Genomic DNA, 57,671 nt, shown 5'->3' with positions numbered 1-57,671 from the left:
CTCTCGACGGTCTTGCGCTTGCCGTCCAGGCTCACGACCGAGCTGCGGCTGGTGCCAAGGTCGATGCCCAGGAGCAACGGCTCCGTCTGTTGACCGCCATCATCGTCACGCTGACGCGAGGCAATGATGTTCTTACCAATTTGGGGACGAATGCTCGACTTTTCGCTCATGGATGTCAGACTCCGAAAAAGGGGTTGTTTTGTTCTGTTTTGCTTGTTTGGTTTGAATTGCACCGCTCGCGCTTGCGGGGGAGACCTCCGCCTTTGGGTTAGGCGACTCTAACCTCGCGTCCGAAAGCGTGCTAGTAAAATCGGTAAAATATACGTCCTATGACAGTTGGGTACGATCGGATGTTTCCACTCTGGTCACCGCTTCGCGCCCTTCCTGAGCAGATCATCGGCTATCGGTGGCTCAGGCTTTATCGTCGCCCGATGCCACAGGCAGCGTGCCTTCGTCGGAGCCACCATCGGCCTCCGCCATTGGGGCGTCTTCCATTGGTGCGTCGGCCTCGGCGACCGCTGAGGCTTCGGCGGGAACGTCACCGGTGTCGGTGACCGAGGGTGGAGCAGGCGGCGGTGTAACGCCACGCTGCAACTGCATGTTCGACTTGAAGATTTCCAACAACACGTCGTTGTCGGTCATCTTCACCTTGCTGGCGCGACCGCGACGACGGCCACCACCGCCACCACCTTCACCACCACCACCGCGGCCAAAGCTGGCGTTGCGGGCGGCGGCCTGGATGCTGGCCAGCACGGTTTCTGCGGTCGTGATCAGGTTCGCCAGCCGGTCGATCTGGGCATCGAGCACCGGACCACCGGCGACGGGCCCGGCAGGGGCGAAGTTGGCGGGCACCGGCGGTGGAGCCGCGGGCTGCGGTGGACGCGGGGGCTCCAGCGTCTGCGGGCTGGTGATGTTCTTGCTGTCCTTGAACAGCCCTTCGATCGCCTTGGCGACGCGCTCGCGCGTCTCGGTATCACTGTCGAGTTCGCTCTGCGCCTCGGCCATCGCCTGGTCAACGACCTGCGACACCCGCCGGCGAATCTTGTCGCGGTCGATCACCCACACCCGCTTGCCGCGATAACGCTCCGTCAGGTCGTCGAACGCGATCTGGTGCGCGCTGGCGTCGAACGCAGAGTCGAGCGCGTCGGCGAACCGGGGCGCCTGACCCATGTTGGGGGCGGGGAAGTTGGGCTTGGGATCCGGGTTCAGCGACTCGGTCACAATGCCGTTGTCGGCCAGCGCATTAAACGCGGTTTCTTCGGTGTCGGCCTCTACGTGACCAACGACCGGCTTGCCGGTCTCGCGAATCAAGCCTCGGAAAAGATATCGCAAAGTTGTCCTCAGTCGTGAAGCCCGCAGCGCCTTCGATGCAGGCAGGTGTTCGTCTTCACACTATCGGCCGTTGCGGGGGTGACTTCATCAGAATCGGGCCAATGCCTTGGAACTACCATGAATACTCAATCTTACGCCGTTTTGCCAATCTATTTAACCGTCATATTCAGACCGATAACAGTGCGCGACGCACCTACGTCGTCGGACCTCGCCATTGAAGTGGCAACGCCGCGCCGCTCGACGGCGTTGCCACTTCAGTGGCGAGGTCTTGATCCTTCAATATGGTGCAAATGGCCTGGGACGCTTACCCTTCCTCCATGCGCATCCACTTTTGCGGCGCCAACCGCACCGTCACCGGCTCGTCGCACCTCGTGGAGATCAACGGAAAACGCATCCTGCTCGACATGGGCATGTACCAGGGCCAGCGCGACGAGGCCAGGCGGATCAACGAATACCAGTCGTTCGACCCGCGCTCGCTGGACGCCATCGTGCTGTCGCACGGGCACCTCGACCATTGCGGCCGACTGCCCGTGGCGCTGCGGGAGGGCTATACGGGCCCCATCTACGCCACGCCCGCCACCTGCGAGGTGGCCCGGGTGGTGCTGCAGGACTCGGCCCGCATTCAGGAGGAAGACGCCGAGTACCTGAACCGCCGATCGCGCTCGCCGCAGGGGGAAGAAGTCAGCCCGCTTTACACGTTCAGCGATGTGGGCGCGGTGCTGAAGGCGTTCCGCCGCACGCCCTACCGCCAGCCGACCGATTTGGGTAACGGTGTCTCGTTCACGTTCCACGATGCCGGCCATATCCTCGGCTCGGCGTACGTGGTGATGGAATTCGAGGAACTCGGCAAGAAACGCCGGCTGCTGTTCACCGGTGACATCGGCCGCTACGACACCCCCATCCTGCGCGACCCCGAACCACTGGCCGGCACGTTCGACGTCGTCATCACCGAAAGCACCTACGGCGGACGCGCGCACGGGCCGATGGACGACGTCGAACCGCAATTCCTGGAAGCCGTCCAGCAGATCATCCGCAGCAAGGGCCGGTTGATCATCCCCAGCTTCGCCGTCGGGCGCACGCAGACGGTGCTGTGGTACATGCAGAAGTTCGTGGCCGAGGGGAAGATCCCATCGATCCCCATCTATGTCGACAGCCCAATGGGCGCCGAGGTGACGCGCATCACCTCCGAGTTCCGCGAAAACTACGACACGCAGACGCAGGAGCTGATCGGCCAGAAGGACCTCTTCGGCCTGGGGAAGGTCACGCTCGCCACCAGCCGAGAGGAGAGCAAGCGCGTGAACGCCGACCGTGGGCCGTGCGTCATCATCGCCAGCAGCCCGACGTGCGAGTTTGGCCGGGTGTTGCACCACGTGGCGATGAGCGTGGAGCGCGAGCAGGACTTGATCGTCTTCGTCGGTTGGATTCCCCCGCACACGCTCGGCCGGCGGTTGCAGGAGGGGCAGACGCGGGTGCGCATTCTCGACCGCTGGTACGACCTGAAGTGCCAGGTGCGCACGCTGCATGGCTTAAGCGCCCACGGCGACGGTGACGAGTTGCTGCGCTTCCTCGGACCGACGCTAAAGCCGCAGACCACCGCCTATATCGTACATGGCGAAGCCGACCAAGCCGAGACGTTCGCCGCCCGCCTGGTCGCCGCGGGCGTCGGCCGGGCCGTGGTGCCGGCGATGGAGTCCAGCGATTTCAGCGGCGCGGTTGCCCGGGTGACCGTCGACCCTGATTCTGAGGACACCGGCCGCCGCGAGGGCGCCAGCGCGCAGATGGAATGACGCCAACCGGCGGAGTAGGCACTGACTAACGGATGACGTACAGGCAAAGCATGTCATCCCGAAGGGAGCGGTAGCGACCTGAGGGATCTCGAACCGCCTTTAAGCGTCTCTAGTGCCGATCCCTCGGATCGCTACCGCTCCCCTCGGGATGACAAACCTACTATGCTTGCGGTCCTACTTGACCGCTCCCGTCGCGTACGCCCGGGCGGTCGTCAGGGCCTCATCGAGTTTCGACGGATCCTTCCCCCCCGCCTGAGCCATGTTTGGCCGACCCCCGCCACCCCCACCGGCGACCTTGGCAGCCTCGCGCACCCAATCGCCGGCCTTCAGGCCCTTGGCGATCAGGTCATCACTGACGGCGGCGACAAAGTTCACCTTACCGTCACTGGCGCTGGCAAGCATCACGGCGACGCTCGGCGTCTTCTTGCGGACCGAATCGATCGCCGACAGCAGACCGTCGTTCGTGGCGCCGGGGATATGACCAACGACCATCTTGCCACCGCCTAAATCCACGGCGGCCGTCAGCAGATCACCGGCGATCGCGACGGCGTCCACGCCACCGCTGGCCGCCTTCTGGCCACCGCTGGATTTCTCGAACGCCTTCTGACGCCGTTGGAGTTCGGCGATCGCGATCTGCCCGCGGCGCTTGGCGCGCAACGGCAGCCCGGGCGCGGCGACCGCCTTCTGCAGCGCCGCGATCGACGGGCTCAGTTGGTCGTCCTTCAACTGCTCCATGCGCTCGATGTTCTCATCCAGCGCCTTGGCCGCCGCGTTGGCCGACTTGGCTGTAGGGCCGGTGACGGCGACCAGTCGGCGGATGCCCTTGCTGACCGATTCCTCGGCCACGATCGCAAACCCCTCGGCCTCTTCGGAACTGGCCAGGTGCGTGCCGCCGCAGAACTCGATTGAGTACTTCCGCCAGTCGGCATTCTCCGGATCGCTGATTAACGCATCCACCGGCGCGCCCACGCTCACCACGCGCACCATCGGCGGATACTTCTCGCCGAACACCGCCCGCAGCCCGTTGATTTTCAACGCCTGTTCCTGCGGCACTTCCTTGGCGTACACCGGCATCTTCCGCTCGATGGCGGCGCTCACGAGCGACTCGATCCTGCCCAATTCATCGTCGCCCAGCGCCTTGCCGTGCGAGAAGTCGAAGCGCAGCTTTTCCGGATCGACCAGCGACCCCTTCTGCTGCACGCCTTCGCCGAGCACCTCGCGCAGCGCCCAGTTGGCCAGGTGCGTCGTCGTATGATTCTGCTGCGTCGCCACGCGCTGAATGCCAACCGTGGCGCTCGCGGCCTTCCCGGCTGTAACCTCGCTGTTGCGCACCCGCCCGACGTGCAGCACGTACCCACCGACCGAGCGCGTGCCCTCGACGTCGAACGACCCACCACCGGCCGTCACGATGCGCCCGACATCGCCCACCTGCCCGCCCATCTCCGCGTAAAAGTTGGTGCGATCGAGGATGAGGGCCGCCGGCAGTTCGGTATCGGTCTTGATCGAATCGACCAATTCCTTGCCGTCCCAGATCGCCATGACCTTGCCGCGGAGTTGCTCGTACCCGTACTTCTCCGAGTCGTCCGTCGGCGCCACGCCTCGCTCGCGCAATTGCTCGAGCACCTGCGGCGGCAACGTCGTCAACGACGACGCCTCGCCCTTCCCGCCCTGCCGTGCCTTCTCGCGGGCCTCCTCCATCAACTTCTCGTAACCGGCAACATCGACGGTCATACCGCGTTCCTCGGCCATGATGCGCGTGAGGTCGATCGGGAAGCCGTAGGTGTCGTGGAGTTTGAAGGCGTCCGCGGCAGGTAGAACGATAGCGCCAGCGATCTCGCGTGAACGATTGTAAGAAATCGTTACGCCACTGCCGTCATGACCGGCATAGGTAAAAGATGCCTCTCGCATGTCTGCCGGGTCCCAACTTGCGGTGATTGGTCCTTGGATGGATTGATTGAGTGCGGCCAGAATGGCTTCGACTTCTGCCTCAAAAAACTGCTGTAAGCCTCTATCCAACGTTCGGCTGAAGCTCACCTCTTCATCCTTCACCAACTCGACCACGCCCTGCGGGTTCTTCTTCAACTCCGGGAACGCATCGCCCATCGCCTCAACGACGATCGGCACCAGCGTGTGCAGAAACGGCTCTTTCAATTCCAACTGCTGCCGGCCAAATCGAACGGCCCGGCGTAAAATCCGCCGCAGCACGTACCCCCGGCCCTCGTTGCTGGGGACGGCGCCGTCGGTCAGGGCGAACGTGAGGCAGCGAATGTGATCGGCGATGACGCGGAAGGCGATGTCCTTGCGCAGGCCTTCATCGGCGGCCTCGGCGACGGCGTCGACGCTGTTGGTTTTCGGGAACTTGCCGCCGTAGGTGTGGCCACTGAGGTCTTTCAGGCGCGACCAGAAGGGGTTGAACAAATCGATGCTGTAGTTGCTGTCGACGTCCTGCAGCACCTGGCAGATGCGCTCGAAGCCCATGCCGGTGTCGACGTGCTGGCTGGGCAGCGTGGTCAGGCTGCGGTCGGCGTTGCGGTTGTACTGGATGAAGACGTTGTTCCAGATCTCCATCACGCGCGGGTCGTCACCGTTGACGGAATTGCCGCCGGACTTGTCGGGCGTGCGGTCGTAGTAGATCTCGGTGCACGGGCCGCAGGGGCCGGTGTCGCCCATTTCCCAGAAGTTGTCCTTGCCGAAGTAGTGGATGTGGTCGTCGGGAATACCGGCGACCTCTTTCCAGATGTTGGCGGCTTCGGTATCGCGGGGCACGCCGTTCTTCTCGTCGCCTTCGAAGCAGCTGACGTGCAGGCGGGTGGGGTCGAGCTTCCATACGTTGGTCAGCAGTTCCCAGGCCATTTCGATCGCGCCGCGCTTGAAGTAGTCGCCGAACGACCAGTTGCCGAGCATCTCGAAGAACGTGTGATGCCGCCGGCTGCGGCCGACGTCGTCCAGGTCGTTGTGCTTGCCACCGGCGCGGATGCACTTCTGCGTGTTGACGGCCCGGGAGTAGTCGCGCGTCTCCTGGCCCAGGAAGATCGGCTTGAACTGGTTCATGCCCGCATTGGTGAACAGCAACGTCGGGTCGTCGTGCGGCACGACGGGACTGCTGGGCACGAACGTGTGGCCGTGCTTCTGCACGAAGAACTCGATGTACTGCTTGCGGATTTCAGCTGAGGTCATAATGGCTCGGTTTAGCGTCGAAACGGTGGATTATCGGGGGACGCGGGGTTTGGGGCAAGGTGTCCGAAGGGGGAACTGAAGCGGGACGCGCTCTGGCCCCTCTCCCGGTACGCTGGGAGAGGCTGGGTGAGGGTGATTCGTTCTTCCGAGGATCGTCAGCCGATCGAAATCACCCCCACCTAGCCTCCCCCGGCGTACCGGGAGAGGGACCAGAGCCACCCTCTTCACGTCCGAGTTCGACGTTCCGACTTCCCACTTCTGATCTCTTTGACACACGCCCCCCCGTGCTTACACTTGCCCGACCCTGTTGGAATGGGCGGTTGTACGGGTCTGGATGGACTTTGCGGAATGGGCAGCGCGTGAGCAGTTCGCATCTTAAGCGGCGGTCGGTCGGCGCGATCGCCGCGGCGACAGCTTTGGCCGTGGGCGCGCTCGCCGCGCCTCGTGCGCACGCGCAAACCCAGCCCTCACCGGCGACCGCTCCCACGACGCAACAACCAGCCAATCAACCTGCCCAACCGCTGGCGCCGGGCGCGGGCGTGGTGTCGCCGGAACTGCGCGGGCGGCCGGTCGAAGGCATCCGCATCAACGGTAACACGCGCGTTTCGACCGCGGTCATCCTCAACGTCATCCGCACGCGTCAGGGCGAGCCGTTCGAGCCGGCCACGGTGGAGGAGGACTACCGCCGGGTCTACGACCTGCGCAAGTTCAGCAACGTCGAGGCCCGCGTCGAGCCGACCGCCAACGGCGGCGTGATCGTCAGCTTCACCGTCAGCGAACAACAGCAGATCGGGCGCATCGATTTCAAGGGGCTGAAGGCGGTCGACGATGCCACGTTACGCGAGATCATCGACATCCGCGCTGGCGAGGCCGTCGACCGCTTCCGCGTCAACATCGCCCGCGAGGCGATCGAGAACTACTACCGCGAGAAGAACTACCCGTTCGTCCACGTCAACATCGACGAGGACGGGCTCGCCCGCACCGGCGACGTTGTCTTCAACGTGGTCGAGGGGCCGAACGTGCGCGTGCGCAAGGTGAAGTTCATCGGCAACAAGAGCGTGACGGCCGACAAGCTGTACCCGCAGGTGCGCACGAACAGCTGGATCTTCATCTTCCGCCCGGGCACGTTCCGTCCGGACGTGGTGGAGCAGGACGTGGGCGCCATCCGGCGGTATTACGAGGGCAAGGGCTACTTCGACGTGCGCGTCGGGCGGAAGCTGATCTTCTCGCCGGACCTGTCGGAGTTGATGGTCGAGTTCCTGATCGACGAGGGCCAGCGCTACACGGTCGACCGCGTGACGTTCCTCGGGAACCAGACGGTGGACGAGACCGCGCTTCGGCAGAACCTGCGGCTGACCGAGGGCAAGCCGTTCGACAACGAAACGGTGCAGCGCGACGTGCGGTCGATGGTCGACGCGTACAGCCCGTACGGGTTCATCTTCGATCCCGAACGCAAGAACCCCGCATACCTGCAGATCGAACCGCGCACGGTCTTCCGCCGCGAGGCCGGCAAGGTCGAGCTGGTCTACGACATCTCCGAAGGCGAGCGCTTCAAGCTGGGACGCGTGCTGGTGCGCGGCAACTGGAAGACGCAGGACAAGGTCGTGTTGCGCGAGATGCGGATGCAGCCCGGCCAGACCTACGACTCCGGCGAGGTCGCCGATGCCGCCGACCGACTGCGCGGCACGCCCTACTTCCAGGGCATCTCCATCACCCCCATTGGCGACGAGCCCGGCGTGCGCGACTTGCTGGTGGAAGTGACCGAAGGCAAAACCGCCAACTTCACGGTTGGGGCGGGCGTGAACAGCAACGGTGGCGTCGGTGGCAACCTGTCGTTCGAGCAGAAGAACTTCGACCTCGGTAACCCGCCCGACAGCTTCCTTGATATTCTGAGCGACCGATCCTTCACTGGCGCCGGCCAGAACCTGCGCATCAGCTTGGAACCGGGTACGCGGCAGACGAACGCCTCGATCCGTTTCTCCGAGCCCTACCTGTTCGACCAGCCCTACAGCTTCAGCGGCGAAGGGTACATCCGCAACCGCGACTGGCAGGACTACGACGACAAGCGCATGGGCGCCCGGTTCAGCATCGGCAAGCGGTTCAACTACGTCTATTCGGCCTCCGTCTCACTGCGGGCCGAGCAGGTGGAAATCGACGACGTCGAGGACAAGGCTGAGCGCGCGCCCGAGATCGTGCTGGCCGAGGGGTACAGCGCGCTGACGAGCCTGGGTTTCCAGCTTCGCCGCGACACGAGCAACCGCGGGCCGCTGGCGTTCCGCGGGTCGGTGCTGACGTTCGGCACCGAGTTCGTGGGCGCGCTGGGCGGCGACTACGACTTCACCAAGCTGTCGGCCGGTTGGGATCGGTACATCACGCTCAACACAGACCTGCAGGACCGCCGAACCGTGCTGTCGCTTCGCGCTGATGCGGGGTACATCTTCTCCGATGCGCCGTTCTTCGAACGGTACTACGGCGGTGGCATCGGCAGCGTGCGCGGGTTCGACTTCCGCGGGATCAGCCCGCGCTCGGGCCTCAACGACGACGCGATCGGTGGCAATTTCGTGCTGACGGGCACGGCGGAACTGAGCTTCCCGCTGGCCGGTGAAACGCTGCGCGGCGTGGTCTTCGCCGACGCCGGCACGGTTGAGGAAGAGTTCGAGGTGGATACAATTCGATCGAGCGCCGGGTTCGGCTTCCGCCTGACCCTGCCCGTCTTCGGACAGCTGCCACTGGCGGTCGACTTCGCGGTGCCGCTGTCCAAGGATGATCTGGACGAGGTCCAGTACATCAGCTTCTCGTTCGGCTTCCTGCAGTAACGCGCCGCACCGACCGGAGTGGCCGCTTTAACAAGAGGATTCGCAATGCGTAAATCGTTCATGCTCGCGTCGATCGTGGTCCTGGGCCTGCTGGTCCCCGCCGTTGCCGATGCTCAGTCGAAGATCGCCGTCGTGCGGCCGGCCACGGTGTTTCAGGAAGCGCAGGAAACGGTGCAGCTGAAGGCAAAGATGGAGTCTGAGGGGCAGGTGCTGAAGAAGACCGGCGACGAGAAGGGCGCCAACATCCGCCGGCTGGAAGGTGAACTGTCGCAGCTGCGTCGCGATTCCCCCAGCTACGTCGAGAAGAGCCGCGAGCTGCGCATGGCGCGCGTGGAAGCCGAGACCTGGGGCAAGCTGACGGCTGCCGATCTGGAAAACGTGGAGAAGGGCCGCACGCTGGAAATGTTCAAGAAGATCCAGGCGGCGATCGAATCGGTCGCTAAGAGCAAGGGCATCGAGGTCGTGATCTCCGACGTGTCGGGCGATCTGCCCGAAACCGTCGACAACGTCAGCAAGCAGCAGTTCACGCAGTTCCTGAGCGCCAAGAACCTCTGGTACGCCGCCGAGGCCGCCGACATCACCAATGAGGTGCTGGCGAAGCTGGATGCCGACTTCAAGGCTGGCGGGCAGTAACGTTATGCCGCAGTTCACGCTCGCCGACATCGCCTCCCTGTTGAACCTGCCTTTGGACCGTGGCGGCAGGGGTGACACGGTCATCACCGGTCTCGCCACGCTGGCCGAGGCCAAGCCAGGCGAACTGTCGTTCCTGGGGCACGATAAGTACGTCAAGCAGTTCACGAAGACGAAGGCGTCGGCGGTCATCGTCGACCGTCGGGTGACGCTGCCGGCCGGTGCGTCCAGCAACGGCGCCGGCCCGATCACGCTGACGGCCGACAACGCCGACCTGGCGATGTCTCAGGTGCTGGAGCGCTTCGCCCCACCGGTGCCCAAGCCCCGGCCCGGCCGTGACCACGCGGCGTTCATCGCGCCGTCGGCCAGCATTGGGGACGGCGCGGCCATCGGGCCGAACGTGTTCGTGGGCGACAACGCGCGCATCGGGCGAAACGTCGTGCTGCACCCGGGCGTCTACATCGGGGCCGACGTGTCGATCGGCGACGACTGCGTGATCTTCCCCAACAGCGTCGTGCGGGAGCGCATCACGATCGGCAACCGCGTGATCATCAACGCCGGCAGCGTGATCGGCACCGACGGCTTCGGCTACCGCTGGGACGGCCGCCGCCATGCGAAGGTGCCGCAGATCGGCACGATCGAGATCGGCGACGACGTGGAGATCGGCTCGTGCGTCTGCATCGACCGCGCGAAGTTCGCGGCGACGGTGATCGGCCCGGGCACGAAGATCGACAACCTCGTGCAAATCGCGCACAACGTGAAGATCGGCCCCCACTGCATCATAGTCGGCCAAGTGGGTCTGGCAGGTAGCGCCGAACTGGGCGCGGGCGTCGTGCTGGGTGGCCAGGTGGCGGTGCGCGACCACGCGAAGATCGGCGACGGCGCGATGGCCGCCGCCACCAGCGCGATCGTCGAGGACGTCGCCGCCGGCGAGGTGGTCATGGGCACCCCTGCCCTCCCTCGCCGCCAGACCCTTCGCGAACAGGCCGCCATCCGCAAGCTCCCCGACCTCCGCGTGCAGGTGCAAAAGCTCGCCGAGGAAATCGAACGACTGAAGACACGCCTTGGCGAGTAATTGTTAGACGGACTTTCCCACCCACCGCCGCCTGCGCGCCCCTAAAGTCTCCCGTCGCTCTTCTGTAGGACAGGCATTCCTGCCTGTCTCTCCCCCCGTCTTCATCTCCCCCCGTATTCTTTCTTCTCTCTTCTGTGGCACAGGCATTCTTGCCTGTGTCTCTTCTTTGGCGAGACGGACATTCTTGTCTGTCTCTCTTCTGTCTTTCCTCCTGGTGGGGCGGGCATTCTTGCCTGCACGCGGCGCTAGCCGCGATCAAACGCCCGGAGCCACGAAGGCGCGAAAGCACGCAGGAAGACACGGAGGAAATCGAAGGACGTTGCGCCGGATCCGCCTCAATCGCGCAGCGCGGGCGTAGAGATGGATAGCCTGTTCTTTGACAACCGAATAGCCCACGCGACTGCTGTCACGGGCTCTCTCTCCATCACCCGATGGTGCAAAATGGTGCACAATGGTGCACGATTTCACGTTTTGCCTTACCCAGACCGCCGCGGCGGGAATGGGGTCGGACCGCATCAGTGCGGCATCGGGAACTTCTTGCAGAACGCCGCCACTTCCGCGCGCACTGCGGCGAGCTTGTCAGCGTCATCTTTTCCAAGCAATGCGCGATCAATGAAATCGGCGACCGTCACGTAGTCGGCCTCCTTCAACCCACGCGACGTGGTCGCCGGCGTGCCCAGGCGGATGCCGCTGGTCAGCTTCGGTGGACGGGGGTCGTTGGGGATGCCGTTCTTGTTGGCGATGATGCCAGCGGCCTCCAGGGCCTTCTCGGCGTCGGCGCCGGTCAAATCGGCGCTGCGGGCGCGAAGGTCGACGAGCATCAGGTGGTTGTCGGTGCCGCCGCTGGTGAGGCGGTAACCCTTCGCCTGCAGTTCCTTCGCCAGCGAAGCGGCGTTCTTCACGATCTGCTGGGCGTACGTCTTGAACGACGGCTGCAGCGCCTCACCAAACGCCACCGCCTTGGCGGCAACGATGTGCATGAGCGGCCCCCCCTGCGTGCCGGGGAAGACGCTACGGTTGATCAGCTTGGCCAGCTCCTCGTCGTTGGTGAGGATCAACCCACCGCGCGGGCCGCGCAGGGTTTTGTGCGTGGTGGTGGTGACGATGTCCGCGTGCGGGAACGGCGACGGGTGGGCCCCACCGACGATCAGGCCGGCGATATGCGCCACGTCGGCCATCAACTTGGCGCCCACCTCGTCGGCGATCTCGCGGAACTTGGCGAAGTCGATCGTGCGGGGGTAAGCGCTGTAACCGCACAGGATGGCCTTGGGGCGCAGTTCCTTGGCTTGGGCGCGCACGTGGTCGAAGTCGATCGTTTCCGTCTCCGGGTTCAACTCGTAGTGGGCCGGCTTGAAGAAGACAGCCGACGCGTTGAGTTTCATGCCGTGGCTCAGGTGCCCACCGCTGGCCAGGTTCAGGCTGATGAAGTTGTCGCCCGGCTTCATCATCGCCATGAAGGCGGCCAGGTTCGCGTTGGCGCCACTGTGCGGTTGTACGTTGGCGTACTTGCAGCCGAACATCTGCTTGGCGCGGTCGATCGCGATGTTCTCGATCTGGTCGTAGAACCCGCACCCGCCGTAATACCGTGCGCCGGGATACCCCTCGGCGTACTTGTTCGTCAGCACCGTGCCGGCGACCTCCATCACGGCCTTGGAGACGTGATTCTCGCTGGCGATCAGCTCGAGCGTGTCCGCCTGGCGGTGCTCTTCCTGAACGATCAGTTCGGCAATCTGCGGGTCGACGGTCTTCAAGGCCATGGGTGCGCTCCGGTCGGGTTCCTGCGGGTGTTCTTCGGGAAACGAGCGAAAGATTGTAGCGGGAAGCAGGATGAACCGCCAAGGACGCCAAGATCGCCAAGGAATTTGAAAGGAGTGGACGTATGCACCCTGCGAAAGCCCGTCATCCTGAGGTACTCCAAAGGATCTCTTTCTTTCCGAAGCAAATACGGGGGGAGATCCTTCGGGGTACCTCAGGATGACAAAACGAGCGACTTTGGCGTCCTTGGCGGTTCAACCCATCCGCCGCCAATTGACTTTCGGCAGCCATCCATCGACATTCGGCATTCCTATGTCCGACCTATTCGCCGACCGCTTATTGTCAGCCATCGCCAGGAAGGGTTCGCCCATCTGCGTCGGCATCGATCCGATCTACGAGATGCTTCCTGACGCCGTGCTGACCAGCCCGCGCGATGCCGACGACGCCGAGGCATCCATCGACGCCATCTTCAAGTTCACGACGGCCGTCCTGAAGATCGTGGCGCCGCACGTGCCGATCGTGAAGTTCCAGTCGGCTTACTTCGAGAAGTACCTGTGGGAAGGGGTCGAGGCGTACTACAGCCTCGTGCAGGAAGCGAAGGAACTGGGCCTGCTGGTCATCGGTGACGTAAAGCGCGGCGACATCGGCTCCACCAGCGCCGCGTATGCCGCCGCCCATTTGGCCGACCCGCAGTTCGACGAGATGGACGACGTGGTGACGCCCGACGCGATCACGGTCAACCCGATGCTCGGCATGGACACGCTCGAGCCGTTCATCAAGGCGGCCAAGGACTACGACAAGGGGCTGTTCGTGCTCGTGCGCACCAGCAACCCCGGCAGCGCCGAACTGCAGGACGTGAAGCTGGCCGACGGCCGGACCTGGAGCGAAGCGCTCGCCGACAAGCTCGCGCCGCTCGCGGCCCAGCCCGGGCTGGTAGGCGACAGCGGCTACAGTTCCCTTGGCGCGGTCGTCGGCGCGACGCAAACCTCGCAGATCGAATCGCTGCGCGGTCGACTGCCGAAATCGATCTTCCTGCTGCCCGGCTACGGCACGCAGGGCGCAACGGCCGATATGACCAAGGCCGCGTTCACGAATGGTCAGGGCGCGATCGTCAGCGCCAGCCGCAGCATCCTGTACGCCCACCGCGACGCCAAGATCGCCAGCCAGTGCGGCGGCGACTGGCAGGCCTGCGTCGCCAAGGCGGTTGAGGACATGAAGGCGGACCTGGCGGGCGTCATCAGGTAGGTCCCTCGGTCGCACTCGTGGTAGGATGCACACATGGCGACGGTAACGGTCAAACAAATGGTGGAGCGAATCGAAGCGCTCGAGCAGACGGTCGACCGATTGGCAGAGCAACTCGATTACCAACAAGCGGTCGAGGGCATTCGCCGCGGTCTTGAATCCGTTGAGCGAGGCGAGGGCATCACTGCTCGCAAGGCCACCACACAACTGCGGCGGCTGCGCGATTCGCGCGGTGCGGAATGACGTTCAAGGTCGTCATTCAACCACCAGCGTTAACGGACATCGAGGCGGCTTATCTATACATTCGTCAGCAGAACCCGCGAGCGGGGGACCGATGGCTCGAGGAGATGTTGACGGCGATCGAGGAATTGAAGACGTTCCCCAACCGTCATGGATTAGCACGGGAGTCGGACGCCTTTGACGAGCCGATCCGACAGCTACTGGTGGGACGTCGGCAGCACGTTTACCGGGTTCTCTTCGTCATCCGCAGCAATGTCGTGCGCGTTCTGCACGTCAGGCATGCCGCCCGACGATGAAAGCGTTGGCATCTGGCGTGCGACCGTTCGCGCACAGCATTTATCGAGTTGATTCGTATGGAACTCAAGGGACAACACGTCACCGTCGCCGGCCTCGGTCGATTTGGTGGTGGCATTTCCGTTGCGAAATGGCTGGTAGAACAGGGCGCAAACGTCCTCGTGACCGATCAAGCCTCGGCGGCGGAACTGATCGACTCGATCGAGCAGCTCGACGGCCTGCCGATCGAGCTTCGGCTGGGAAACCAGCGCGTCGAGGACTTCACCCAGACCGATCTCGTCGTCGCCAACCCGGCCATCCCGATCGGCAGCCCGTTCCTGCAGGCGGCGCGCGAGGCGAATGTGCCGATCACCACCGAGATCCGCCTGTTCGTCGAACGCTGCCCGGCACCGATCGTCGGCGTGACGGGCACGAAGGGGAAATCGACGACCACAGCGCTGCTCGGGCGAATGCTCGCGACGAAATACAAGACGTGGGTGGGTGGGAACATCGGCGGGTCGCTTCTGTCGGACCTGCCGCAGATCGAGCCGACGCATCGGGTGGTCCTGGAGCTGTCGAGCTATATGCTCGAGCATCTGAAGGCGATGCGGTGGTCGCCGCACGTGGCGCTGGTGACGATGGTGGCGGCCGACCATCTGGCGTGGCACGGGTCGGTGGAGGCGTACCAGGACGCCAAGCGCAACATCGTGCGGTTCCAGAACGCCGACGACATCGCGGTGTTGAACGGCGGTGACGCCGGCGCGAGATCCTTCGCGAAGGACGCCGGCGGGCGCGTGGCGTTTTACCCGCTGCCCAACAGCAAGCCGTTCGAGCTGGCGCTGCCGGGCGCGCACAATCAGTTGAACGCCCAAGGCGCGTTCGCAGCGGCCAATGTGCTAGGCGTATCGTGGGACGACGCCCAACATGCCGCGGCCGATTTTCCCGGGCTGCCGCATCGCCTGCAACTCGTGCACGAGGCGGACGGCGTGCGATTCTACAACGACTCGATCGCGACGATTCCCGAGGCCGCCGTCGCGGCGCTCGATTCGTTTCCGACGGGTCACGTGCTTCAAATTGTCGGTGGCTACGACTCGCAGGCGCCGCTAACTGCGATGTGCAATGCGCTGACGGAACGGGCCAAGGCGGTGCTGTGCATCGGCGCGGTGGGACCGCAGATAGCGGCGATTTTGGCTGAATCCGTCTCGCAAACCGCCGCCGCCGTCTACGAGTGCGGCGACCTCGCGACGGCAATTAGGATCGCAAAGCAGAACGCGGCGGCAGGTGATATTGTTTTGCTGAGCACGGGCTGCAAGAGCTACGACCAATTCACTAACTTTGAGGACCGCGGGGAACAATTTGCAGAACTGGCGCGACAGGATTGAGCGTCATCAGGCGCTTCAGGGACGCCCAGCTATTCCGATGCAAGCGGGAATCGATTGCGGGTTCAGCTTTGCCGCACCTGCAATGGGCGAACCGGCGTACCGACCACGCAATGCTTCGCAGCCAGCGTGTGGAACAGCCGGATCGCGTCGATCTGCTGCGGGCCAATGTCGAACTTCAGATATTCGGTTAGGTACCGCTTCGCGATGTCGACCGGCCAACCGCGCGGCACGGCGAACTGGTCGACCAGCTGATCAACGCGCCGCAAACCTCGCACCTTCGCCTGCGCTAGCCGCTCGGGCAAGTCACCCACATCCACGACTGCCCGTGCCGTCCAGACTGCGAACACAAATGGCTTGCCCGTCAGTTGCTTCCACGCCTCGCCGAGGTCCAGTTGATGGGCGTAGCCGACCGGCTCCTCGCACACCACCTTGTCGCCGATCAACAGCAACGTCTGCGGCGATCGCGCGCGGTCCAGTGGCACAATCTCCGGCCGAAGTCCGTATCGCTCGGCCAAAATCACGCGTGCTAGGCCGACGGACGTATGGCTCTCCACGTCGCACGCGAGCGACTCGATCTGCTCGAACGGCACCCGACTGAAGATGCGAACCGTTAGTGTCGGGCCATCGCACCCAATGCCGCCGGCAGGAACGATCTGCAGACCGCCCATCGACTGGTAGTCGATCACCGGCAAGAGCGCGACATCGGTCGAACCATCTCGCAGGCCATCGATTAGCTTCGCCGGCACAGCCAGCGACAGTTCGACGAAGGGATCGCGGTCGAGGCCGTCGATCAGCGGCTTGGAATTGAAGTAGCTGACGCTGGCGACCCTGATCGGCCGTCGCGCAGCGGTCGGGGATAGTGTGGCCATTGCACGGAATCGTATGCCGGGAACCGCGTGACGTGCTGCCCTGCGTCGAGAACTGAAAGCTCAGACAAGGCCAGTGAAAAAGTCCTAGGACTTGCTCTCGGCGTTCCAGTCGATTTCAATCTCGCCGGACGCGGAACTATGTGAAGCATCGTCCATGACGATGTCGAACGCGCTCTGCTCGCTGATGGCTTCGAACTGGTCTGACGACTGCAGTTCCCCTTCCAACGGCGACACCAGATCGTCCGCAGGTCCTGCCGCGGCCGCCGGTGGCGCTACCGGCGCCGGGGGTGGCGTGGGGGCGGCCTTTGCCTTGGGCGCTGCTGGCGCTACGGCGCGGGCTTTCGGGGCGGTGGGCGCGGGTTCAGGCGCGATTTCATCGGCGTGCGCCAGGTCGTCCATCGGCGTCAGTTCATCTTCCTCGGCAACGGGCTCGAGGTCAGCAACCGGTTCCAACTCATCGACCGGTTCCAGTTCTTCCACTGGCTCCAGCTCCTCAACCGGTTCCAGCTCTTCCAGCGTTTCACTTGTGGCTTCACCGGCTTCGGCTACGGGTTCCAGGTCCTGCACGAACTCTTCGTCGTCACCATCATCGGCGGCGGCAATGAGCGGCGCGGCGCCGAGGTCTTCCTCGTAGTCGTCGTCATCCAGCGCAACGGGTTCTTCCTCGGTCGCAGGATCTACCTCCTGCATCATTCCCACACCCACCGCGGCAGCCGCGGCGGCGGTGTCTTGGGGGGTGAAGGCGGGCTCGGCGGGGCCGGCCACCATTTCTTCCTCGGCCGGCAGACCGTCGATCTGCACCACGAACGTCACTGGCCCCACGGTAAGGGTATCGCCCGCCTGCAGTTCCACCGATGTGATGCGCTCGCCGTTGCACAGCGTGCCGTTCGAGCTGCCCAGATCCTCAATTCGCACGCTGTCCTGGCTGCGGATGATGCGGCAATGCTTGCGCGAGATGTCGCTCAGCGGAATGCGCAGGTCGCAGTCCTCGCGGCGCCCAAGCACCGTGATGTCGCGGACGACGGAGAAGCTGCGCCGTTCACCATCGGAGCGGAACATGATCAGAACGACCTGCATAAGCGACCCTCAGATTCAGCAGTAAAATCGGCGTACAGACGGGCAAGCGACCGACCGATCGACTAAACTATATCAGTATCCGATTTCCAGCAACAATTTTCGTGCCATAGACATTCCCCGCTTCGCCTCAAGTGCCAGTTTATGTCGACGCTGACCCCGCTTACGATCCACCGCAGCCAAGTCCAGCCGCTGGACTTGGCCTCCCTGCCCGCCGAGCCGGTGGACGGGCTGTACGTGCACGTGCCGTTCTGCTTCCACAAGTGCCATTACTGCGACTTCTACAGCATTACCCACCAAACCGAAGACCGGATGGACCGGTTCGTCGATCGACTGTTAACCGAGGCTAAGTTCTGGGTCGACCGTTACCCCATAACTGTCGCCCCGCGGACGATCTTCTTTGGCGGTGGCACCCCAACCCTGCTCCCCCTGCCGCAAATGGCCCGGCTGCTGAGCGGCCTGAGCCGTGTCTTCGACTTGACCGGTATCGACGAATGGACCGTCGAGGCGAACCCCGCCACCGTAACGAACGACTACTGCCACATGATGCGCGACCACGGCGTGAACCGCCTCAGCTTCGGTGCCCAGTCGTTCAACCCGGCCGAACTGGCGACCTTGGAGCGCCACCACGATCCCACCGACGTCGAGCGAAGCGTCGCGATCGCCACCGCGGCCGGATTCAAGCGATTGAATGTCGACCTCATCTACGCGGTGCCGGGCCAGTCGCTGGCTAGCTGGGCAACGTCGCTCGATGCAGCCATCGCGCTTGGCACGTCCCACATTTCCGCTTACGCCCTGACGTACGAGCCGAACACCCCCATGGCGGTGAAGAAGCGACTCGGCACGATCGTGGCGGCCGAGGAAAGCTTAGAGATCGACATGATGCGTCACGCGCGGTCTCGCCTGACGCAGGCCGGGCTGGCGGCGTACGAGATCAGCAACTACGCCGCCCACGGCCAGGAATGCCGGCACAACTTGATGTACTGGACGGGCGGCAACTACGTGTCGTTGGGTCCATCGGCGTCGGCCCACACGGGTGGCGTGCGCTGGAAGAACCGCCCGCACCTTGGCGAGTGGGAGTCGGCCATCGATGCGGGCCATCTGCCCGCGACCGACGTTGAACGCCTCTCCCCCGAAACCCGGGCGGGGGAACTGGCGATGCTCATGCTGCGGCTCAGCGGCGGCATCAACTTTGACGTCTACACCACGCGCACCGGTCGCGACGCCCGGCGGCAGTTTCACGATATTGTCGCTCGGTTTGCTCCAGTGGGTCTCCTGGAACAGACCGATAACACGATCCGCCTTACGCCTGCAGGCCTGAGCGTGGCGGATGCGCTGGCATCCGAGTTCCTGCAAGCGTCTAACACTGTTTAAAGCAAGCATGCAAACGAAGCCGGTTTCCACCGGAAAGCCGGCGGCTATCGAAGAAGGCGTCCACCTCTCCCGTTTCCTCCGCGTCTCATAAATCGTTCGCGACTAACCTCGCCCCTGGCCCGCGTCGATACCGCCGGTAGAGATGTCGCGCGCGCCAAACCTTCCCATCGCTTCGCAGAAGGAATGTTTTCTCCGCTTTGCCATGCGCGAAAAGCAATCGTAGATCAGGGTGGGAGAGAGAGACCGAAGATGCTGAACTTCGTCAACAACTGGTTCGCGGCCAAGGCCAACCCCATCGGTGTCGACTTCGGCACCGACGCGATTAGGCTCGCGCAGGTGCAGTGGGTCGACGGCGACTACAAGCTCGCCGCCGCCGCCACCGCCGACGTGCCGTCGCACGTGCGCAATGACCCGAAGGCCCGGGCGCAGTTCTTCATCGAATCGATGCGCGACCTGCTGGCCCAGGGCAAGTTCCGCGGGCGGCAGGTCGTGCTGTCGCTGCCGGCGGCGTCGCTGCACATGCAGCACCTGCGCCTGGCGAAGATGGACGACGCGGCGTTGAAGAAGGCCATTCCCTGGGAGTCACGCGGCAAGTTCCCCATGGAACCCGGCGCCGCACTCGTGCGCCACATGATCGCCGGCGAGATCAACGCCGACACCGACCCAAAGCTGGAAGTGATTGTAATGGCCGCCTCAAAGGCGACCGTCAGCGACTACCTCGCCGCCGCCGCGAAGTCGCGTCTGGATGTGGTGGGCATGCACGTGGAACCGCGCGTGTTGGTCGACTGCTTCGCGCAGGTCTACCGGCGCAAGAGCGACGCGGACACGGTCAACGCCTTCATCGACATCGGCGCTGCCGGCACGCGCATGATCGTAAGCCGTGGGCAGCAGATCTTCTTCGCCCGGTCCGTCCCGATCGGGGGTAACCACTTCACCGCCGCAGTCGCCAGCGCGCTGAAGATGAATTTTGAGGACGCGAAACTGATGCGCATGCGGCTGGCGAACGTGGCCCCGGCCACCCCCGAGCTTACGCCCGCAGCGACGCCCGCACCTCTTGAGTCCATTGCTCCGGCCAGCACCGGTGAGACCGAGGGCTTCGCGCTGCTGACCGCGGGCCTGAACGCCGCCGCGGCACGGTTGGACGATCGCCACCTGGAACAACCCGAACCTGCGTCCACCGAGATCACCAATCCCATCACGCCAGCCACCGCCGCTGGCCGGTTTGATCCCGCTGCCGAGGAACGCAACGAGGCGCGCAAGGTCGACCAAGCCTGCCGCGACCTGCTGAACAAGCTAATCGAGGAACTGGAGCTGTGCCGTCGCTACTTCGAGGGCACGTTCCCGTCGAAGCCGGTCGAGCGGTTGATCTTCGTCGGCGGCGAGGCCCGGCAACGCACGCTCTGTCAGCACATCGCCCGACAAATGCAACTGGCCGCCCAGTTGGGCGACCCGCTGGTGCGCATGGCACGATCGAGCGAGATCGGCATGGAGACCGGCATCGACCGCCGCCAGCCTCAACCCAGTTGGGCCGTCGCGATCGGCCTAAGTATGGGCGCCGCTGCGGCGGTCGGAGTGGAAGCGTGAGGCGAATATTGCCGAACGCCGAACGTCGAAGGGGAAAAGACTATCTCGGCACCGCTTTCAGCCGGCATGAGGCACTCGGCATTGGATAGGAGTTTCTATGACGTCACCCAACCAACTCAGCTTCCTGCCAGAGGACTACCTGGAGCGCAAGGCGCGCCGGCGGGCCAACGTGGTTTGCGCCGCATTGTTCGTGGTGGTCGTCGGGGCAATCGGCTCGGCGTTCACGCTGTCGGACGCGCGCTTGCGCGAGATCGAGGTGCGCCGCGACAAGGTAGATGCCGAGTATACGCAGGCCGCTAAGCGCATCAAAGAAGTGCAGAGCATGAAGGACAAGCAGCAGCGGATGGCCCGCCAGGCGGAGCTGACCGACTCGCTGCTGGAACGCGTGCCGCGCAGCTACCTGCTGGCCGAGATCACCAACGCCATGCCGAGCGGTATCTCGCTGTTGGACCTGGCGCTGGATTCGAAGGCAAAGGCAGCGCCGGTGGTCGTCAAAACACAGTTTGAGGAGAAGCGTGCCAAGGCGAAGGCCGCGAAGGTGGCCAAGGGAGAGGCGGCCGCGCCGCCCCCGCCGGCACCCAAGCAATACGACGTGTTCCTGCGCGTCACCGGCATCGCCGACAACGATGTGCAGGTCGCGCAGTTCATCAGCCGTTTAAACGGATCGGACCTGCTGAAGGACGTGAACCTCGTCATCAGCGACGAGTTCCAGAAGGTGCGCAACAGCACCGGTGAGAAGACCGGCGACAAGATGCGCCGGTTCCAGATCGAAATGTCCCTTCGGCCGGATGCCGAAGTGATGTCAACCACGGACAAGACCCGCACGGCCGCGGTGGAACTGTCGAACTAGCCAACGGAGACACCCATGCGAGTCGGACTTCGTGAAATGCTCTTCTTCGGCGCCATGTTTGCCCTGCTGGGCTGCGCGTACTTCCTGGTCTTCACTAAGGCCGACACAAAGCGCACGGCGTTACTGGCCGAGGTTGCCGTCAAGCAGAAGGCCCTGAACGACGTGCAGCAGAGCACGTCCGGCATCGCCGACCTGGGCCGCAAGATCGCCGAGTTGCAGAAGGCGATCCAGTTCTTCGAAAGCAAGCTGCCGCAGGAGAAGGAAATCGACAAGATCCTCGCCGAGACCACCAACAAGGCCGAGGAAAACGCCCTGCAGATCCGCACGGTGAAGACGCTGAAGACCGAGAAGAACGCCGGCTACACCGAGATGCCGATCGCGATGACGCTCGTCGGCGACTTCAACAACTACTACCAGTTCCTGCTGGAACTGGAAAAGCTGCCGCGGTTGACGCGCGTCTCCAAGATGAAGCTCGAGAAGATCAACGACCAGGACGGGCAGATGGAAGCGCAGATGCAGTTGAGCATCTTCTTCGAGCCCGAGGGCAGCAAGACGACGACGAAGACGACCACGCCGGCCAGCACGGACACCACCGCTACCGCGGCGGTCCAGTAGGCCACGCAAAGGAGTGTCAGCCATGGGAGCGAACGTGAACATCGATCAGGACGACGCGGACCAGACCGAAGGTGACCTCAGCGAGGCGCTGTCGGATGGCGAGGTGGAGTTTGTCTCCGAAGAGGCCACGAAGAAGGGCGCCGGCGGCATGATCCTGTTCGGGCTTGTCGTGGCCGCCGCCAGCGCGACGTACTTCATGTACTGGAAGACCGGCCCCGCCTCCGCCAGCGCGCAGACGGCCGAGGCCCAGGAAGCCACGACGACCATCAAGAAGTTTCTGGACGACGGGCAAGTGAGCCTCCGCACGATGGAGGAGATGCGCAAGAACACGGAGAAGGTCGTCGAGCGCTTCATGAACTACCCGAGCATGACGCAGGTGCCGCTGAGCGAGTTGAAGACCAACCCGTTCCGCACGGTCGCCCCGATCCCCACCGCCGACGCCACCGAGGCCGCGGCCAAGCGGCAGCGCGAGATCGAACGCGAGGCCACCGTGAAGGCGGTGCAGAACCTGTCGCTGCAGTCAGTGATCGTCGGTGGCGCGCGGTCGGCGTGCATGATCAACCGCACGCTCTACACCGAGGGCCAGCAGGTCGACGTCTTCGTGATCGAGCGGATCACGAAGGACGCCGTCGTCGTGCAGGCGAACGGGTTCCGATTCGAACTGAAGATGGCGCAGTAGACGTCGATTCCCAGTCGGCCCATTCCTCGAGATTCACCATGTTCGGACGACGCACGACAACCTCCGCTAGCCCACTGCTGGACCGGGACACCGACGCCCAGCTCGACGGAACCGCCGTCGAGCCGCTCTGGCAGCCCGAGGCGCGGCAGGCGCGGAAATCGGTCGAGCAGTTGCTGTTGGATCAGAAGGTCATCACAGAGGAACAGCTCACGCAGGCCCGCGGCGTGCAGGCGCAGTCGCCCACGAAAAGCATCGCGCAGATCCTGCTGACGATGAACGCCGCCAGCGAGAGCCAGGTGCTCGCGGCCACCGCCGAGACGATGGGGTTGGCATTTGAGGCGCTCAACCGCGAGACGATCGACGCCGACGCCTTTGCCCTGTTGCCGCCCGACTACTGCCGCAAACAGGGCGTGCTTGCGATCCGCTTCGAGGACGACCGCAAGACACTCGTGATGGGCGTGTCCGACCCGGCCAACGTCTTCCTGCTGGACGAGCTGAAGCACAAGACGAAGAAGTCGATCCGCAGCGTCGTCGTCACGCTGGCCGACATCAACCGCATCATCGAGCAGATCACGACGAACGCGACCGATCTGAAGGTCGACGAGATCATCAAGGACATGAGCGAGGACGACGTCCAGCTCGTGAAGGAAGACAAGGACGACGTCACCGACCTGGAAAAGGCCGGCAGCGAGTCGCCGGTCATCCGCTTCGTCAACTACCTGATCTTCGACGCGATCAAGCAGGGCGCCAGCGATATTCACATCGAGCCGAAGGAAAAGGCCCTCAAGATCCGCTATCGCATCGACGGCGTGCTATTCGAGGCCATGAACCCGCCCCACTCGATGGCGGCCGCGGTCTGCAGCCGTCTGAAGATCATGGCGAACCTCGACATCTCCGAGCGCCGCCTGCCGCAGGACGGCCGCATTCGCGCTGTGGTGCATGGCCGTAAGGTCGACCTTCGCATGAGCACCCTCCCCACCGTGGTGGGCGAGAAGGTCGTCATGCGTATCCTGGACAACAAGTCGATCAACGTCTCGCTGGACGACCTCGGCTTCGGCGAGAACGCGCTGACGATCTGGAAGAACGCGATCGACCAGCCGCACGGCATCGTGCTCGTCACCGGCCCCACCGGCTCGGGTAAGACGACCACGCTCTACTCCAGCCTGCGGCAGATGGACGCCAACAAGCTGAACATCAGCACGGTCGAAGACCCGGTCGAATACCACCTGAGCAGCGTCAACCAGACGCAGATGCACGAGAAGATCGGCATGACGTTCGCCAAGGCCCTACGCGCGCTGCTGCGCCAGGACCCCGACGTGGTGATGCTGGGTGAAATCCGCGACGCCGAGACCGCGACGATCGCGGTGCAGGCGGCGCTGACCGGCCACCTGGTGCTGTCGACGCTGCACACGAACGACGCGCCCTCGTCGGTCACGCGTCTGATCAACATCGGCGTCGAACCGTACCTGATCAGCGCTGCCGTCAACGCGATCCTGGCACAACGGCTGGTGCGCAAGATCTGCCAGCATTGCAAACAGGAACACGTCCTATCGGACGAGACGCGCGAATTCCTGACGATGCAGGGCTTCGGCGACGGCGTGGTCTACAAGGGCGCCGGCTGCGACCGCTGCCGCAAGACCGGTTACGCCGGCCGCCTTGGCATTTACGAGCTATTGGTGATGGACGACGGCCTGCGTGACCTGGTTACGGCCAACCCCGACGTGAACCAGTTGCGCAAGCTCTGCCGCGAGCGCGGACTCGTCACGCTGCGGCAGGACGGCTTTGAGAAGGTCATGAAGGGCCAGACAACGGTCGATGAGATCCTACGAGTGACCGAGAACGCATAGGTAACTGACGACGGAACCACTATGAGCATGCTAAACGACATCCTCCGCGCGGCCGTGAGTTCGAAGGCCTCGGATATTCACTTCAACGTTGGCGCGCCGCCGATCTTCCGCATCAACACGGTGATGACGCACAGCGACTTCCCCATCGTCACCCAGGAAGGCGTGACGCGCATGGCAAAGGAGATGATGAACGAGAAGCGCTGGGCCGACTTTGAGGAACACCGCGACAGCGACTTCTCGTACGAGATCGCCGGCGTCAGCCGGTTTCGCGTGAACGCGCACTACCAGCGCAACACGGTCGCGCTCTCCATCCGTACGATCAACGACAAGGTGCGCCCGATCGAGCAGCTGTTCCTGCCCGAGATCGTCAACAAGCTGACCTACCTGCCCCGCGGGCTGATCCTGGTGACTGGACCTACCGGCTCGGGCAAGAGCACCACGCTGGCAGGCATGGTCGACTCGATCAACCGCCGGGAACCGGGGCACATCCTGACGCTTGAGGACCCGATCGAATACGCGTTCATCAGCGCAAAGAGCGCGATCGAACAGCGCGAGGTGGGCAGCGACGTGCCGAACTTCGCCAGCGGTCTACGGCACAGCTTGCGTCAGGACCCGGACGTGATCCTGGTGGGTGAAATGCGTGACCTGGAGACCACCAGCAGCGCCATCACTGCGGCCGAAACCGGTCACTTGGTCTTCAGCACGTTGCACACGATCAACGCGCCGCAGACGATCGAACGAATTATCGATATCTATCCTAGCGATGAGCAGAACCAGATCCGCTCGATGCTGGCCAACACGCTGCAGGCCGTCATCAGCCAGACGCTGTTCCGACGCCATGACCAGCCGGGCATGATCCCGGCCGTCGAAATCATGCTATGCACGCCCGCGGTGCGTAACTGCATTCGCGAGAACCGCATTTTCGAAATTCCGAACGTGATCGAGACCAGCCGTGCGCTGGGCATGCAGACGCTCGACAGCAGCATCAAGCAGCTGTACGTGAACGGCTACATCAGCCGCGAGGACGCGGTCGCCCAGGCCGCCCATCCCGAGAAGCTGGAACGAGCGCTGGTGGCCTGAGGCGAATGCCGAATGCCAAATGCGTAATGCCAAGTTAAGAAGGAGGAGGATGCGACATCCTGGATCGCCGATGCGATGATCGTCCGATCATTTGGCAATCGGCATTCGGCATTCGGCATTCTCACCCCCCATGCCAAATTACCGCTACGAATCGAAGTCGGCCAACGGCAAAGCCCAGTCGGGCATACTGACCGCGCCCACCCTCGCGGCGGCGTCGCAGCAGCTGCGCGAGCGCGGCGAGTACATCCTGGCACTGGCGCCGGCGGGCGACGAGGCGAAGAAGGGTGGCTTCAACTTCAGCATCGAGATGGGCCCCAGCGCCAAGGACGTTCAGAACTTCACCAGCCAGCTGGCCGTCATGATCCGCGCCGGCATCAGCATCCGCGCCGCCATCGAGGGCATCGCCGACCAGGCCGAGAACAAGAAGTTCAAGGCGATGCTCACCCAGATGAAGAAGGACGTCGAGAGCGGCAAGCAGTTCTCCGACGCCCTCATGCGCTACCCGAAAGTCTTCAGCCCCCTCTACATCAACATGGTGAAGGCCTCGGAACTGTCCGGCGGCTTCTCAAAGATGTTGGACCGCATCGCGACCTACCTCATGCAGCAGATCGAGACGCGCAGCATGGTCGTCGGCGCGATGATCTACCCCGGCATCATCGGCGTGATGGCGATCGGCACCACGATCTTCCTGCTCGCGTTCGTCGTGCCCCGCTTCGGTGTCATCTTCAAGGGCAAGGAAGCGCTCCTGCCCGCCCCGACGCGCGTGCTGAACATGATGAGCGCGTTCGTCGTCGATTACTGGTATGTCTTGCTCTCGGCAGTGGTGATGGCGGCCTGGGCGTTCGTGCTCATGCTGCGCACCGACTGGGGCCGGCTGTGGTTCGACAAGGCCAAGCTGAGCGTGCCACTGTTCAAGAAGCTTTTCCGCGCGCTCTACATCAGCCGCAGCCTGCACACGATGGGCCAGTTGATCAACGCTGGCGTGCCGATGCTCGACACGATCAGCATCACCGCCGAGATCAGCGGCAACGCGCTGTATCGCCGGATGTGGCGCTCCGTTCACTCGGCCGTAAAACAGGGCAAAAAGATCAGCCAACCCTTGCAGCGCAGCCCCCTGCTGCCGAAGTCGGTCATCCAGATGATCGGCGCGGGTGAGGAATCCGGTAAACTCGGTGAAGTGCTGGACGAGGTCAGCGAGTACTATTCGCGCGAGCTGAAACTCGTGATCAAGTCCGTGACCGCCATGATCGAACCGATCATGATCGTCGCCATGGGCAGCGTCGTCGGCTTCATCGCGATGAGCATCATCCTGCCAATCTTCAAGCTCAGCAGCATCGTGAAATAGCGGCCTCTCAGGCTCTCCGGCAGATGCGGAGGCCTTCATATGGAATTGACGATACGGAGAAGCGAAGGGCCCAGAGTCCTTTGCCTCTCCGTATCATTCTTTGGAAACTCACTTCTGGCACTCAAGTCCGAAACAAACTACCCGATTTGACTATAGGGCAATTCAATTGGAGATCAGGGGTGATGGACAAGCGCATCCCCCATCCTCGGCTTACTCGCACTCGCGGCTTCACGCTCATCGAGGCAGCCCTCACGACGGTGATCGTGGGTGTCGCGTTCGTCGCAATGCTGACGCTGTTTGCAGCCGGCACCAGCGTGAACAACACGAGCGCCTCGATGACCACCGGCATGCACCTGGCCAAGAGCGTCCGCGAGATGGCGATGACGATGGAGTTCACCTCCCCCGCCTCGCCGGGCACGTGGGGACGCGATTCCGGTGAGACCGCGACCAACCCCGGCGCGTGGGATGACCTGAACGATCTCGACAACGCATCGTTCAGCCCCCCGATCGACGGCGGAGGGAACGTGATTCCCAACATGGAAAACTGGCGCCAGACGATCGACGTTCGCTGCGTTGACGTGAATGGAATGGAGACGTTGCTGCCCGATGGCACCTCCGAGGCGATCCGCATCACGACGATCGTGACGCGCGGCACCGACGAGGTCTGCAGGCTGTCCTGGTATGCGTTCGAGGGCACGCCTTAACGTGGTTCGACCGGAGAGGTCCCCTATGTCAATGCAACGCAAACATCCCTGCCTCACCGTGAAGCGTACGCGTGCCCGTCGCGGTATGACGGCGGTCATCGCGATGATCTACCTGGCGCTGTTCTCGACGCTGGCGATCGGCTTCTACTCGTCGACGTCGCTGTCGATGAAGGTCGTCGGCAACGACCGGGATGGGGTGATCGCCCTCTCGGCGGCCGAGTCGGGCATGCAGTTCATGAAGTACCAACTGTCGCAGGTGTCGGTCAACCCGACCGTGACCACGCCGGCCGACGTCATCGCCGGCGTCGCCGCCGACCTACAGGCAAACCTTTCCGATTCTCGCGATATGGGCAGCCACACGGTCGGACAATCGGGCCTGGTAATTTCGGTGCCCGCCACGACCGGCGCGACGATCCCGTTCGACGGTGTTGCGCCGGGCGCGGCGTTCAGTGCAACGATCACCCACCTGCCGGGCGTGAACAACACGCTGGTCGTCCGCGTCACCGGTGAGTACGCGGGCACGCGCCGCACGGTCACGATGGACTACGACCGCCGACAGATTCCCACGACCATCTACAACTACGCGATCGCCTCGAAGGGCGCGATCGTGCTGGGCAAGGGCGATGTTACCAGCACCGACCCCGCCAACAGCGATACGATTCACGCGATGAGCGCCAAGCCCGACACCGATGACGCGGTGATCGTCAGCGGCGGTACGCTGGGTGGCGACCTCACCGTCCTCATGGGGTCCGACGTCGACTTCCGCAAGGGCTCGGTGGGTGGCGCCTCGACCCAATCGCTCGTGCTGGCCAACACGACCTATTTGCCCGACGCGCCAGAGTTCCCGATCGTCAACACGTCGGTCTTCAAGTCGTACGCAACCAACGTTTACAACGGCGCCAGGACGCAGACCAACATCCGCGTGCCGGCCAACACGAACCCCAGATTCAACGGTGGCGACACGGTCAACGGCATCCTGTATATCGAGTCGCCTAACACCGTGACGTTCCGGGGCAACTTCAATATGGCCGGCATCATCGTGTTCGAGGACAAGGCCGGCGCCAACACGTTGGACTTCAGCGGCAACATGAGCCAGACGCCGGCGCCTTCGGGCTCGCAGTTCGACGCCATCCGTGCTGCCAGCAGCGTGTCGATCCTGGCCCCCACGGCACTGGTGGCCATGACGGGCAGCACCGGCTCGTTCCTGCGCGGCAGCGTGATCGCCGACCGCTTCACCTTCAACGGCGCCGCCGATATCCGCATCGATCGCGGCACGCTGATGACGCTGAACCCGGGCATGAACTCGGCGGTCTTCTCCGGCAGCAAGTCGGTCAAGTTTACCGCGACCGGCGCCGACAACGCGCCGACCACCGGCATGAGCTACTCGTCCTTCTTCGCGCCCAAAGCGTCCACCTTCCACGAGTTGATGCAATGAGCACAGCGTACGCCACTCCCACCGCGTTCACCCGTGCCCATGGTCGCGCCACAACGCGCTCGCGGGCGCGGGGCAACCGCGATCGCAGCGGCCTGGGGTTGATCGAGTTGCTGATCAGCCTCGCGATCACGTCGGCCCTGCTGACGGCCGTCGCGGTGGCCACGGCGGTGTCGGCGAAGGTGGTGACGGACAACGACGAGTTCACCCGCGCTGCCCAGGCGGCCCGCGTGGCGTTGAACCTCATGCTCTCCGACTGCCGCCGAGGCGCGCCCGACGCGAACGAGATCACCAATACCACGCTGGGCGTGGTGACGGCCGAGAACGCCATCCGCACGTATCGCTACGACGAAGTGGCGCAGCAGATCCTGCTGAGCGACCTTGACGCCCTTGATCAGCCTGGTCTCGAACACGTCGTGGTGCGCAACGTAAGCGCCGCCCGCTTCGACGTCACGTCCTCCGGCACACCGCTCGCCGTCCGCCGGGTGACGGTCAACCTGACCGTCTCCATCGGGGGCAACGCCGTCCACCTTTCCGGCTCAGCGGCGCCGCGGCAGAACGCGACGTACTAAGGTCGCTACGGATTCCCGATCTTGATCCCACGCCCGGGCGGGTGGCCAAGGCTGCCCGCCCGATCGTCGTTTCCCATACCACTATGCGTCACCGGTGCGACCGCACCGGTTTTGCCCATTTGCCTATCGCTCAATCGAATTGCATGTTCAGGCTGATGAGCGCGTCATGCCGCACAATCTTCCCCCGTTTACATCGCAGCCTCGGCCACCGCAGTAGCGGCGTTCGACGGGTGGCGTTCACGATGCCGGAGGTGTGTTTGGTCTTGGTCATCGTGGGCGTGGGCGCGCTAGCGATGATGGAACTGATCGCCACCGGCACGCGCGCCAACGCGCAGAACTACCAGCAGACCAATGGCCTGCACCTGGCCAACAACGTGCGCGAGCACATGCGCCAGGCCACTTTCACCGACACGCTCGCGATGCAGGGCACCGAGTATTCACCACCGATCGATGCGCGCGGCCGGGAGATCCAGATCATGAGCGGATGGTCGCAGCGAATCAACGTGCAGCGCATCGATATCGACCGGCTGACGCACGACGTGCCGAGTACGGCCGACGTGAGCGCGGTCCGGGTCACGGTCGACGTACGACGCCCAAACGTCGATGAACCGCTCTACTCGGCGAGTTGGCTCGCTTTCGACGTGCCGTGACTAAAGGAGAGGGGGAACCGCTTATGCGAAGCATTCGATCAACACGAAAGTCTCGGGGCATGGCCTGCGTGTTGGCGATGCTCTTCCTCGTGCTCTTCTCGATGATGGCCATCGGCTTCTTCGCGACGTTCACGATTAACACGCAGTTGTCGCACAACGAGTCCAGCGCCAGCCGGGCGTTAACGGCGGCCGAGTCGGGCGCGGAGTTCGTCAGCTACCACCTGTCTCACCTTACCCCTGCTGCGACCGGTGCAAGCGACGCCGCGGCGCTCGACTCGATTTACGCGCAACTGGCGACACGGCTGGACGGCACTGGCAACGCCGGTGGCGATGGCGTCGGCGTTGATGAGGATGCCGCCGGTGAACAGTACCTCGCGATCCCCAGCCAGGCCGGTGGCGTCGAACGTTGGATGGATCTCGGCGCCAGCATCGGACAGGCGCGTATGACGCTGCGCATGACCGACGGCACGCTTACGCTGCGCAGCGAGGGTCGCAACGGTGCCGGTCACCCCATCGGCCGGGGGATCGAGTACGACTATCGGACCGTCGGTGGCACGTGGGTCTCACCGGGCGCGGGCATCATCACGCGCAGCCGGGTCGACATGAGCAACAACGCCCGCATCAACGGTGGCAACGTGATCAGCCTGTCGACCGCCAGACCGTCGCTGACGGTCGTCGGCAGCGCCGGCATCGCCGGCGATTTCCTGTATAACCCGGCCAGCAGCGCGCCGACGATCAACAACGGTGGCTGGATCAGTGGACACAGAGGCCCGTACAGCAGTGCGCCCGAGTTGCCCACCGTCGACACCAGCGTCTTCGAACAATTCGTGCCGGCCCGCGGCACGACCGGCGCCAAGGTCATCACGGCCAGCAACATCTCGTGGAGCCCCACGCCGTTCACCAATGTGCGCGTGCGGGCCAATAGCAACACGACGTTCGGCTCGGTCGTGTTGAACGGCGTGATCTTCATCGAAACGCCCAACAACGTCACGTTCGCCGGTGGCTGCCAAGTGAACGGCGTGATCGTCACCGACACGCTCGGCGTCAGTGGCAACAACAGGATCACGCTCAGCAATGGCGTCCCCCTCCGCAGCGTCGAGACGCTAAACGCCGCCAACTTTCCCGCCGCCGAACGCATCGCTGAAGTGCGCAACTTGGCCGGCGCGGCGATACTGGCGCCGGCGTCGGAAGTCTACATCACCGGTGGCGCGACGATCAGCGGCGACGGTGGCACGATCGTGGCCAAGCGCTTCCAGATGGACAACGGCATCAACGCGAACATCCGGGGGAACATCATCATCCTCGACTCAAGCACCACCTTCACCCGAGGCGGCGGCATGCTGAACTTCAGCAACAATCCCAACCCCGTCCCCGGCCTGCTGGGTGGGAACCGGCTCGTCGTGTCGCGCAACAGCTACCGCGAGGTGACGCCATGAGCATCCCCGCGCGCCAATCCCCATTTAAGCACCCACGCCGCCGCGGGTTGAGCATTCCCGAGACGCTGCTGAGCCTGGCGATCGTCGCGATGCTGCTGACGGCCGTCGCCACCGCATACCAGGCAGCAGCGATGTCGATTGAGACCAACGATCGCTTCTTCCAGGCCACCCATACTGCGCGCGTCGCGATGAACCGAATCGTTCGCTCGATCCGGACCGCTGACGCCTGCGTGGTCGGCGCCGTGTCACAACAGGTGAACGACAGCGTGTCGGCGACGACCGTGGACGTGATCGAGCCGGACGGCGGCCACGTCCGCTACGCTTACGTGCCGGGCGACCGAACGATCACGGTGAGGGATTTGGCCGTCACCGGCGCGCCTGCGTATGTGGTTGCGCGGAACGTGCAGCAGGCCTTGTTCACGTCACAGGTAGAGGTGGGCGCCGCGTCCAGCGCTCGCAGGACCACCTGCGTCGCGATCGATCTCGTGGTTCAGGTGGGCGCCGAACAGCTTTACCTCAGTGGCTCGGCCGTGCCGCGGCGAGCGATGGAGGACTGAGCAACCTAACACCACCGCCAGACTGCATCACGCCGCGGCGCGGAAGCCGCGGATTTGCCGACTGCGAAAAGCCATCGCCGGAGGATCAACCGCTCCCACCGCGGCGTGAGAGGTTGTTCCAAGTTCCAAGCAGGAACCTGCAGCGGCCGCCAAGGCGGAAAGGTCGAAAGTAAGATTTGCAGCATCTACTGAGCAAGCACTGCACTTTTCCCGCCAATCGACCGCTGGCCGGGCTACAATCAAACCATGAAGTATTTCTATGGCGAGTTTGACGGCCAGGAGTTCCCCAATCCCGATTCGCTCTTCGGGATGGACAAGCTCATGGACTTCATCATGGAGTACGGCGACCAGGCGATGAAGGCCTTGGAGCAGATGATGAAGGACCCGAAGAACGCCGAGCAGTCCGAACTGCTGCAACAACTCATCAACGATGGCCTGCTGGATAAGGACGGCAAGGGCAAGCTAAACCTCACCCCCCGCGCCGTCGGCAAGATGCAGAAAAAGGCGCTGAGCGAGGTCTTCGCCAACTTGCGCAACGGAACCCGCGACGGTCACGAGAAGGTGACCGCCGGCGCCGGTGGTGAACGCATCGAAGGCACCAAGCCCTACCAGTACGGCGACCCGGTCAGCGAGCTCGACCTGCACCAGACCATCCACAACGCCTTAGCCCGTCACGGCCTTCCCACTTCAGTGGGGAGGGACAACCCGGGCGTCCATGTCGGTCCCACCAAAATTCAGTTTGACGAGCGTGACTTCGAGCTTCACCTGCACGAGGGCACCACCTCGTGCAGCACCGTGGTGCTGCTGGACATGTCCGGCTCGATGATGCGCTACAACCGCTTCAGCAGCGCCAAGAAGGTCGCGATGGCGATGCAGGCGCTCATCCGCCAGCGGTTCCCGCAGGACTCGATCGACTTCGTCGGCTTCTACAGCGGCGCCAACCGCATCCCCGATTCGAAGCTGCCGCTGGCGATGCCCAAGCCGGTGACGATCTACGACTATCAGGTGCGCATGAAGGTGCCGATCGGCCAGATCGACAAGGCCCCGCAGCACTTTACCAACCTGCACCTGGGCCTGCAGATGGCGCGGCGCATCCTGAAACAGCGGACGAGCGAGAACAAGCAGATCTTTATCGTGACCGACGGTCAGCCGACCGCCCACGTGGAAGGCGACCACATTTACCTGCTCTACCCGCCGGACGAACGCAGCACCGTGGCGACGTTGAAGGAGGCGCTGCTGGCCGTGCGCGAAGGGTGTCGGCTGAGCACGTTCGCATTGGTGGAAGACTACTGGGGAATGGATTGGGTGGGCTTCGTCGACCAGCTGACTAAGCTGACCAAGGGCGTCGCGTTCTACACCAGCAGCGGTGAACTGGCCTCGTGCATCATGGAGAGCTATTTGAGCGGGCGAAAGAAAAAGGCGTTCATCGCATAAGGTCCCAATGCCCACATGACTCGCGTGTTGACGGATTCGCGATCCGGCCCCTCTCCCGGTACTCCGGGAAAGGTTGGGTGAGGGTGATTTGATCTACCTGAACCGTAAGCAGTTCGAAATCATTCTTGTCGGCGCGTATGTATTTTCCGCAAGGCTCGTCATCCTGAGGTACTCCGAAGGATCTCCCCCCGTATTCCGCGTGGGACGGAAGAGATCCTTCGGAGTACCTCAGGATGACGAGTTCGCTCAGGGTTGTGTTAAGTCCATACGCGCCTTCCCGTCAATTCGTGAACCGAAACCGGATGATCGTCAGGATGGCTTTCACGCCATCCTTCCAGGTGATTTTCTTCCCCTCTTCGTAGCTGCGCCCGTAGTACGCCACGCCCACCTCGTAGATGCGCAACCGCGGACGAATCTTGGCAATCTTCGCGGTCACCTCGGGCTCGAAGCCGAAGCGGTTGCACTTGATCTCGATCTGGTCCAGCACCGACTTGCGGAAGACCTTGTAGCAGACCTCCATGTCGGTCAGGTTGAGGTTCGTGCAGGCGTTGCTGAGCGTCGTCAGGAACTTGTTGCCGAGCGTGTGGTAGTAGTACAGCACACGGTGCGGCTCGCCGATGAACCGGCTTCCATAGACGACGTCGGCCTTGCCCTCGACGATCGGCTCGAGCAGCTTCACGTAGTCGTCGGGGTCGTATTCCAGGTCGGCGTCCTGCACGATCACCGCGTCGCCGTTGGCCAGCTTGAAGCCGTCGCGGAGCGCGGCCCCTTTTCCCTCATTTACCGGCTTATGACGAATCTGGAACGACGTCTCGGGAAACAGCGCCGGCAGCTCGTCCAGCTTAGCGGCGGTGCGGTCGGTCGAGCAGTCGTTGACGCAGATGATCTCCCGCGTCATGCCCGCAGGCAGCGCGGCGTTGACGACGAGGCCGATCAGCGTCTGAACGGTGTCGCCTTCGTTGTAGACGGGTATGACGACGGAAAGCTTATGAATGGGTGGTGGCTGCGTTTGCATAGGTCCGACTGTGGTCGACGGATATTACGCGACGAAGGGGCACACGCAAAATTGGCTTAGTTTCGGCCCCTCTCCCGGTACTCCGGAAGAGGCTGGGTGAGGGTGATTTGACCTCACTAGAGGCGCAATCAGTTCGAAGTCACCCTCACCTCGCCTCTCCCATATGTACATGGGAAAGAGACCGGAGAAGAAGATCTACTCCGTCACCACGCACGCCGCCACGTGGCCCGGCTCGCCCTGCTTTTGCTCCAATGGCGGCACCTGCGCAACGCACTTGTGCAGCACGCGGAAGCGCTCGCCGCCACTGGTGATCTCGACTGTGTCGCTCTCGCCAGCCTGTTGCGCCATCTGGCGCGTGAGTGGGCAACGCGGGTGGAACGGGCAGCCGGCCGGTGGATTAGCGGGGCTGGGGACCTCGCCGCGCAAGACGATGCGGGCCTTCTTCGGCCGCGGGTCGGTCTCGGGCACGGCGCTCAGCAGCGCCATCGTGTACGGGTGCTTCGGGTTCGCATACAGCTCTCGGCTGCTCGCCTGTTCGACGATGCGTCCCAAGTACATCACCGCGACCTCATCGCTGAAGTGTTCGACGACGGCCAGGTTGTGCGCGATGAACAGGTACGCGATGCCCAATTCCTGTTGAAGGTCGTTCAGCAAATTCAGGATCTGCGATTGGATCGACACGTCGAGCGCACTGACCGGCTCGTCGCAGACGATGAAGTCGGGCGACAGCGAGATCGCCCGGGCAATACCGATGCGTTGTCGTTGCCCACCGGAAAATTCGTGCGGGTACCGGACAGCGTACGCCGGATCGAGCCCGACGCGCTGCAGCAGCGAGGCCACGAGTTCGAGCTTGTCTTTCCCCTTGGCGATGCCGTGGACCTCGATCGGCTCGCCGATGATGTTGCCGACGGTCATACGGGGGTTTAGGCTGCTGACGGGGTCCTGGAAGATGATCTGCATCTTCTGCCGTAACTTGCGCAGCTGTTCACCGCGCGGCTGCAGGAAATCCTCACCGCGATACAGCACCTCGCCCGACGTGAGCGGGATGAGGCGCAGCAGCGATCGGCCTACCGTCGTCTTGCCACACCCCGATTCACCGACAAGGCCGAGCGTCTTGCCTTGGCCGACGCTGAAGCTCACACCATCGACCGCCTTCACATGACCCACGGTGGTCGACAAAAGTCCTTTGCGGATCGGGAAGTACGTGCGTAGATCGCGCACCTCCACGACCGGCTGCGCGGGATCGGGCGCCGCATACGGCGGGGCTGAATAATCGACTGGCGTTCCACTGGCGATACCTGAGCTCATGACAAAACCTCCGCCGGTATGCCCGCGATGTGCTCAGGCCGCTTGAAGGGCAACTGCGGTGGCGTGACCGGCGCCTCGGCGAAGCCTTCGATATGATGACACGCCGCCCAATGGTTCCGCTGCACTTCGCCCAACTTCGGATCAACTTGCGCACACACCGGGTCGCCCTGCATGCGCGGGCACCGCGGGTGAAACTTGCAACCGGTCGGGAGGTTGGCCGGGTTGGGCACTGATCCGGAAATGGTGTCCAACCGCTCGGCGTTTGCCCCCAGCTTCGGCACCGATCGGAACAAGCCTTCCGTGTACGGATGCTGCGGCTTATCGAACAGGTCGTGCACCGTCGCATGTTCCACGACCCGCCCAGCGTACATCACCGCGACCGTATCCGCATTTTCGGCGACCACGCCCAGGTCGTGCGTGATCAGCATGATCGCCATACCGTTCTCGCGTTGCAGCTTGCGCAGCAATTCGAGGATCTGGGCCTGAATGGTCACGTCGAGCGCGGTGGTCGGTTCGTCGGCGATCAGCAGCTTGGGCTTGCAGGAGAGCGCCATCGCGATCATCACGCGCTGCCGCATGCCGCCGGACATTTGGTGCGGATACTCGCGCAAGCGCCGGCCGGGGTCGGCAATGCCGACGTCCCGCAAGGCAGTCTCTGCGGCGTCCATCGCTGCGCTGCCGCGCATGTTCTGATGCAGCACGATCGCCTCGGCGATCTGGTCACCAATGGTGTAGACGGGGTTGAGGGAGGTCATCGGTTCCTGGAAGATCATCGCGATCTCCTTACCGCGCACCCGCCGCATGTCGCGCTCGGGCAGGGTCAGCAAATCGCGTCCCTCGAACCGAATCTGACCCGACAGGAACCTTCCCGGCGGCTGTGGGATCAGCCGCAGCACCGACATCGCCGTCACCGACTTGCCGCACCCGCTCTCCCCCACCACCGCCAGCGTCTGACCGGGATAGACCGCCATCGACACGTCGCGCACGGGTTGCACCTGGCCGCGCGCGGTGTCGAACGCGACGTTGAGCTTGTCAATGTGCAGCAGCGGATGTTGGCTGTCGGTCGTCATCGTGATTACGTCCCTCGCATTCGTGGGTCCAAGGCGTCGCGCACGGCCTCGCCGATCATGTTGTAGGCGAAGACGGTGAAGAAGATGGCCACGCCCGGGAACGTCGCCAGCCACCAGTTGAAGCCACCACCCGCGCTAATGGCCTCGTTCAACAACTGCCCCCAGCTGGCATCGCCGATCGGAATGCCCAGCCCCAGGAAGCTCAGCGTGCTCTCGGCCAAAATCGCGCCTGCGACGCCGAAGCTGGCACTGACCAACAGCGGCGCCAGCGCGTTGGGCAGCAAATGCCGAAACAGCACCGATCGCAGCGGCAGCCCGGCGGCGATGGCGGCGTGGACGAAGTCCTGCTTGCGCAGCTTCAGGAACTCGGCACGCACGAATCGGGCGTCGCCCGTCCAGCTCGTCAGGCCGATGATCGCCATGATCAAGTATATGCTGCGGTACTCCGGGAACGCTGCGATGAAAGTCAGCAGCAGGTAAATCGTCGGGATCGCCGCGAAGATCTCGATCAACCGGCTGCCAAGCAAATCGACGATGCCGGCGAAGTACCCCATCAACCCACCGATGATCACGCCGATCACCATCGAAATGCCGGTCGAAATCACCCCGATCGCCATCGCGATCCGGCAGGCGTGAATCATGTGCGAAAGGATGTCGGCGCCGAGCGTGTTGGTGCCCATCGGGTGCTTCAACCTAGGGGCCCACGGGTGGGGAACTTCAAACGCGGGCACATCGCGCTGGCGGTCGCCCACGCTGTACGGCACCGGCGCGCGCACCGCCCACTGCACGCGGCCGTCGGCTACGGCCTCGCGGTGCGATTCGAAGATCTCCGTAGCCGGTGGGCTCACGAAGATCAGCGAGAGGACGGCAACGGCCGTGATCAGGCCGATGCCGGTCCACACCGTCAGCTTGCGGCGCATCGGCAGGACCCAGAGCACCGCCACGATGACGACGCCGATCAACAGCGTCACGTCCGCCGCCGTGAAGTGGCGGACGACGGGGAACGAGACCTCGCCATCCACTTTTGCAATCAGCGGATAGCTGTTGGCTAGCAGCGGAGCAAAAATAGCGCAGAACGCGACGATGGCGATCCAAATTAGCCCGATTTTCGCGCCGGTGCGCGACACGGTGCTGGCCAAGACTTCCGCCGTCCACGAGCGCGGCGCGACCTCTTCCACCGGCGCCACACGGTCGCTGCCGAACGGTGCCGACGGGTCGGACGGGGGCGGCGGTGACGCGTCGCCCGCAGGTATGGCGCCGGCGTTACTCATAGCTCACCCGCGGGTCGGCGATCGCGTAGCAGACGTCCGAGACGATTACGCAGAGCAGGCTGATCGCGCCGATCACGTACGTCTGGCTCATCACCAGTTCGCGGTCCTTCATCTGGATGGCCTCGATCATCAGCCGGCCCATGCCGTTGATGCTGAAGATCGTCTCGACGATGAGCGACCCACCCAGCAGCCCCGGCAGGATGCCTGCGGCCACGGTGATGAGCGGTAGCAAACTGTTCGACAGGACGTGCCGCATCAACACGACACGATCGGCCAAGCCCTTGGCGCGGGCAGTACGGGCGTAGTCGGATTGCAGGTTTTCCAGCACGCTGGCGCGCATCAGTTTGGACATGAACGCGAACCCGCCATACGTGAGGCAGAGGACCGGAAGCGCCAGGTGCCAGAGCGTATCGAGCAGCCAGCCGCGTTCGAAGCCGGATTCGCCACCCCAGCTTGGCAGGAACGACATCAGCCCCGCCTGCGTGTCGTGCAACCCTGCGGTGGGAAACCACTGAAGGTTATCGCGGTTGGCCAGCAGGCCCAGGAGCATCACGCCGACCCACATCGTCGGCAGCGACCAGAGCGCCAGGAACGCCGTGCCACTGGCCACATCAAACGTCTTGCCACGGTACTTCGCCGCGTAGATGCCACTGAGGATCGAGATCACGTAGATGATCGGAATCGTGATGAGGTTCAACAGCAGCGTGATCGGCAGTGTGTCGGCGACCACGTCGATCACCGGGCGCTTGCGCAGGAAGCTCTCGCCCAGATCGGGCACCTTCACTCCCACTCGCCAACTGGCGGGGAACCCGACGCCGGCGTCCTTCAGACCGACGGGCGATACCTGGTTGGCCCACCGCAGGTACTGGCGCCAGAGCGGCTGATCGAGACCGTAACGCTTCTTGTAGTAGTCCTCGATCACCTTGCGCTGTTCCGGCCGCATGCTGCCGGCCTCGTCGCGCAGGCCGGCGCCCAAGCCCCCCGGCGCCATCGCCATGATGAGGAAGACGAGCAGCGTCACGCCGATCAGCGTGGGGATCATCAAGAGCAATCGGCGGATGACGTAACTGAGCATAATCGTGCCAAAGCAGGTCGGGAAGAATGGGTCAGCGATCAGTGGGCGGCGGGCAGTTCCGAGAGCCGTTGTCGTCAATCAATGCCCACTGCTCCTGCACCTCTATTGCGTATACCGCTGCTCATCGCGCGGCACGTACCACACTTCGTTCGGGGTCAGGCCCAGCTTGACCTGCTCGACGTTTTCGATGCGCCCATCGACGAACGACAGCGACTTGGGGAACCACAAGAACGTGTACGGCTGGTCCTCGTGAAGCACCTCGTGCGCCTTGTTCCACAGCGGCATGCGGGCCGACTCATCGACGGTCGTGCGGGCGGCCTCGATTAGCGCGTCGAGCGGCTTGCTCACGTACGACATGAAGTTGTCACCGCCTGGGCCGGTCTGGGAGCTGTGGAACATCTGGTAGATGTCCGACTCGATGCCGCTGCTCCAACCGAGGCTGATCGCTTCAAAGTTCTTGTCGTTCAACCGGCTGGTGAAGACGCCCCATTCGAGCGGGTCGGGCTTCAGCACGATGCCGGCCCGGGCGTAGGCGTCCTTCATGAACAGCACCATCTTCTCGTAGTTGCCGCCCCCACCGGGATAGGTGAGGCGGAACTCGAAGGGCTTGCCATCCGGCAACTCGATCACGCCGTCGTTGTTCCGATCGGCAAAGCCGGCGTCGGCCAGCAGCTTCTTGGCGCGGTCCACATCGTATGGCCAGGGCTTTACGTCCGGGCTGTACTGCTTGCTGAGCGGGTTGAACGGGCCGGTCGACTGCACCGCATAGCCGAGCGCGATCTCGTTGATCATCCGCGGGCGGTCCAGCAGCATCGTGAGTGCTTGCCGTACGCGCTTGTCAGCGAACAACGGGTTCTTCTGGTTCCACGCAACGTAGCGATAGCCGCCCACCGGGTTCTGATACTCGAACCGCTGGACGCGCTTCATCAGCGGCTCGTCCTTGATCAGCTCGCGGTACTGTTCGGGCGTGGCCCCGAACGTGTCCGTCTCACCATTGCGGAACGCGGCAAGGCGGCCCTTGTCGCTGCTGATCTCGCGAAACACGAGCCGATTGAACGCCGGGGCGACGCCCCAGTAGCGTTCGTTGCGCACGAGCTGCACCGGCGTGCCCGGCTTCCAGTTGGTCGGGCTTTCCAAGCGATACGGGCCCGACCCCATCAGCAGGCCGACCGACTGGTTGAATTCCTCGGCCCCGAACTTCTCGTAAAAGTGCTTCGGCATAATCGGCATGGTCGCGGCCAGGTCGAACGCCTCGAAGTAGGGTTCCTTGTAGATGAACTCGACCTCGTCGTCAGCGATCTTGTTGACCGCCTTGATGCGCTCCAGGTACGCGCGATGCCGTGGCGCAGCAATGGCGGGGTTCATCACGAAGTTATAGCTGAAGACGACATCGTCAGCGGTGACAGGCCGGCCATCGCTGAACTGCGCGCCGGGACGGAGCTTGAACCGAACGGCCAGCGCCACGGGCGTCTCCGGCTCCTTGGCGATATCCGCGTTCGTTCGGCCGATGCGCAGGCGCTCGGTGATGTACGCCTGCTGCGCCTCGGCCGGCTCATCCTTCGGGAAGGCTGCGTCCTGGCGCACCTCTTCTTCGGTCAATGGCACGGCACGGCGCTTTGCGGCGTACTCGTCCCAGGCGGCGGTGTTGTCCTCGACGCGCCAATCCGTCGCCAGCAACGGCTTCCAGTCCAACGTATTAAAGTCACGCGTGGCCAGCGATTCCTGGATATGCCCCTGCACCTGACTCGCGTACGCATCGCCCGACAGCAACGGCGTCAGCTTGGCCACCTGCCCGGGAAACACCTGCACCAGCCAGTCACCGGCCGCATAGTCGGGCTTGGCTTTGGCGGCGCGGATGTACGCAAAGGGGTCTCTCGGATCGATCGCCTGCGTCGTCGCCGGCGCCGCTCCACCTTCCGCCGGCCGAGCCGCAATCGCGCCACTGGCAATGCGGCCCTGCAGATCGCGCAAATCGCGCGACTGCGCGTCGATGTTGGCGCGGATCGCGCGCAGTTCGTTCCACTGCCGGTCGTACTGCTTCATCGCCAGCGCGACCATCACGATCAGCACGACCACGAGGGTCAGCAGCAGGAAGTCTTTGATGCCGAAGCGATTCTCCATGAAGTCACTCGCTCGCAGTAAGCCTTGGCCAATGACAGGCGGTCGGCGGGTTCACATTCGCGCGGCGCCGCGCTTCGGATCGAGCACGTCGCGCAGGCCATCCCCCAGGAAGTTCAACGCCAGCAAGGTAACCGCCAGCAAGGAACAGGGGAACAACAACAGCCACCATCGACTGTTGACGGGGTTCAGCGCCAGCCCGATGCCGTCCGACGCCAGCGATCCCCACGTCGGTACCGGTGGCTGCACGCCGACGCCAAGGAAGCTTAGCAGCGATTCTTCCAGAATCGCCCGGGGCACGGTCAGCGTCGCATAAACAATCACGGGTCCGATCAGGTTTGGTAGCAGGTGCGTGCCGAAAATACGCATCTCGGTCAGACCGGCAGCCCGCGCGGCTTCGATAAACGGCTGGTTGCGCAAACTGAGCACCTGCCCGCGCACCACCCGCGCCATCGTCAGCCAGCTGACCGACCCGATCGCGATGAACATCGTAATCACGTTGGCGGCGCCGGCGGGTGGAAACTTCAACCGGTCGGGCAAGACGTGCAGGTTCAGGGCCGTCAGCCAATCGATGACGATCGGCTCGAGCGCAAACTTCAGCAGCACGATGATCAGGATGTAGGGCAGGCCGTAGAGGATGTCGACCAGCCGCATGAGGATGGCGTCGGTCCATCCGCCGCGATACCCGGCCAGCAGCCCGACACCCACGCCCAGCACCATGGATATGACCGCCGCCGCGAGGCCGATCGCTAGGCTGATGCAGCCACCGAACAGGCAGCGGGCCAGCAGGCTGCGGCCCAGCACGTCGGTGCCGAACCAGCGATCGACTGACGACACATCGGGCGGCAAGCGGCTACCGCCCGCCTCCTGTCGATCGTAGTACCACGTGCCGGCACCGGTGCCACCGACGCCACCGTCGCTGGTCCACGGCAGGCTCGCGATACAGGCGAGCGCGATCAGCAGCACGATCGCGCCACCAATCATCACGCGCCCGCTCCCCAGCAAACGTCGGCCGAGGTTGTCGACCGGTGGCGCCGCGGGGGACATGTTCACCGTCGTGGTGATGGCGGTCATGCCGCCCCCTTGTCGCTCAGATCGATGCGCGGGTCGACGAGCGCGTAGCTCAAATCGACCAGAAGGTTCATGCCGAGCAGCAGCGTCGAGTAGACCATCACCACACCCAGCACGAGCGTCTGGTCACGGTTCAGCACGCTGTTGACGAAATGCTCGCCGAGGCCATGGATGTTGAAGACCTTCTCGACAACGAACGACCCGGTCATCGCCGCTGCGGTCGCTGGGCCGATGTAGCTCAGCACCGGCAGCATGGCGTTCTTCAATGCGTGCTTTACAACGACGGACGGTTTACTCAGCCCCTTAGCGCGGGCGGTGCGGATGAAGTCGCTGCCGAGCACGTCGATCATCGCGGCCCGCGACAGGCGCGTGATGTAGGCCATCGGCATCAGCGCCAGCGCGATCGCCGGCAGGATCATCGTCGACAGCGTGCCCCACCCGCCGACTGGAAACCACTTCAGGTTCACGGAGAAAATCGTGATCAGCAGCCCCGCGGTGACGAAGCCCGGCAAGCTGATGCCCACGAGCGCGACGCCCAGCCCGAGCCAATCCACCACGCCCCCCCGCCACGCCGCCCCGGCCGCCCCGATCGCCACCCCGGCGAACGTGGCGATCGTGATCGCAAGCAGGCCCAGCGTTACCGAGACCGGCAGACCAGATTTAATGATGTCGTTAACCGACCATTCCTCGTAATTCAGGCTCGGCCCGAAGTCGCCGTGCCGGATTACGTTCCATGGGTAGTAGGTCAGAAATTCCAACGCGCTGGCAGCGTGCAGTTGTTCCTTTTTCAGCTCGATAATCTTTGGGTCGATCGCGCGATCGGTGCGCTCGAATGGGCTGCCTGGCGCAACCCAGACCAGCAGAAAGGTGACGACGTAGATGATCGCGAGGATCAGTGGGAACTGGAGGATGCGAAAGAGAATGAACTTCAGCATCAGATACGTGGCGGCCGGTTGGCAGCGAACTGTAACACGATTGAACGCAACGGTATAGGCAACAGGTGGCCAGAACATCTATTCCGACGCCGCGCGATCGGCTTCCTGAACTTATCGAGCTTCTTTCACGCAATATAGGACAGTTTTTGGCAAATCATTTGACTATGGACCATTCACAGTACACAATCCCCCCGTGTATAACACATGTATTAATACCCGTAGTACAACGGTGTACGACGAGCTCTTGGTAAAGCTCCGCACTGCCATCCAAGACGGATCGCGCAAGGCGGGTGAGTTCGTGGGGACCGAGCAGGAGTTTTGCCGCGAGAACGGCATCAGCCGGGTGTCGGTCCGTCGGGCGACCGATCAGTTGATTCGAGAAGGTCTGATCGAACGACGCCCGGGCAAGGGATTGTTCGTGCGCCAGGCCGACCTTGCGACCCGCGAGATCGGGGTGATCGTGCCCGACCTCGCATTCGAACAGTGCGTGCAGATCGCCCGCGGCGCACAGTTGCTGGGCGGCGAACGTGGCTACCAGGTGCAGGTGTACGATGCGCACAACCGCATGGATCACGACATCGCGATCCTCAAGGGTCTGCCCGACCGGTCGGCCGACGGGGCGTTGATCCTGTCGTGGCACCACCCCCGCTTCACCGAGGCGTTGATCGAACTGAAGCAGAAGGGCTTTCCGTTCGTGCTCGTCGACGAACACACGCGCGACCTCGAGGTCGCGTCGGTCACGGCCGACAACCATGCCGGTGGGCTGATGGTCGGCAATGCGTTGGTCGATCTGGGCCACCGGACGTTCGGGTTCATCGGGAACATGGCTGCCGGCACCGTTCGCGCACGCCTGGAGGGCCTGCGCGACGCGGTCGGCGACCGCGGGCTGCCGTTCGACCGGTCGCGCGTGGTCGACCTGGCCGTGCAACCGCAGGAAGACTGGTCTGAGCGAATCGCGCGCTGCACGCGGCAGCTTCTGTCGCGTGAGGACCGCCCGACGGCCGTCTTCTACTCGGACGATCAGGTGGCCGCCGAGGCGTATCGGACGATCCGCGGCATGGGCCTGCGCATCCCGGCGGACGTGAGCATCGTCGGGTTCGACGACTCGCCGCTGTGTCGCTGGCTGGACCCACCACTGGCCTCCGTGCGACAGCCCTCGGTCGAAATGGGCCGGGTCGCCATGGAGCTGCTGTTCGACGGCATCGGGCGCGATGTGACGCGCAAGCGTGCCCCGACACAGCACGTGACGTTACCGGTGGAATGGGTTCCGCGCGCCTCGATCAGCGCGCCGCCAGCGACGACGCGTCCAGGACAGTAACGGAGCGATACCGATGTGGAAACGGACACCAACCGGGCAGACTTGCCGAGGCTTCACCCTCGTCGAACTGCTGGTCGTAATCTCGATTATCAGCATCCTCGTCGCCATGCTTTTGCCGGCGCTCAGCAAGGCCAGGCAGCACGCGAACACGTTGACGTGCGCCGCGAACTTTCGGCAGATCGGCATCATGTTCAGCATGTACGCCAACGACAACCGCGGTTACCTGCCCCCGGTCAACTGGAAGCACAACCTCGACAACTCGATTCCGAACCACAGCTCGTACGGCATGGTCCACGCCCTGGGGCCTTACATGGGACGGCCCCGGTGGGCGGGCACCTCGTTGACGATCCCGTACATCTACGCCTTCAACGACGGCGACCGCGCGTCCTTTCGGCGCTCGGTCTTCGTCTGCCCGGAGTATCAGCCGACCGGGTACGACATTCAGCCGTACCTGAGCGGCGTCGCGGAGTCGGGCTACCTGATTCACCTGAGCCCAGCCCCGCGTGACCAGACCCTGCCGCGCAAGCTCACCAAGGCGCGCAGGCCGGCCAGCAGCCTGATTCATGTCGCCGACAGCTTCCAGGACTACAGCCTGAAGGATCGGGCCCAACTGTGGGCGGGTGGGCGCAGCTTCGACATTTACCGTCACAACAACAGGAAGGCCGCCAACGTGCTGTTCCTCGACGGACACGTCAACACGTACCAGGCCTCCTACATCAAGAAGAACGTCACGTCGCGATTGACCTTGGATTAACCCATCACAGGAGAGGACAGATGCAGATGCAGTCGAGGAAGCACACGGTCGGATACGAGCGCGCCACCGCCACCCTTGTCGCAGCGATCCTGCTGCCGACGGCGGCACACGCGGCGCTGGAGACGCGGGCGTGGGTCGGGAACACCGATTCAAACTGGAACACGAATGCCAACTGGTCGCCAGCGAGCGCCCCCTTGGCGCCCGACCGCATCGCCGTCTTCGATAGCGCCGCCGCTTACCAGCCGTCCATCTCGACGCACGTCACCGTGATCGGCGGCATCTGGATGACCGGGAGCACGGTCAACAGCATCGAGATCACCAGCAATCCGCTCGGCCAGAACTCCGGCGCACCCACGTTTCAGACCAACGGCAGCACCATCAACGGCGTCGCCGGCGTTGGCATCCTGATGGATAACACCAGCAGCGGTGACCTGACGATCAACACCAGCGCGTTCAAGCTTGGTGGCACCCAGTCGTGGATCAATAACTCGACCAACCGCTTCACACTTGCTTCCCCGGCAAACCTGAACGGCAACACCGTCACGATCGGTGGCAGTGGCGCGTCCCTGCTCTCCGGCGCGCTCACCAACAGCACCGGCACCGGCGCAATCACCAAGGTGGATGGCGGCACCCTTACGCTCGCGAGCGCAACGATCTCCTATAATGGCGCAACTACCATCAACGGCGGGACCCTGCTGGTCACCGGAACGATGTCGTCGTCGGCCGCAGCCGTTGTCGCGAACGATGGAACGCTCGGTGGCACCGGCAAGATCGCGCGGCCTGCGACCGTCAACGCCGACGCCACACTGGCGCCCGGCACCTCCAGCAGTGCACCGGGGACGCTCACCTTCGATCGCAACCTTACGCTGCTCGGCGCGACCGCCTTCGATTTGTTCAACGGCTCGGGGCATGACACAATCGCGGTGAACTCCACGAACAGCACGAGCTACGACCTCGCCTTCGGCGGGACGCTTCAAGTCGATGCATCGGGCGTCGCCTTCGCTGCTGGGCAAACTTACGACCTGTTCGACTGGACGACCAACACGGGCGTCAGCGGCACTTTCTCGTCGATCATCCTCCCGACCTTGGCCGATGGCCTGTCGTGGCGCGTGTACGACGGGGGCCAGCAGTTCGACTACGCGACCGGGCAGATCAGCGTCGAAACCAGCGTCGTCCCCGAGCCTTTGGGCCTCTGCACGCTCGGGCTGGCGGGAATGGGCCTGCTGCTGTCGCGCCGGCGGTCGCCGATCTAGTAACTTCACAGAGGTAGGGTCGACATCGTGCCGAGAATCGTCGGTGCGGGCGTAAACCTGGCTGAGAAAAAGGAGAATTGAGCCTTCCGAGCGGCTAGAATGTCCCGCCCTTGGAATCGGCTGCGCCTAATTTCACCGAGCTCTACACCAGACTCGATCACGTTCTGCTGCGGGACCGGCACCGCTTGCGGCAGCGGCTGCGCACGCTCGAACGTTCCGTCGCCGACGGTAAACCGCTTGATACCACCGCGGCGCAGTTGACCACCGAGATCGATCGTTCTGCGGCCCGGGTCACGCATCGCCGTGAGCTCGTGCCGAAGATCAACTACGACGATGCGCTGCCGATCGTGCAGAAGCGCAACGAGATCGCCGACGCGATCCGAGACAACCAGGTCATCATCCTGTGTGGCGAAACGGGCAGCGGCAAGACCACGCAGCTACCCAAGATCTGCCTGGAGCTTGGCCGTGGCGTGCGGGGCCTGATTGGTCACACTCAGCCGCGTCGAGTGGCCGCGCGCAGCGTTGCTCAGCGCATCGCCGACGAACTTGGCCGCCCGCTGGGTCAGGTGGTGGGCTACAAGGTGCGGTTCGGTGACAAGACCTCGCAGGACACGCTCGTAAAGCTGATGACCGACGGCATCCTGCTGGCCGAGATCGGTTCCGATCGTTTCCTGGAAAACTACGACACGATCATCATCGACGAGGCGCACGAGCGCTCGTTGAACATCGACTTCCTCCTGGGCCACCTGTCGCAGCTGCTGCCCAAGCGACCTGACCTGAAGCTGATCGTGACGTCGGCGACGATCAACCCGCAGCTGTTCAGCAAGCACTTCTCGGATGCGCCGATCATCGAGGTGTCGGGCCGAACATATCCGGTGGAGGTGCGGTACCGACCAATCGTCGCCGACGACATCGACGCCGCCGACGAGATGGAATCGAGCGCGTTGCTGGCGGCCGTCGACGAAGTCTGCCGTGAGGGACCGGGCGATGTACTGGTCTTCCTGACCGGTGAGCGCGACATTCGTGAGGCGACGGAAGAACTGCGCAAGCACGGCCCGCGCGATGCGGAGGTCCTGCCGTTGTACGCGCGCCTGGCGGCCGACGAGCAGATGCGCGTCTTCCAACCGCACGGCCGGCGGCGCATCGTGCTTTCGACGAACGTCGCCGAGACGTCGTTGACCGTGCCGGGCATCCACTACGTCATCGATACCGGCTTCGCCCGCATCAGTCGGTACAACGCGCGTAACAAGGTGCAACGGCTGCCGATCGAACCGATCAGCCGCGCCAGCGCCGACCAGCGCAAGGGCCGTTGTGGCCGCGTGGGCCCAGGCCTCTGCATCCGCCTGTATTCCGAAGAAGATTTCCAGAGCCGCCCGCAGTTCACCGAGCCGGAGATCCTGCGCACCAACCTCGCCAACGTCATCCTTCAGATGAAGTCGCAGCGGCTGGGCGAGGTGCAGGAGTTCCCGTTCGTCGAACCCCCTGACTACCGACAGGTAAAGGACGGCTATCAGACCCTGCACGAACTGGGCGCGGTGGACGAGTTGAACGCGCTGACCCACGTCGGCCGCGACATCGCGAAGCTTCCGGTCGACCCGCGCATTGCGCGAATGATCCTCGAGGCCACGCACGAGCACTGCCTGAACGAGGTGCTGGTGATCGCAGCGGCGCTGAGCGTACAGGACCCGCGCGAGCGCCCGCTCGACCAGCAGCAGGCCGCCGACGAGGCGCACAAGCAATGGCGGGACGAGCAGTCGGACTTCCTGGCACTATTGAAGCTGTGGAAGTTCTTCACCGAGCAGCAGGAGAACCTTTCGCACAGCAAGCTGCGCAAGGCGTGCAAGCAGAACTTCCTGTCGTACGTGCGTATGCGCGAGTGGCGCGACGTCTACTACCAGTTGCACACGCTGATGGAGGACTTCGGCCTGTCGTTCAACGCGCGGCCGGCGACTTACGACGCCGTCCATCGCGCGCTATTGAGCGGGCTGCTGGCCAACGTGGGCATGAAGACCGACACGCACGAGTACGAGGGGCCGCGCAACGTAAAGTTCAGCCTGTTCCCGGGCTCGGGATTATTCACCGCCAAGCCGCGCTGGGTGATGGCCGCCGAGATCGTGCAGACGACGAAGCTGTACGCCCGCGTGAACGCCAGCATCAAGGCTGAGTGGATCGAGCGGATGGCGGGCCACCTCGTGAAGAAGACGTACTTCGAGCCGCACTACTACCGCGGTGGCGCCAGCGTGAGCGCGTACGAGAAGCAGACGCTGTACGGCCTGGTGATCGTGCCGCGCAAGCGCGTGAACTTCGGCCCGATCGACCCGAAGCAGTCGCGGCAGATCTTCATCCAGGCGGCGCTAATCGAGAACCAGTATGCCACCAACGCCCCGTGGCGGCGGCATAACGATCAATTGCTGCGCGACGTGGAACTGCTGGAGGCGAAGGCCCGGCGGAAGAACCTGCTGACCGACTCCGCAAGCCGGTTCGCGTTCTACGACGCCAAGGTGCCCGCGGGCGTGTACGACGGCAAGCTGTTCGAGGAGTGGCGCCGCGCCGCCGAGCGGCAGGACCGCCGGGCGCTGTTCATGTCGATCGAGGACCTGATCGTGCCCGGCACGCAGCCGGTGGCGTCCGACCAGTTCCCCGACTCGGCCGACATCGACGGCGTCACCCTGCCGCTGTCGTACGTGTTCGACCCGAGCGACGAAGCCGACGGTGTGACGGCGGAGATCCCGCTGGCGGCGCTGAACCGGTTGTCACCGGCACCGTTCGAATGGCTGGTGCCCGGCCTGCTGCGCGAGAAGATCGAAGTGCTCATCCGCCAACTGCCTAAGCCGCTGCGCGTGAAGCTGATCCCCGTGCCCGAGGTGGCGGCCCGCGTCGCGCCGGTGCTGCTGGGCAAGTATCGGCAGGGATCGTTCAAGGACGCGCTGGCGTGGGATATCGGCAAGATCGTCGGCGAGCTCGTGCCGACGGTGCAGTGGCAGGATCACCTGCTGCCCGACTACCTGCGCATGAACCTGCGCGTCGTCGACGACACCGGCAAGGCGCTGGGTCAGGATCGCGATCTGATCCCGCTGCGCGAACGGCTTAGCGAGAACATCGCCCAGCTCATCCGTGAACTGCCGAGCACCACGTTCGACCGCGACGGCCTGCGCGCGTGGGACTTCGGCGACCTGCCGGAGCGCATCGAGATCGACCGGCCGGGGATTCGGCTGATCGCCTATCCGGCGGTCATCGATGAAGGCAACAGCGTTGCGTTGCGTCTGCTCGATTCACCCGACAAAGCGGCCGCCGCCTCGCGTCTGGGCCTGCGCCGTTTGTTCCTGATCGAGTTCCGCGAAGAGCTCAGCCACGCCATCAACGCCCTGCCCGACTTCCCCAAGACCGCGGTGCTATACAGCCGACTGGGGAGCGCTCAGGACCTGAAGGTCGAGTTGCGCACCGCCATCGCCGACCGCCTGCTGTTCGCGGATGGTGACCCGATTCGGACAAAGGACGAGTTCGCACGACGTATCGATCGCGCTTGGAATGACCTGGCGATCGTTGCCAGCGACGTCTGGCGTATTACGCGCCAGACGCTGGCCGAGTACCAAGCTGTCACGCTTCAACTGGGCCAACCCGCCCCATCGAACGCACACGCGACCATCACAGACCTGAGAGAACGATTGACGCACCTTATTTTCAAGAGTTTCTTAACAATTACACCGCCTACTTGGCTTACCCATCTTCCGCGGTTCGTGAAGGCGTACGGTGCGCGTCACCGAAAATTGGTCATGGGTGGAACGACGCGCGACCAAGCGAACGCGGCTATCTTTAACCGGCTTTGGGAACGTTATTTGGACGCGTCAGATCGCTTTGACGATCTGGACGTGCAGCACCTCCGTTGGATGCTGGAAGAGCTTCACGTGTCGCTGTTCGCTCAAGAATTGAAGACGTCCTTGCCCATTTCCCCACCGCGTGTTGAACAGCAATTAACGCGGATTTTTGTATCCGTTTAGGTTCTTTTGCCGTATTCTAAGTGTCACGACGTATGCGATTGCAAACGGGGTGGGGTTGGGTGAAGTCGGTAGGTGCTACGAGTCGTTTCCCTCCCAGACGTTGCGGCCCTCCCGCACGACCCGATGATAAATATATCGGACCTGAGGCGATGCGATTTTGGTTCGGCGTCGTCCTTTGCTTCTAGTACGTTGTGAGAGGGGCCCTGCGTGGGTGCGCGGGTCCCCAGACCATCAGTGATCAGTGCCGTCTATCAAGGGATTATCTGTGTTTAAGAAGCTTACGTCAGGGGTTCGGTTGCGTCGTGCCGTCAACAGCGTGGTCGAGCGGCTCGAGGACCGCCGCCTGTTGGCGGGCAACCCGTCGGCCATCCAGTCGTTGCCGTTCCTGCTCGACTTCGACCAGGACGGTGGTGGCATGCTCGACAAGGACGGGCAGGGCACCGGCTTCACGCACGTGCAGGTGATGAACGGCTCGCCGGACGCCGAGTACGTGCCGAGCCTGATCGACCTGGACACCACGGCGGGCGTTCTCACGGTTACCGCGCAGGGCACGGGCAGCACCGGCACCAACTACAACGACGACAGCACGCTCCGCAATGCGCTGGAGACGAAGTTCGACGCCACGGGAGCAGCCGGGTTCACGGTCAGCGTGCGCCTCGTGGGTCCGCTGAGCAACTACACGGCCAACAATAATCAGGCTGGCCTGATGTTCGGACCGAACCAGGACAACTACGTCAAGCTGGTGGCCGTGAACGTCGGCGGCACGCCGATGCTTCAGTTCATCGATGAGACATTGGTCGGCACGAGCTACACGCACTCGTTGGCGACGCCGACGTCGTACACGGATATCGGTGGGTTCAACGGCATCTCGACCCTGGACCTCTTCATGAGCGGCAACGCCACCACCGGCAAGGTGCTGGCCTACTACCGCATCAACGGTGGCGCCGTCGTGAAGCTGGGCGGTGAGCTGACGCTGAGCGGCACCAAGAAGAACGAGTTCTTCAACACCGCCTCCACCACCGGCATCCTCGCGGCCAAGAAGAGCTCCGGCACGCCGGACTTCACCGCCACGTTCGACCGATTTGAGATCCTGCCGGGCGCGCCGCTGAACAGCCGTCCGTCGATCACCGCGACGCGTCCGGGCAACGGCGCGTCGGACGTCGTGCCGACGTCGTTCGTCGCAGCCGACCTGATGCTGCCCACCTCGGGCGCCGGCGTCGATTCGGCGACGTTGACCTCCGCCGCGGTGCGCCTCGTGCGCACGAGCGACGGCGCGCTGGTCAACGCCGTCCTGAACACCGACGCCGCCGGTGGCGCGATCGTCCTGCAGCCCTCCAGCCAACTGGACCCGAACACGTCGTACACGTTCCAGGTGACCGATGAACTGAAGGACACCAGCGGCGCGAGCTTCCTGCCGTACAGCGCCACGTTCACGACCGGCAACGCCGTCGTCCAGCCCGACTCCGTGATCGCGTTCGAGAAGATCGCGCTGCCCACCGCCACCGGGCAGAAGTTCACCGGCGTCAGCATCGGTCCCGACGGGCGCCTGTACGCCCCCACGGACGCCGGCGACATCTATCGCTACCCGATCAACGCCAACGGTACGCTCGGCGTGGCGCAGGTCATCTCGACCGTCAAGAACAACAATGGTGGCAACCGGTTGATCTCCGGCGTGACGTTCGACCCGGCGTCGACCGCGTCGAACCTGATCCTGTGGGTTGCGCACAGCGACTACAAGCAGGTCGGCGCCGCCAACCACAGTGGCAAGATCTCCCGTCTGACCGGATCATCGCTCAGCACGTACCGCGATTTCGTGGTCGACCTGCCGCGCAGCTACCGCGACCACACGACCAACCAGCCGGTGTTCGGCCCCGATGGCAAGCTCTACTTCCAGCAGGGTTCGATGTCAGCCATGGGTGGCCAGGACTTCGCCTGGAACCAGCGCACGGAATCTCAGTTGACCGCCGCCGTCCTCCAGGTCGACGTCGCGGCGATCGCGGCTGACTTCAACAATACCGGTCCGATCAACGTCCGCACCAGCGATGTCGGCGGCTCCTACAATCCCTTCGCCAGCAATGCGCCGGTGAAGCTGTACGCCACCGGCGTGCGCAACGGGTACGATCTGCTGTGGCACAGCAACGGGCACCTCTACGCCCCCACCAATGGCTCGGCCGCCAACGGGACGCTGCCCGCGACCCCCACCACGTCGCAGATCACCAACGTCAAGCAGACGCAGGACGACTGGCTTTACGACGTGAAGGCCAACGGATATTACGGTCACCCCAACCCGTCGCGCAACGAGTTCTACGCACACGGTGGCAACCCGACCAGCGGCGTCGACGTGAACGAACAGTGGTCCTACCCGGTCGGCACGCAGCCGGCTGCGAACTACTCGGGCCCCGCGTACGTGTTCGGGCAAAACTACTCGCCGAACGGCGTCATCGAGTACAAGAGCAACACCTTCGGTGGCGCGCTCAAGGGCAAGATGCTCGTGGCGCGCTACAGCGGTGGCGACGACATCCTGATCCTCGACGTCGGCGACGATGGCTCGATCGGGGCCGCCACCAGTGGCCTCGCGGGCATGACGCACTTCGTCGACCCGCTCGACATCACCGAGAACACGCTCAACGGTTACCTGTACGTCGCCGAGTACGGCGGCAACCAGCTCACGCTGATGCGCCCGATCGCCCCCGGCGCCAACGTCTCGGTGGAGAAGGAGGCCTACCACTTCAACGACGTACGCGTCTCCAGTGGCACCAACGTGCCCGGTCCCGCGCAGGCCATCAAGATCACCAACAATGGCACCCAGCCGCTCGCCTTTCCGTCTGACGGTCTGACGATCGGTGGCGCCAACGCCAACCAGTTCGTCTTCGTCGGCAAGCCGGAGCTGCCGCAGTCGATCCAGCCGGGCCAGAGCCTGGTCGTGAACGTCGCGATGAACGCGACCTCGCTCGGCCTGAAGACCGCGACCCTGACGATCAAGAGCAACGATCCCGACCAGCCCAATACCGTCATCGCGCTGCGCGGCTTGGGCACGAGCGGCATCGGTGGCAACAACGAACCGTCGCTGGCCGCCATCTTCAATCTGTACCAGATCCCGACCAACGTCGGCGACACGAACCCCGGCAGCACCGCCCTGTACAGTTCGACCGAACCGCTCGGCGCCAACGAAGAGGTCAGCGGCATGGAGCGCCTGCTGCGCGCCGACTCGTCGCAGCCCGTCACCATCACCCCGCTGGCGGTCATGGGCCTCGCGAGCAACCCCGCGCTCACGCTGGGCTATTACACGCCGGGCTCCACCGGCGCCAAGACGCCGCTGTTCACCGTTCCCACCGCCGACGCGCAGACGGTGGCGCCGACGGTCAACGGGACGACGCTGTTCGATCCGGGCAACAAGAGCTTCGGCCTGTACACGACCTGGCCCGGATTCAAGGACGCCGACAACGTCAACTTCCGCGATGCCTTCAGTGAGGACGCGCTGAACACCTGGGCGGCGCAGAACAAGCACAAGTTCCGCTTCTACCCGATGAAGACGCCCGACGGCACCGTGGTGCCGAACACGTACGTGGTCGGCGTCGAGGAGTTCGACGGCAGCTACGACGGCAACGACATCGTCTTCATCATCTCCAACGTCCGGGCCGCGGCGGCCGGGCCAGAGGTGGGTGTGAAGAGCCTGGACAACGTCGGCCTCGATGAACGCATGGCGTTCCACCGCATCGGCAAGCTGAACGAGACGACCCCGGACGTCGTGCACGACACCGGCACCCTGCGCATCCGCAACACCGGCAACCAGCCCCTGACGGTCAGCAACGTGACCGTCCCCACCGGTTGGGTCGTGCTGAACGCCCCGAGCGGCCCCATCGCGCCCGGCACGTTCTACGACATGCAGGTGAAGTTCGTCCTCGACGGTGGCACGACCACCCTCGTGCGCAGCGGCACGCTGACGTTCAACACGAATGACTCGGATGAACCGACGGTCTCCGTCGCGCTCGGCGGGCGCTATCAGGTTCAGTCGGAGCACAACAAGGAACCCGACCTGCAGGGCGTCTTCAACCTGTTCGGCTTCAAGACGCTGGCCGTCACGCCTGGCGTCGATATCCAGAAGTCCGGCGGCAAGAGCGCACCGATTTCCGTAGACGAGGTGATGAGCGCCTATTGGCAGCAGGCCGACTCGCAGAAGCCAATACAGGTGCGCCAACTGGCCGCCTTCCACACCCAGGGCAAAAACGCGACGATTCGCCGGTTCCCCAAGGGCTCGCCCAACTCGCTCACGTCGATCGTGACGCACGACGACCACATGGCTCAGTCGATCCTGCCCGCCCGGTCGGGCACCAACCGCACGCAGGACGCGTTCGCGTCGTTCAACGCCACCGGCGTGTTCGGGTTCAACCTTGCCGGTGAATTGAGCGACGACACCCTGAACCCGCAGGGGCCGGAGGGGAGTGGACACGGTCACCACGTGCGCTTCTACGTCGCCAAGGACGCCAATGGCAACGTGATCCCCGACACCTATCTGGTCGGGATGGACTACCTGCGCATCAACTTCGACTATCAGGACAACATCTACCTGATCACGAACATCAAGCCCGAGGGCCCCGCTGCCCCCACCGGTCTGACCGCCACCGCGTCGACCAGCAGCATCGCGTTGAACTGGAACGACAACGCGCCCAACAACTTCGCCGGGTACGACGTCTACCGCAGCACGAGCGCCAACGGCACGTACACGAAGCTGAACGGCGCGCTGCTGACGCAGTCCCAGTACACCGACACGACCGCGACGCCCGGCGTGGCGATGTACTACCGCGTGATCGCGAGCAACACGTTCAACAGCCAGTCGGCGCCCGCCTCCATCACCGCGACGCGCACCGTCGACACCAGCGCCCCGGCCACGCCGCGCAACCTGGTGGCCAGCGGCGGCGATCAGGGCGTCTCGCTCACGTGGACCGCCAACACCGAGTCGGACCTCGCCGGTTATGACGTCTACCGCAGCGACTCGAGCAACGGGACGTTCACGAAGCTGAACGGCAGCCGCGTCGTCAGCACGACGTTCGTCGACGTCAACGCGCCGGCGGGCGTCGTCAGCTACTACCGCGTCCGCGCGGTCGACACCTCGGGCTTGGAATCGGGCAATGCAACGGCCAACGCCACGCGCCAGCTCGACGGCACGACCCCCAGCGTTCCCATGGGCCTGATGGCTACCGGATCGGCCTCGGGCGTCACGCTCGACTGGGCAGATAACGGTGAACAGGACCTTGCGGGGTACAACGTCTACTTCTCGACGTCGTCCAACACCGGGTTCACCAAGCTGAACGACGGGCTGCTGACCAGCTCGTTCTTCGCTCATGCCGGGGCGCCCGCGGGCGTCGTCAGCTACTACCGCGTGACCGCCGTGGATCACGATAACAACGAGTCCCCGTTCGCTGCGGCCAACGGTGTCGCGATGGACGGCGTGCCACCGGCGATCCCCGCCAACCTCAGCGCAACGGCCAGCACGACCGGCATCTCGCTCGACTGGAACAACAACAGCGACACGGACCTGGCCGGCTACAACGTCTTCCGCGCGTCCAGCCCGAGCGGCCCGTACGCCAAGGTGAACGGGAGCCTGCTGTCGGCCTCGAGCTACTTTGACGGACAGGCACCCGCCGGCGCGCCCAGTTACTACTACGTGGTCGCCGTCGACCTCTCGGGTAACTCGTCGACCGAGAGCGGCACGGCGAGCGCGACCCGACCGACGGTCGGGAACGGCACGACCGTCCGCGTCAACGCAGGCGGTGGCACCTATACCGACTCCAACGGCCTGACCTGGAGCGCCAACACCGCGTTCACCGGTGGCACCAGCAGCAACTACGCCGCACAGGTCGGCGGCACCAATGACGATCCGCTCTACTACGCTCGTCGCTACGGCGCCGACTTCGCCTTCAACACCGCCGTCGCCAACGGCAACTACACGCTCCGGTTGCACTTCGCGGAACCCGTCATGGGTTCGAGCAACCAGCGGCGGTTCGGAGTGACGGCTGAGGATCAGCAGATCCTGACCAACTTCGACATCTTCGCCGAGGCCGGCGGCAAGCTGAACGCGCTGGTCAAGACGTTCAACGTCACCGTCACCGACGGCTCGCTCGACCTGCGCTTCCTCGCCACACGCGACAACGCCATCGTCAGCGCGATCGAAGTGATCTCCGCCGGCCCCGTGACGCCAACGGCGCCGCTGGCACCGTCGGGCCTGTCGGCTACGGCCACCTCGTCGTCGCAGGTCGGCCTCACCTGGACCGACAACGCTGGGGACGAAGCCGGTTATACCGTCGAACGATCCAGCGACGGCGGCACGACGTTCACGTCGGTGGCCACGCTGGCCGCCAACGCCACGTCCTACACCGACGGAGGCTTGGTCGCCGACACGACCTACCACTACCGCGTGACCGCCACCGGCGCCGCCGGGGCGCCGAACTCGGTGGCGTCGAACGTGGCCAGCGCCACGACGCAGAGCACGCCGGTCAGCGGCGGCACGACCGTCCGCGTCAACGCCGGTGGCGGCGCCTACACCGACGCGCTCGGCCAGGTCTGGGCCGCCAGCAACGTCGCCGGGGCCGGTGGCTTCGTCGGCGGCATCAACAGCAACTACAGCGCCGCCGTCGGCGGCACCGACGAGGACCCGCTCTACTTCGCCCGACGCT

The 57,671-nt window shown here is 63.9% G+C and carries 41 protein-coding genes (1 of these 41 running past the window's edge); 27 read left to right on the top strand and 14 right to left on the bottom strand.

What is annotated here, in order from left to right; genetic code table 11:
• Positions 1 to 170 carry the start of a MamK family actin-like protein gene (gene mamK / locus VGN72_12620; protein HEV7300205.1) on the bottom strand. It extends 952 nt beyond the left edge of the window, so only the first 170 of its 1,122 coding nucleotides appear in the window; its start codon is at positions 168 to 170; the stop codon falls past the left edge of the window.
• A gap of 241 nt (positions 171 to 411) precedes the next feature.
• Positions 412 to 1,332: a hypothetical protein gene (locus VGN72_12615; GenBank protein HEV7300204.1), complete on the bottom strand. Its 921-nt coding sequence runs from the start codon at positions 1,330 to 1,332 to the stop codon at positions 412 to 414.
• Between the two features lie 317 nt (positions 1,333 to 1,649).
• Here VGN72_12615 and VGN72_12610 point away from each other — a divergent pair, with 317 nt between their 5' ends.
• Positions 1,650 to 3,119, top strand: a complete 1,470-nt coding sequence (locus tag VGN72_12610; protein ID HEV7300203.1) for an MBL fold metallo-hydrolase — start codon at positions 1,650 to 1,652, stop codon at positions 3,117 to 3,119.
• 174 nt (positions 3,120 to 3,293) lie between these two features.
• Here the strand turns inward: VGN72_12610 and alaS are convergent, their stop codons facing one another.
• Positions 3,294 to 6,296: an alanine--tRNA ligase gene (alaS, locus tag VGN72_12605; GenBank protein HEV7300202.1), complete on the bottom strand. Its 3,003-nt coding sequence runs from the start codon at positions 6,294 to 6,296 to the stop codon at positions 3,294 to 3,296.
• Between the two features lie 359 nt (positions 6,297 to 6,655).
• On the opposite strand from alaS, the gene VGN72_12600 reads away from it, so the two are divergent.
• From VGN72_12600 to lpxD, 3 genes are read left to right on the top strand one after another with little or no spacing between them, the layout of a single operon-like run.
• Entirely contained in the window at positions 6,656 to 9,112 is a 2,457-nt protein-coding gene (locus VGN72_12600; protein HEV7300201.1) for a BamA/TamA family outer membrane protein, read from the top strand.
• Positions 9,113 to 9,157: 45 nt separating this feature from the next.
• Positions 9,158 to 9,745, top strand: a complete 588-nt coding sequence (locus VGN72_12595) for an OmpH family outer membrane protein (GenBank protein ID HEV7300200.1) — start codon at positions 9,158 to 9,160, stop codon at positions 9,743 to 9,745.
• Between the two features lie 4 nt (positions 9,746 to 9,749).
• Positions 9,750 to 10,817, top strand: coding sequence for a UDP-3-O-(3-hydroxymyristoyl)glucosamine N-acyltransferase (gene lpxD, locus VGN72_12590; GenBank protein ID HEV7300199.1), 1,068 nt, complete (start codon positions 9,750 to 9,752; stop codon positions 10,815 to 10,817).
• Between the two features lie 515 nt (positions 10,818 to 11,332).
• On the opposite strand, the gene glyA is transcribed toward lpxD, so the two are convergent.
• The gene (gene glyA, locus VGN72_12585) at positions 11,333 to 12,574 is read right to left on the bottom strand and encodes a serine hydroxymethyltransferase (protein ID HEV7300198.1); all 1,242 of its coding nucleotides are present in this window, start codon (positions 12,572 to 12,574) and stop codon (positions 11,333 to 11,335) included.
• Between the two features lie 310 nt (positions 12,575 to 12,884).
• On the opposite strand from glyA, the gene pyrF reads away from it, so the two are divergent.
• The 3 genes from pyrF to murD all read left to right on the top strand — a co-directional run bounded on the left by pyrF (position 12,885) and on the right by murD (position 15,709).
• Positions 12,885 to 13,817, top strand: a complete 933-nt coding sequence (gene pyrF / locus VGN72_12580) for an orotidine-5'-phosphate decarboxylase (protein HEV7300197.1) — start codon at positions 12,885 to 12,887, stop codon at positions 13,815 to 13,817.
• A 33-nt stretch (positions 13,818 to 13,850) separates the two neighbouring features.
• On the top strand, positions 13,851 to 14,057 hold the full coding sequence (locus VGN72_12575; protein ID HEV7300196.1) for a hypothetical protein: 207 nt from the start codon (positions 13,851 to 13,853) through the stop codon (positions 14,055 to 14,057).
• Positions 14,058 to 14,407: 350 nt separating this feature from the next.
• A complete protein-coding gene (gene murD, locus VGN72_12570; protein ID HEV7300195.1) occupies positions 14,408 to 15,709 on the top strand; it encodes a UDP-N-acetylmuramoyl-L-alanine--D-glutamate ligase in 1,302 nt (433 codons plus the stop codon).
• Positions 15,710 to 15,771: 62 nt separating this feature from the next.
• Here murD and VGN72_12565 read toward each other — a convergent pair whose 3' ends face one another.
• Both VGN72_12565 and VGN72_12560 read right to left on the bottom strand, forming a co-directional pair.
• A complete protein-coding gene (locus VGN72_12565) occupies positions 15,772 to 16,578 on the bottom strand; it encodes a menaquinone biosynthesis protein (GenBank protein HEV7300194.1) in 807 nt (268 codons plus the stop codon).
• Positions 16,579 to 16,662: 84 nt separating this feature from the next.
• Positions 16,663 to 17,655, bottom strand: a complete 993-nt coding sequence (locus VGN72_12560) for an FHA domain-containing protein (protein HEV7300193.1) — start codon at positions 17,653 to 17,655, stop codon at positions 16,663 to 16,665.
• Between the two features lie 141 nt (positions 17,656 to 17,796).
• On the opposite strand from VGN72_12560, the gene hemW reads away from it, so the two are divergent.
• The 15 genes from hemW (at position 17,797) to VGN72_12485 (ending at position 33,811) form a co-directional block, all read left to right on the top strand.
• Positions 17,797 to 19,026, top strand: coding sequence for a radical SAM family heme chaperone HemW (hemW, locus tag VGN72_12555; GenBank protein ID HEV7300192.1), 1,230 nt, complete (start codon positions 17,797 to 17,799; stop codon positions 19,024 to 19,026).
• 249 nt (positions 19,027 to 19,275) lie between these two features.
• Entirely contained in the window at positions 19,276 to 20,610 is a 1,335-nt protein-coding gene (gene pilM / locus VGN72_12550; protein HEV7300191.1) for a pilus assembly protein PilM, read from the top strand.
• Between the two features lie 97 nt (positions 20,611 to 20,707).
• Entirely contained in the window at positions 20,708 to 21,460 is a 753-nt protein-coding gene (locus VGN72_12545; GenBank protein HEV7300190.1) for a PilN domain-containing protein, read from the top strand.
• 15 nt (positions 21,461 to 21,475) lie between these two features.
• Positions 21,476 to 22,075 (top strand): type 4a pilus biogenesis protein PilO, encoded by a 600-nt coding sequence (gene pilO, locus VGN72_12540; GenBank protein ID HEV7300189.1) that lies wholly within the window; start codon positions 21,476 to 21,478, stop codon positions 22,073 to 22,075.
• Between the two features lie 22 nt (positions 22,076 to 22,097).
• Complete coding sequence (locus VGN72_12535) at positions 22,098 to 22,754, top strand: hypothetical protein (GenBank protein ID HEV7300188.1); 657 nt, start codon at positions 22,098 to 22,100, stop codon at positions 22,752 to 22,754.
• 38 nt (positions 22,755 to 22,792) lie between these two features.
• Positions 22,793 to 24,601 (top strand): GspE/PulE family protein, encoded by a 1,809-nt coding sequence (locus VGN72_12530; GenBank protein ID HEV7300187.1) that lies wholly within the window; start codon positions 22,793 to 22,795, stop codon positions 24,599 to 24,601.
• Between the two features lie 21 nt (positions 24,602 to 24,622).
• Positions 24,623 to 25,681, top strand: a complete 1,059-nt coding sequence (locus tag VGN72_12525) for a type IV pilus twitching motility protein PilT (GenBank protein HEV7300186.1) — start codon at positions 24,623 to 24,625, stop codon at positions 25,679 to 25,681.
• A 130-nt stretch (positions 25,682 to 25,811) separates the two neighbouring features.
• Positions 25,812 to 27,026, top strand: a complete 1,215-nt coding sequence (locus tag VGN72_12520; GenBank protein HEV7300185.1) for a type II secretion system F family protein — start codon at positions 25,812 to 25,814, stop codon at positions 27,024 to 27,026.
• A 182-nt stretch (positions 27,027 to 27,208) separates the two neighbouring features.
• Positions 27,209 to 27,730 carry a type II secretion system protein gene (locus tag VGN72_12515; protein ID HEV7300184.1) on the top strand — a complete coding sequence of 174 codons (522 nt, stop codon included), beginning with the start codon at positions 27,209 to 27,211 and terminating at the stop codon, positions 27,728 to 27,730.
• A gap of 25 nt (positions 27,731 to 27,755) precedes the next feature.
• Complete coding sequence (locus VGN72_12510; protein ID HEV7300183.1) at positions 27,756 to 29,165, top strand: pilus assembly PilX N-terminal domain-containing protein; 1,410 nt, start codon at positions 27,756 to 27,758, stop codon at positions 29,163 to 29,165.
• Positions 29,162 to 29,734 (top strand): prepilin-type N-terminal cleavage/methylation domain-containing protein, encoded by a 573-nt coding sequence (locus tag VGN72_12505; GenBank protein HEV7300182.1) that lies wholly within the window; start codon positions 29,162 to 29,164, stop codon positions 29,732 to 29,734. Before VGN72_12510 ends, VGN72_12505 begins: the two co-directional genes overlap by 4 nt.
• Before the next feature lie 257 nt (positions 29,735 to 29,991).
• Positions 29,992 to 30,384 carry a hypothetical protein gene (locus VGN72_12500; protein HEV7300181.1) on the top strand — a complete coding sequence of 131 codons (393 nt, stop codon included), beginning with the start codon at positions 29,992 to 29,994 and terminating at the stop codon, positions 30,382 to 30,384.
• A gap of 59 nt (positions 30,385 to 30,443) precedes the next feature.
• Positions 30,444 to 31,820: a hypothetical protein gene (locus VGN72_12495; GenBank protein ID HEV7300180.1), complete on the top strand. Its 1,377-nt coding sequence runs from the start codon at positions 30,444 to 30,446 to the stop codon at positions 31,818 to 31,820.
• Positions 31,817 to 32,377 carry a hypothetical protein gene (locus tag VGN72_12490; GenBank protein ID HEV7300179.1) on the top strand — a complete coding sequence of 187 codons (561 nt, stop codon included), beginning with the start codon at positions 31,817 to 31,819 and terminating at the stop codon, positions 32,375 to 32,377. Before VGN72_12495 ends, VGN72_12490 begins: the two co-directional genes overlap by 4 nt.
• Before the next feature lie 246 nt (positions 32,378 to 32,623).
• Positions 32,624 to 33,811, top strand: coding sequence for a VWA domain-containing protein (locus VGN72_12485; GenBank protein HEV7300178.1), 1,188 nt, complete (start codon positions 32,624 to 32,626; stop codon positions 33,809 to 33,811).
• Positions 33,812 to 34,091: 280 nt separating this feature from the next.
• Here VGN72_12485 and VGN72_12480 read toward each other — a convergent pair whose 3' ends face one another.
• The 8 genes from VGN72_12480 to VGN72_12445 form a co-directional block, all read right to left on the bottom strand.
• Complete coding sequence (locus tag VGN72_12480; GenBank protein ID HEV7300177.1) at positions 34,092 to 34,826, bottom strand: glycosyltransferase family 2 protein; 735 nt, start codon at positions 34,824 to 34,826, stop codon at positions 34,092 to 34,094.
• 195 nt (positions 34,827 to 35,021) lie between these two features.
• Positions 35,022 to 36,134 carry an oligopeptide/dipeptide ABC transporter ATP-binding protein gene (locus VGN72_12475; GenBank protein HEV7300176.1) on the bottom strand — a complete coding sequence of 371 codons (1,113 nt, stop codon included), beginning with the start codon at positions 36,132 to 36,134 and terminating at the stop codon, positions 35,022 to 35,024.
• Positions 36,131 to 37,204: an ABC transporter ATP-binding protein gene (locus tag VGN72_12470; protein ID HEV7300175.1), complete on the bottom strand. Its 1,074-nt coding sequence runs from the start codon at positions 37,202 to 37,204 to the stop codon at positions 36,131 to 36,133. Before VGN72_12470 ends, VGN72_12475 begins: the two co-directional genes overlap by 4 nt.
• A 5-nt stretch (positions 37,205 to 37,209) precedes the next feature.
• Positions 37,210 to 38,475: an ABC transporter permease gene (locus tag VGN72_12465; protein ID HEV7300174.1), complete on the bottom strand. Its 1,266-nt coding sequence runs from the start codon at positions 38,473 to 38,475 to the stop codon at positions 37,210 to 37,212.
• The gene (locus VGN72_12460) at positions 38,468 to 39,550 is read right to left on the bottom strand and encodes an ABC transporter permease (GenBank protein HEV7300173.1); all 1,083 of its coding nucleotides are present in this window, start codon (positions 39,548 to 39,550) and stop codon (positions 38,468 to 38,470) included. Before VGN72_12460 ends, VGN72_12465 begins: the two co-directional genes overlap by 8 nt.
• 102 nt (positions 39,551 to 39,652) lie before the next feature.
• A complete protein-coding gene (locus VGN72_12455) occupies positions 39,653 to 41,671 on the bottom strand; it encodes an ABC transporter substrate-binding protein (protein HEV7300172.1) in 2,019 nt (672 codons plus the stop codon).
• Positions 41,672 to 41,722: 51 nt separating this feature from the next.
• Complete coding sequence (locus VGN72_12450) at positions 41,723 to 42,742, bottom strand: ABC transporter permease (protein ID HEV7300171.1); 1,020 nt, start codon at positions 42,740 to 42,742, stop codon at positions 41,723 to 41,725.
• Entirely contained in the window at positions 42,739 to 43,674 is a 936-nt protein-coding gene (locus VGN72_12445) for an ABC transporter permease (GenBank protein HEV7300170.1), read from the bottom strand. The genes VGN72_12450 and VGN72_12445 overlap by 4 nt, the downstream gene beginning before the upstream one ends.
• 229 nt (positions 43,675 to 43,903) lie before the next feature.
• Between VGN72_12445 and VGN72_12440 the strand changes: the two genes are divergently transcribed.
• From VGN72_12440 to VGN72_12420, 5 genes are all read left to right on the top strand, one after another.
• Positions 43,904 to 44,992 (top strand): GntR family transcriptional regulator, encoded by a 1,089-nt coding sequence (locus VGN72_12440; GenBank protein ID HEV7300169.1) that lies wholly within the window; start codon positions 43,904 to 43,906, stop codon positions 44,990 to 44,992.
• Between the two features lie 13 nt (positions 44,993 to 45,005).
• Positions 45,006 to 45,746, top strand: a complete 741-nt coding sequence (locus tag VGN72_12435) for a prepilin-type N-terminal cleavage/methylation domain-containing protein (GenBank protein ID HEV7300168.1) — start codon at positions 45,006 to 45,008, stop codon at positions 45,744 to 45,746.
• A 20-nt stretch (positions 45,747 to 45,766) separates the two neighbouring features.
• Positions 45,767 to 46,999, top strand: coding sequence for a hypothetical protein (locus VGN72_12430; GenBank protein HEV7300167.1), 1,233 nt, complete (start codon positions 45,767 to 45,769; stop codon positions 46,997 to 46,999).
• 110 nt (positions 47,000 to 47,109) lie between these two features.
• On the top strand, positions 47,110 to 50,997 hold the full coding sequence (gene hrpA / locus VGN72_12425) for an ATP-dependent RNA helicase HrpA (protein HEV7300166.1): 3,888 nt from the start codon (positions 47,110 to 47,112) through the stop codon (positions 50,995 to 50,997).
• A 265-nt stretch (positions 50,998 to 51,262) separates the two neighbouring features.
• A partial coding sequence (locus tag VGN72_12420) for a malectin domain-containing carbohydrate-binding protein (GenBank protein ID HEV7300165.1) occupies positions 51,263 to 57,671 on the top strand: 6,409 nt, incomplete at its 3' end.

It is taken from the genome of Tepidisphaeraceae bacterium (assembly GCA_035998445.1).
Classification (GTDB): domain Bacteria; phylum Planctomycetota; class Phycisphaerae; order Tepidisphaerales; family Tepidisphaeraceae; genus DASYHQ01.
The sequence above is the reverse complement of the archived record's forward strand: the minus strand, read 5'-3'. Positions and strand labels throughout refer to the sequence as shown.

Bases quoted from the DNA above. Each gene is read 5' to 3' on its own strand.
- VGN72_12445 (HEV7300170.1), bottom strand. From the start codon at position 43,674: ATGCTGAAGTTCATTCTCTTTCGCATCCTCCAGTTCCCACTGATCCTC.
- VGN72_12465 (HEV7300174.1), bottom strand. From the start codon at position 38,475: ATGAGTAACGCCGGCGCCATACCTGCGGGCGACGCGTCACCGCCGCCC.
- VGN72_12530 (HEV7300187.1), top strand. From the start codon at position 22,793: ATGTTCGGACGACGCACGACAACCTCCGCTAGCCCACTGCTGGACCGG.
- VGN72_12595 (HEV7300200.1), top strand. From the start codon at position 9,158: ATGCGTAAATCGTTCATGCTCGCGTCGATCGTGGTCCTGGGCCTGCTG.
- VGN72_12455 (HEV7300172.1), bottom strand. From the start codon at position 41,671: ATGGAGAATCGCTTCGGCATCAAAGACTTCCTGCTGCTGACCCTCGTG.
- VGN72_12490 (HEV7300179.1), top strand. From the start codon at position 31,817: ATGAGCATCCCCGCGCGCCAATCCCCATTTAAGCACCCACGCCGCCGC.
- VGN72_12480 (HEV7300177.1), bottom strand. From the start codon at position 34,826: ATGCAAACGCAGCCACCACCCATTCATAAGCTTTCCGTCGTCATACCC.
- VGN72_12510 (HEV7300183.1), top strand. From the start codon at position 27,756: ATGTCAATGCAACGCAAACATCCCTGCCTCACCGTGAAGCGTACGCGT.
- VGN72_12495 (HEV7300180.1), top strand. From the start codon at position 30,444: ATGGCCTGCGTGTTGGCGATGCTCTTCCTCGTGCTCTTCTCGATGATG.
- murD (HEV7300195.1), top strand. From the start codon at position 14,408: ATGGAACTCAAGGGACAACACGTCACCGTCGCCGGCCTCGGTCGATTT.
- VGN72_12450 (HEV7300171.1), bottom strand. From the start codon at position 42,742: ATGACCGCCATCACCACGACGGTGAACATGTCCCCCGCGGCGCCACCG.
- VGN72_12560 (HEV7300193.1), bottom strand. From the start codon at position 17,655: ATGCAGGTCGTTCTGATCATGTTCCGCTCCGATGGTGAACGGCGCAGC.
- VGN72_12475 (HEV7300176.1), bottom strand. From the start codon at position 36,134: ATGAGCTCAGGTATCGCCAGTGGAACGCCAGTCGATTATTCAGCCCCG.
- VGN72_12515 (HEV7300184.1), top strand. From the start codon at position 27,209: ATGGACAAGCGCATCCCCCATCCTCGGCTTACTCGCACTCGCGGCTTC.
- VGN72_12435 (HEV7300168.1), top strand. From the start codon at position 45,006: ATGTGGAAACGGACACCAACCGGGCAGACTTGCCGAGGCTTCACCCTC.
- pilO (HEV7300189.1), top strand. From the start codon at position 21,476: ATGCGAGTCGGACTTCGTGAAATGCTCTTCTTCGGCGCCATGTTTGCC.
- VGN72_12525 (HEV7300186.1), top strand. From the start codon at position 24,623: ATGAGCATGCTAAACGACATCCTCCGCGCGGCCGTGAGTTCGAAGGCC.
- VGN72_12535 (HEV7300188.1), top strand. From the start codon at position 22,098: ATGGGAGCGAACGTGAACATCGATCAGGACGACGCGGACCAGACCGAA.
- VGN72_12430 (HEV7300167.1), top strand. From the start codon at position 45,767: ATGCAGATGCAGTCGAGGAAGCACACGGTCGGATACGAGCGCGCCACC.
- VGN72_12610 (HEV7300203.1), top strand. From the start codon at position 1,650: ATGCGCATCCACTTTTGCGGCGCCAACCGCACCGTCACCGGCTCGTCG.
- VGN72_12575 (HEV7300196.1), top strand. From the start codon at position 13,851: ATGGCGACGGTAACGGTCAAACAAATGGTGGAGCGAATCGAAGCGCTC.
- VGN72_12565 (HEV7300194.1), bottom strand. From the start codon at position 16,578: ATGGCCACACTATCCCCGACCGCTGCGCGACGGCCGATCAGGGTCGCC.
- VGN72_12520 (HEV7300185.1), top strand. From the start codon at position 25,812: ATGCCAAATTACCGCTACGAATCGAAGTCGGCCAACGGCAAAGCCCAG.
- VGN72_12485 (HEV7300178.1), top strand. From the start codon at position 32,624: ATGAAGTATTTCTATGGCGAGTTTGACGGCCAGGAGTTCCCCAATCCC.
- lpxD (HEV7300199.1), top strand. From the start codon at position 9,750: ATGCCGCAGTTCACGCTCGCCGACATCGCCTCCCTGTTGAACCTGCCT.
- glyA (HEV7300198.1), bottom strand. From the start codon at position 12,574: ATGGCCTTGAAGACCGTCGACCCGCAGATTGCCGAACTGATCGTTCAG.
- pilM (HEV7300191.1), top strand. From the start codon at position 19,276: ATGCTGAACTTCGTCAACAACTGGTTCGCGGCCAAGGCCAACCCCATC.
- alaS (HEV7300202.1), bottom strand. From the start codon at position 6,296: ATGACCTCAGCTGAAATCCGCAAGCAGTACATCGAGTTCTTCGTGCAG.
- VGN72_12545 (HEV7300190.1), top strand. From the start codon at position 20,708: ATGACGTCACCCAACCAACTCAGCTTCCTGCCAGAGGACTACCTGGAG.
- hemW (HEV7300192.1), top strand. From the start codon at position 17,797: ATGTCGACGCTGACCCCGCTTACGATCCACCGCAGCCAAGTCCAGCCG.
- VGN72_12470 (HEV7300175.1), bottom strand. From the start codon at position 37,204: ATGACGACCGACAGCCAACATCCGCTGCTGCACATTGACAAGCTCAAC.
- pyrF (HEV7300197.1), top strand. From the start codon at position 12,885: ATGTCCGACCTATTCGCCGACCGCTTATTGTCAGCCATCGCCAGGAAG.
- VGN72_12460 (HEV7300173.1), bottom strand. From the start codon at position 39,550: ATGCTCAGTTACGTCATCCGCCGATTGCTCTTGATGATCCCCACGCTG.
- VGN72_12505 (HEV7300182.1), top strand. From the start codon at position 29,162: ATGAGCACAGCGTACGCCACTCCCACCGCGTTCACCCGTGCCCATGGT.